Source organism: Rahnella laticis (genome assembly GCF_015644585.1).
GTDB classification, from domain to species: domain Bacteria; phylum Pseudomonadota; class Gammaproteobacteria; order Enterobacterales; family Enterobacteriaceae; genus Rahnella; species Rahnella laticis.
The window spans coordinates 1-55,466 of record NZ_JADOBI010000005.1; the positions used below are offsets into that span (position 1 = coordinate 1).

At 52.7% G+C, this 55,466-nt stretch carries 65 protein-coding genes and 1 pseudogene (1 of these 66 running past the window's edge); 32 read left to right on the forward strand and 34 right to left on the reverse strand.

The window, feature by feature from the left end; genetic code table 11:
• A pseudogene (locus IV433_RS26145) lies at nt 1-105 on the forward strand (IS110 family transposase); the annotation flags it as partial.
• Between the two features lie 261 nt (nt 106-366).
• Here the strand turns inward: IV433_RS26145 and IV433_RS11865 are convergent.
• The 8 genes from IV433_RS11865 to IV433_RS11900 form a co-directional block, all read right to left on the reverse strand.
• Nucleotides 367-549 carry a hypothetical protein gene (locus IV433_RS11865; protein ID WP_195814668.1) on the reverse strand — a complete coding sequence of 61 codons (183 nt, stop codon included), beginning with the start codon at nt 547-549 and terminating at the stop codon, nt 367-369.
• Nucleotides 550-709: 160 nt separating this feature from the next.
• Complete coding sequence (tcyN, locus tag IV433_RS11870) at nt 710-1,462, reverse strand: L-cystine ABC transporter ATP-binding protein TcyN (RefSeq protein WP_195814667.1); 753 nt, start codon at nt 1,460-1,462, stop codon at nt 710-712.
• Nucleotides 1,459-2,127, reverse strand: coding sequence for a cystine ABC transporter permease (gene tcyL, locus IV433_RS11875; protein ID WP_101076710.1), 669 nt, complete (start codon nt 2,125-2,127; stop codon nt 1,459-1,461). Before tcyL ends, tcyN begins: the two co-directional genes overlap by 4 nt.
• Nucleotides 2,128-2,198: 71 nt before the next feature.
• On the reverse strand, nt 2,199-2,999 hold the full coding sequence (gene tcyJ, locus IV433_RS11880) for a cystine ABC transporter substrate-binding protein (protein WP_195814666.1): 801 nt from the start codon (nt 2,997-2,999) through the stop codon (nt 2,199-2,201).
• Between the two features lie 134 nt (nt 3,000-3,133).
• Nucleotides 3,134-4,144, reverse strand: a complete 1,011-nt coding sequence (locus IV433_RS11885; RefSeq protein ID WP_195814665.1) for a D-cysteine desulfhydrase — start codon at nt 4,142-4,144, stop codon at nt 3,134-3,136.
• 188 nt (nt 4,145-4,332) lie between these two features.
• Nucleotides 4,333-4,839 carry a flagella biosynthesis regulatory protein FliZ gene (gene fliZ, locus IV433_RS11890; protein WP_095922218.1) on the reverse strand — a complete coding sequence of 169 codons (507 nt, stop codon included), beginning with the start codon at nt 4,837-4,839 and terminating at the stop codon, nt 4,333-4,335.
• 54 nt (nt 4,840-4,893) lie between these two features.
• Nucleotides 4,894-5,616 (reverse strand): RNA polymerase sigma factor FliA, encoded by a 723-nt coding sequence (locus IV433_RS11895; RefSeq protein WP_195814664.1) that lies wholly within the window; start codon nt 5,614-5,616, stop codon nt 4,894-4,896.
• Nucleotides 5,617-5,922: 306 nt separating this feature from the next.
• Complete coding sequence (locus IV433_RS11900) at nt 5,923-7,242, reverse strand: FliC/FljB family flagellin (RefSeq protein WP_195814663.1); 1,320 nt, start codon at nt 7,240-7,242, stop codon at nt 5,923-5,925.
• Between the two features lie 253 nt (nt 7,243-7,495).
• Between IV433_RS11900 and fliD the strand changes: the two genes are divergently transcribed.
• From fliD to IV433_RS11925, 5 genes are all read left to right on the forward strand, one after another.
• On the forward strand, nt 7,496-8,923 hold the full coding sequence (fliD, locus tag IV433_RS11905) for a flagellar filament capping protein FliD (RefSeq protein WP_195814662.1): 1,428 nt from the start codon (nt 7,496-7,498) through the stop codon (nt 8,921-8,923).
• 14 nt (nt 8,924-8,937) lie between these two features.
• Nucleotides 8,938-9,375 (forward strand): flagellar export chaperone FliS, encoded by a 438-nt coding sequence (gene fliS, locus IV433_RS11910; protein ID WP_152326986.1) that lies wholly within the window; start codon nt 8,938-8,940, stop codon nt 9,373-9,375.
• Nucleotides 9,350-9,712, forward strand: coding sequence for a flagella biosynthesis regulatory protein FliT (fliT, locus tag IV433_RS11915; RefSeq protein ID WP_152326985.1), 363 nt, complete (start codon nt 9,350-9,352; stop codon nt 9,710-9,712). The genes fliS and fliT overlap by 26 nt, the downstream gene beginning before the upstream one ends.
• Before the next feature lie 328 nt (nt 9,713-10,040).
• The gene (locus tag IV433_RS11920; RefSeq protein WP_255562195.1) at nt 10,041-10,778 is read left to right on the forward strand and encodes a helix-turn-helix transcriptional regulator; all 738 of its coding nucleotides are present in this window, start codon (nt 10,041-10,043) and stop codon (nt 10,776-10,778) included.
• Between the two features lie 111 nt (nt 10,779-10,889).
• Entirely contained in the window at nt 10,890-11,066 is a 177-nt protein-coding gene (locus tag IV433_RS11925; protein WP_095922224.1) for a GhoT/OrtT family toxin, read from the forward strand.
• A gap of 82 nt (nt 11,067-11,148) precedes the next feature.
• Here the strand turns inward: IV433_RS11925 and IV433_RS11930 are convergent, their stop codons facing one another.
• Entirely contained in the window at nt 11,149-11,307 is a 159-nt protein-coding gene (locus IV433_RS11930) for a YqaE/Pmp3 family membrane protein (RefSeq protein ID WP_152326983.1), read from the reverse strand.
• A 70-nt stretch (nt 11,308-11,377) separates the two neighbouring features.
• On the reverse strand, nt 11,378-11,632 hold the full coding sequence (locus IV433_RS11935; RefSeq protein WP_195814660.1) for a hypothetical protein: 255 nt from the start codon (nt 11,630-11,632) through the stop codon (nt 11,378-11,380).
• Between the two features lie 140 nt (nt 11,633-11,772).
• Here IV433_RS11935 and IV433_RS11940 point away from each other — a divergent pair, with 140 nt between their 5' ends.
• Nucleotides 11,773-12,198 (forward strand): DUF4186 domain-containing protein, encoded by a 426-nt coding sequence (locus tag IV433_RS11940; RefSeq protein ID WP_195814659.1) that lies wholly within the window; start codon nt 11,773-11,775, stop codon nt 12,196-12,198.
• A 238-nt stretch (nt 12,199-12,436) separates the two neighbouring features.
• Nucleotides 12,437-12,712, forward strand: a complete 276-nt coding sequence (locus IV433_RS11945) for a hypothetical protein (protein WP_195814658.1) — start codon at nt 12,437-12,439, stop codon at nt 12,710-12,712.
• Nucleotides 12,713-12,818: 106 nt separating this feature from the next.
• Here IV433_RS11945 and IV433_RS11950 read toward each other — a convergent pair whose 3' ends face one another.
• Nucleotides 12,819-13,088 (reverse strand): hypothetical protein, encoded by a 270-nt coding sequence (locus IV433_RS11950; RefSeq protein ID WP_152326980.1) that lies wholly within the window; start codon nt 13,086-13,088, stop codon nt 12,819-12,821.
• Between the two features lie 184 nt (nt 13,089-13,272).
• Between IV433_RS11950 and IV433_RS11955 the strand changes: the two genes are divergently transcribed.
• Nucleotides 13,273-13,473 (forward strand): DUF7736 domain-containing protein, encoded by a 201-nt coding sequence (locus IV433_RS11955; protein WP_195814657.1) that lies wholly within the window; start codon nt 13,273-13,275, stop codon nt 13,471-13,473.
• 63 nt (nt 13,474-13,536) lie between these two features.
• On the opposite strand, the gene IV433_RS11960 is transcribed toward IV433_RS11955, so the two are convergent.
• Nucleotides 13,537-13,710, reverse strand: a complete 174-nt coding sequence (locus IV433_RS11960) for a hypothetical protein (RefSeq protein ID WP_165057865.1) — start codon at nt 13,708-13,710, stop codon at nt 13,537-13,539.
• Nucleotides 13,711-14,041: 331 nt separating this feature from the next.
• Between IV433_RS11960 and IV433_RS11965 the strand changes: the two genes are divergently transcribed.
• Entirely contained in the window at nt 14,042-14,521 is a 480-nt protein-coding gene (locus IV433_RS11965; RefSeq protein WP_195814656.1) for a GNAT family N-acetyltransferase, read from the forward strand.
• 85 nt (nt 14,522-14,606) lie between these two features.
• Here the strand turns inward: IV433_RS11965 and IV433_RS11970 are convergent, their stop codons facing one another.
• From IV433_RS11970 to fliE, 3 genes are all read right to left on the reverse strand, one after another.
• A complete protein-coding gene (locus IV433_RS11970) occupies nt 14,607-14,846 on the reverse strand; it encodes a hypothetical protein (RefSeq protein WP_195814655.1) in 240 nt (79 codons plus the stop codon).
• Between the two features lie 145 nt (nt 14,847-14,991).
• Complete coding sequence (locus IV433_RS11975; protein WP_195814654.1) at nt 14,992-15,897, reverse strand: bestrophin family protein; 906 nt, start codon at nt 15,895-15,897, stop codon at nt 14,992-14,994.
• 587 nt (nt 15,898-16,484) lie between these two features.
• On the reverse strand, nt 16,485-16,799 hold the full coding sequence (fliE, locus tag IV433_RS11980) for a flagellar hook-basal body complex protein FliE (RefSeq protein ID WP_152326975.1): 315 nt from the start codon (nt 16,797-16,799) through the stop codon (nt 16,485-16,487).
• 282 nt (nt 16,800-17,081) lie between these two features.
• On the opposite strand from fliE, the gene fliF reads away from it, so the two are divergent.
• From fliF to fliR, 13 genes are all read left to right on the forward strand, one after another.
• Complete coding sequence (fliF, locus tag IV433_RS11985; protein ID WP_195814653.1) at nt 17,082-18,800, forward strand: flagellar basal-body MS-ring/collar protein FliF; 1,719 nt, start codon at nt 17,082-17,084, stop codon at nt 18,798-18,800.
• A complete protein-coding gene (fliG, locus tag IV433_RS11990) occupies nt 18,794-19,789 on the forward strand; it encodes a flagellar motor switch protein FliG (RefSeq protein ID WP_193333183.1) in 996 nt (331 codons plus the stop codon). Before fliF ends, fliG begins: the two co-directional genes overlap by 7 nt.
• Nucleotides 19,790-19,796: 7 nt before the next feature.
• Nucleotides 19,797-20,552 (forward strand): flagellar assembly protein FliH, encoded by a 756-nt coding sequence (gene fliH, locus IV433_RS11995; protein WP_195814695.1) that lies wholly within the window; start codon nt 19,797-19,799, stop codon nt 20,550-20,552.
• Entirely contained in the window at nt 20,552-21,916 is a 1,365-nt protein-coding gene (fliI, locus tag IV433_RS12000) for a flagellar protein export ATPase FliI (protein ID WP_195814652.1), read from the forward strand. The genes fliH and fliI overlap by 1 nt, the downstream gene beginning before the upstream one ends.
• A 26-nt stretch (nt 21,917-21,942) precedes the next feature.
• Nucleotides 21,943-22,389: a flagellar export protein FliJ gene (fliJ, locus tag IV433_RS12005; RefSeq protein ID WP_195814651.1), complete on the forward strand. Its 447-nt coding sequence runs from the start codon at nt 21,943-21,945 to the stop codon at nt 22,387-22,389.
• Complete coding sequence (locus tag IV433_RS12010; protein ID WP_195814650.1) at nt 22,386-23,780, forward strand: flagellar hook-length control protein FliK; 1,395 nt, start codon at nt 22,386-22,388, stop codon at nt 23,778-23,780. The genes fliJ and IV433_RS12010 overlap by 4 nt, the downstream gene beginning before the upstream one ends.
• Nucleotides 23,781-23,994: 214 nt before the next feature.
• A complete protein-coding gene (fliL, locus tag IV433_RS12015) occupies nt 23,995-24,495 on the forward strand; it encodes a flagellar basal body-associated protein FliL (RefSeq protein WP_152326968.1) in 501 nt (166 codons plus the stop codon).
• A 7-nt stretch (nt 24,496-24,502) separates the two neighbouring features.
• On the forward strand, nt 24,503-25,519 hold the full coding sequence (gene fliM, locus IV433_RS12020) for a flagellar motor switch protein FliM (RefSeq protein ID WP_152326967.1): 1,017 nt from the start codon (nt 24,503-24,505) through the stop codon (nt 25,517-25,519).
• Nucleotides 25,512-25,928 (forward strand): flagellar motor switch protein FliN, encoded by a 417-nt coding sequence (gene fliN, locus IV433_RS12025; RefSeq protein ID WP_104922229.1) that lies wholly within the window; start codon nt 25,512-25,514, stop codon nt 25,926-25,928. Before fliM ends, fliN begins: the two co-directional genes overlap by 8 nt.
• On the forward strand, nt 25,928-26,365 hold the full coding sequence (gene fliO, locus IV433_RS12030; protein ID WP_195814649.1) for a flagellar biosynthetic protein FliO: 438 nt from the start codon (nt 25,928-25,930) through the stop codon (nt 26,363-26,365). Before fliN ends, fliO begins: the two co-directional genes overlap by 1 nt.
• Nucleotides 26,366-26,388: 23 nt before the next feature.
• A complete protein-coding gene (gene fliP / locus IV433_RS12035; protein ID WP_229893381.1) occupies nt 26,389-27,162 on the forward strand; it encodes a flagellar type III secretion system pore protein FliP in 774 nt (257 codons plus the stop codon).
• Nucleotides 27,163-27,343: 181 nt separating this feature from the next.
• Nucleotides 27,344-27,613 (forward strand): flagellar biosynthesis protein FliQ, encoded by a 270-nt coding sequence (gene fliQ, locus IV433_RS12040; RefSeq protein WP_104922231.1) that lies wholly within the window; start codon nt 27,344-27,346, stop codon nt 27,611-27,613.
• A gap of 3 nt (nt 27,614-27,616) precedes the next feature.
• The gene (fliR, locus tag IV433_RS12045) at nt 27,617-28,402 is read left to right on the forward strand and encodes a flagellar biosynthetic protein FliR (RefSeq protein WP_195814648.1); all 786 of its coding nucleotides are present in this window, start codon (nt 27,617-27,619) and stop codon (nt 28,400-28,402) included.
• Here the strand turns inward: fliR and IV433_RS12050 are convergent.
• The 11 genes from IV433_RS12050 to nfsA all read right to left on the reverse strand — a co-directional run bounded on the left by IV433_RS12050 (nt 28,399) and on the right by nfsA (nt 39,509).
• Entirely contained in the window at nt 28,399-29,199 is an 801-nt protein-coding gene (locus IV433_RS12050) for a histidine phosphatase family protein (RefSeq protein ID WP_195814647.1), read from the reverse strand. The two genes, fliR and IV433_RS12050, sit on opposite strands and share 4 nt — an antisense overlap.
• Nucleotides 29,200-29,224: 25 nt before the next feature.
• Nucleotides 29,225-30,520, reverse strand: coding sequence for an OprD family outer membrane porin (locus IV433_RS12055; protein ID WP_195814646.1), 1,296 nt, complete (start codon nt 30,518-30,520; stop codon nt 29,225-29,227).
• 340 nt (nt 30,521-30,860) lie between these two features.
• Nucleotides 30,861-31,994, reverse strand: coding sequence for a 23S rRNA (uracil(747)-C(5))-methyltransferase RlmC (rlmC, locus tag IV433_RS12060; RefSeq protein ID WP_195814645.1), 1,134 nt, complete (start codon nt 31,992-31,994; stop codon nt 30,861-30,863).
• An 86-nt stretch (nt 31,995-32,080) separates the two neighbouring features.
• The gene (locus tag IV433_RS12065; RefSeq protein ID WP_195814644.1) at nt 32,081-32,527 is read right to left on the reverse strand and encodes a YbjO family protein; all 447 of its coding nucleotides are present in this window, start codon (nt 32,525-32,527) and stop codon (nt 32,081-32,083) included.
• A 65-nt stretch (nt 32,528-32,592) separates the two neighbouring features.
• The gene (potI, locus tag IV433_RS12070) at nt 32,593-33,438 is read right to left on the reverse strand and encodes a putrescine ABC transporter permease PotI (protein WP_152326960.1); all 846 of its coding nucleotides are present in this window, start codon (nt 33,436-33,438) and stop codon (nt 32,593-32,595) included.
• Nucleotides 33,435-34,388 (reverse strand): putrescine ABC transporter permease PotH, encoded by a 954-nt coding sequence (potH, locus tag IV433_RS12075; protein WP_195814643.1) that lies wholly within the window; start codon nt 34,386-34,388, stop codon nt 33,435-33,437. The genes potI and potH overlap by 4 nt, the downstream gene beginning before the upstream one ends.
• Before the next feature lie 10 nt (nt 34,389-34,398).
• Nucleotides 34,399-35,532 carry a putrescine ABC transporter ATP-binding subunit PotG gene (gene potG, locus IV433_RS12080; protein ID WP_195814642.1) on the reverse strand — a complete coding sequence of 378 codons (1,134 nt, stop codon included), beginning with the start codon at nt 35,530-35,532 and terminating at the stop codon, nt 34,399-34,401.
• Nucleotides 35,533-35,700: 168 nt separating this feature from the next.
• On the reverse strand, nt 35,701-36,810 hold the full coding sequence (gene potF, locus IV433_RS12085; RefSeq protein WP_195814641.1) for a spermidine/putrescine ABC transporter substrate-binding protein PotF: 1,110 nt from the start codon (nt 36,808-36,810) through the stop codon (nt 35,701-35,703).
• 424 nt (nt 36,811-37,234) lie between these two features.
• Nucleotides 37,235-37,717 (reverse strand): type III secretion system chaperone family protein, encoded by a 483-nt coding sequence (locus tag IV433_RS12090; RefSeq protein WP_195814640.1) that lies wholly within the window; start codon nt 37,715-37,717, stop codon nt 37,235-37,237.
• Between the two features lie 148 nt (nt 37,718-37,865).
• On the reverse strand, nt 37,866-38,768 hold the full coding sequence (gene rimK, locus IV433_RS12095; RefSeq protein ID WP_165057894.1) for a 30S ribosomal protein S6--L-glutamate ligase: 903 nt from the start codon (nt 38,766-38,768) through the stop codon (nt 37,866-37,868).
• An 18-nt stretch (nt 38,769-38,786) separates the two neighbouring features.
• Nucleotides 38,787-39,509, reverse strand: a complete 723-nt coding sequence (gene nfsA / locus IV433_RS12100; RefSeq protein WP_165057895.1) for an oxygen-insensitive NADPH nitroreductase — start codon at nt 39,507-39,509, stop codon at nt 38,787-38,789.
• Between the two features lie 286 nt (nt 39,510-39,795).
• Here nfsA and IV433_RS12105 point away from each other — a divergent pair, with 286 nt between their 5' ends.
• Nucleotides 39,796-40,062: a GrxA family glutaredoxin gene (locus IV433_RS12105; RefSeq protein WP_013575818.1), complete on the forward strand. Its 267-nt coding sequence runs from the start codon at nt 39,796-39,798 to the stop codon at nt 40,060-40,062.
• Between the two features lie 63 nt (nt 40,063-40,125).
• Here the strand turns inward: IV433_RS12105 and ybjM are convergent, their stop codons facing one another.
• A complete protein-coding gene (gene ybjM, locus IV433_RS12110; RefSeq protein ID WP_195814639.1) occupies nt 40,126-40,500 on the reverse strand; it encodes an inner membrane protein YbjM in 375 nt (124 codons plus the stop codon).
• A gap of 328 nt (nt 40,501-40,828) precedes the next feature.
• Here ybjM and IV433_RS12115 point away from each other — a divergent pair, with 328 nt between their 5' ends.
• Complete coding sequence (locus IV433_RS12115; protein WP_152326953.1) at nt 40,829-42,511, forward strand: aspartate:alanine antiporter; 1,683 nt, start codon at nt 40,829-40,831, stop codon at nt 42,509-42,511.
• 263 nt (nt 42,512-42,774) lie between these two features.
• Here the strand turns inward: IV433_RS12115 and IV433_RS12120 are convergent, their stop codons facing one another.
• Nucleotides 42,775-43,659, reverse strand: coding sequence for a glycosyltransferase family 17 protein (locus tag IV433_RS12120; RefSeq protein ID WP_195814638.1), 885 nt, complete (start codon nt 43,657-43,659; stop codon nt 42,775-42,777).
• Between the two features lie 262 nt (nt 43,660-43,921).
• Here IV433_RS12120 and IV433_RS12125 point away from each other — a divergent pair, with 262 nt between their 5' ends.
• Entirely contained in the window at nt 43,922-44,872 is a 951-nt protein-coding gene (locus IV433_RS12125; protein ID WP_195814637.1) for a bifunctional helix-turn-helix transcriptional regulator/GNAT family N-acetyltransferase, read from the forward strand.
• 59 nt (nt 44,873-44,931) lie between these two features.
• Here the strand turns inward: IV433_RS12125 and IV433_RS12130 are convergent, their stop codons facing one another.
• The 4 genes from IV433_RS12130 to IV433_RS12145 all read right to left on the reverse strand — a co-directional run bounded on the left by IV433_RS12130 (nt 44,932) and on the right by IV433_RS12145 (nt 47,828).
• Entirely contained in the window at nt 44,932-45,291 is a 360-nt protein-coding gene (locus tag IV433_RS12130) for a bleomycin resistance protein (protein WP_195814636.1), read from the reverse strand.
• Between the two features lie 176 nt (nt 45,292-45,467).
• A complete protein-coding gene (ompC, locus tag IV433_RS12135; RefSeq protein WP_152327190.1) occupies nt 45,468-46,577 on the reverse strand; it encodes a porin OmpC in 1,110 nt (369 codons plus the stop codon).
• A gap of 455 nt (nt 46,578-47,032) precedes the next feature.
• The gene (locus IV433_RS12140; RefSeq protein WP_152326950.1) at nt 47,033-47,320 is read right to left on the reverse strand and encodes a hypothetical protein; all 288 of its coding nucleotides are present in this window, start codon (nt 47,318-47,320) and stop codon (nt 47,033-47,035) included.
• Nucleotides 47,313-47,828: a GNAT family N-acetyltransferase gene (locus tag IV433_RS12145; protein ID WP_195814635.1), complete on the reverse strand. Its 516-nt coding sequence runs from the start codon at nt 47,826-47,828 to the stop codon at nt 47,313-47,315. Before IV433_RS12145 ends, IV433_RS12140 begins: the two co-directional genes overlap by 8 nt.
• Nucleotides 47,829-47,915: 87 nt before the next feature.
• Here IV433_RS12145 and IV433_RS12150 point away from each other — a divergent pair, with 87 nt between their 5' ends.
• Both IV433_RS12150 and ybjG read left to right on the forward strand, forming a co-directional pair.
• Nucleotides 47,916-48,650, forward strand: coding sequence for a class I SAM-dependent methyltransferase (locus IV433_RS12150; protein WP_195814634.1), 735 nt, complete (start codon nt 47,916-47,918; stop codon nt 48,648-48,650).
• A 305-nt stretch (nt 48,651-48,955) separates the two neighbouring features.
• Nucleotides 48,956-49,561, forward strand: coding sequence for an undecaprenyl-diphosphate phosphatase (ybjG, locus tag IV433_RS12155; RefSeq protein WP_195814633.1), 606 nt, complete (start codon nt 48,956-48,958; stop codon nt 49,559-49,561).
• A gap of 83 nt (nt 49,562-49,644) precedes the next feature.
• Here the strand turns inward: ybjG and IV433_RS12160 are convergent, their stop codons facing one another.
• On the reverse strand, nt 49,645-50,856 hold the full coding sequence (locus tag IV433_RS12160) for a serine hydrolase (protein WP_195814632.1): 1,212 nt from the start codon (nt 50,854-50,856) through the stop codon (nt 49,645-49,647).
• A 310-nt stretch (nt 50,857-51,166) separates the two neighbouring features.
• Here IV433_RS12160 and IV433_RS12165 point away from each other — a divergent pair, with 310 nt between their 5' ends.
• Nucleotides 51,167-51,505, forward strand: a complete 339-nt coding sequence (locus IV433_RS12165; RefSeq protein WP_195814631.1) for a GlpM family protein — start codon at nt 51,167-51,169, stop codon at nt 51,503-51,505.
• 3 nt (nt 51,506-51,508) lie between these two features.
• On the opposite strand, the gene IV433_RS12170 is transcribed toward IV433_RS12165, so the two are convergent.
• Complete coding sequence (locus tag IV433_RS12170) at nt 51,509-52,447, reverse strand: LysR family transcriptional regulator (RefSeq protein ID WP_195814630.1); 939 nt, start codon at nt 52,445-52,447, stop codon at nt 51,509-51,511.
• Between the two features lie 156 nt (nt 52,448-52,603).
• On the opposite strand from IV433_RS12170, the gene IV433_RS12175 reads away from it, so the two are divergent.
• The 3 genes from IV433_RS12175 to IV433_RS12185 form a co-directional block, all read left to right on the forward strand.
• Nucleotides 52,604-54,025: a M20 family metallopeptidase gene (locus IV433_RS12175; RefSeq protein ID WP_195814629.1), complete on the forward strand. Its 1,422-nt coding sequence runs from the start codon at nt 52,604-52,606 to the stop codon at nt 54,023-54,025.
• Entirely contained in the window at nt 54,022-55,305 is a 1,284-nt protein-coding gene (locus tag IV433_RS12180; protein ID WP_195814628.1) for an MFS transporter, read from the forward strand. Before IV433_RS12175 ends, IV433_RS12180 begins: the two co-directional genes overlap by 4 nt.
• A 148-nt stretch (nt 55,306-55,453) precedes the next feature.
• Nucleotides 55,454-55,466, forward strand: the 5' portion of a protein-coding gene (locus IV433_RS12185; protein WP_195814627.1) for a glutathione S-transferase family protein. 608 nt of this gene lie beyond the right edge of the window; the window shows 13 of its 621 coding nt (coding positions 1-13); it begins with the start codon at nt 55,454-55,456; its stop codon lies beyond the right edge, outside the window.

Sequence of the window (55,466 nt, forward strand, 5' to 3'; positions counted from 1 at the left end):
AAGATGTCGGCAATGGGTGCTGCGATGCGAAAGCTGGTTCACCTATGCTACGGCGTGTTGAAAACGGGGCTGCCTTATGATGAAAACTACGCGTTGAGTTGTTGACATTCAAGACGGTAACTTTGGTCTCGAAACACTCATTCAGCAAGCTTTCTGATAGCGGCTGGAGGCTTTCTAAATGTGCAAACATTTACGAACGGTTGGTTTGCTCCTCCCCCTGCGAAGGGGGAGGTCGGGAGGGGGTTTAGCAAACCTCTGAGTCGCTAAAACCAACACCCCATCCCGGCCTTCCCCTCGTGAGAGGGGAAGGAGCAAATCAAAACCAGCCAGCATCAATCTTTTGAATTACATAGCCATTGGCCGCTTTCAAAACGACGTTGAGAGAGTGGTGAGAAACAGCGAGAGTCTTTTTTCGAGCAGGTTCGAACCCGAAACGAAAGTACCGCGCAGCGGCGGCGTTTGCGGCACTAGCTGGAGTGGCTGAAACATGGCCAGCGAGCGGTAGCGCGGAGTAAAAAAGACGCGGAGATTCCAAAGAGGGCTCGTCATAGCCCTCTTTGGTCGGTTTCGGCACGAGCCGCTGAGCGATCACAGTTATTGAGAAACCGAAATATTCTCGATCCAGCCCTCACTGCAAGTGAAAAACCGAAATCGTCTCGAACTCGTATAAACAGATAACCGCAGTGGGCCGGCGCCCACCACCATGCGCTTAATGCGCCAGAAACTTCTCAAGGAACTGTTTCGTCCTCGCATGCTGCGGGTTCGAGAATAACTCCTTCGCAGGCCCCTGCTCTACGATCTTCCCCTGGTCCATAAAGATCGCTCTGTCCGCAACATCGCGCGCAAAGTTCATCTCGTGGGTCACGATTACCATGGTGCGGTGTTCGAGCGCCAGCGCACGGATGGTGTTGAGCACTTCGCCTACCAGTTCCGGGTCGAGGGCGGAGGTCGGTTCATCGAACAGGATCACTTCCGGGCTCATCGCCAGCGCGCGGGCTATGGCTACACGTTGTTGCTGACCGCCGGAAAGACGGCGCGGGTAAGCGTTTTCCTTGCCGCTTAATCCGACTTTCTCCAGCAACTGACGCGCCGTGGCGATGGCTTTCGCCTTCGGTTCGCCCTTCACAATCACCGGGCCTTCGATAATGTTTTCGAGCACAGAACGGTGCGGGAACAGGTTGAAGTTCTGGAACACAAAGCCAACTTGCTGACGCAGTTCGCGGACTTTGTTTTTTTGTTTGCTGATCGGCTTGTTGCCGTCAATTTCGATATTGCCGACTTTGATCGTGCCGCCGTCCGGCTCTTCCAGCAGGTTAATGCTGCGCAGAAGCGTCGTTTTTCCCGAACCGCTCGGCCCGATAATCGCAACGACTTCACCGGCATTGACCTGCAAATCGATACCGTGCAAAACCGTCTGGCCGTGGAATTTCTTCGTCAGTTGCTTAACGTCAATGGTACTCATGAAGGCTCCTGATCCTGGCGGTTAACACGGTCTTCCAGACGGTTTTGCAGGAAGGATAAAACGGTCGCCAGCACCCAGTAAATAATGGATGCGGCCAGATACATGGTGAACACTTCCAGCGTGCGGGAGGTGACCAGCTGCGCCTGACGGAACAGTTCCGGTACCTGAATGGTCGCCGCCAGCGAGGTGTCTTTTACTAATCCGATAAAGCTGTTGCCCAGCGGTGGCAACGCAGTACGTGCCGCCTGCGGTAAAATCACGCGGCGCATCGTCTGCCAGGGGTTCATGCCGATACTTGCCGCCGCTTCCCACTGCCCTTTTTCGATTGACGAAATCGCCGCTCGCAGGGTTTCAGAAGTATAAGCCGCGGTGTTGAGTGAGAGGCCAATCATAGCCGCCGGAATAGGATCCAGCTCGATACCAAACTGTGGCAAACCGTAGTAAATCATAAACAGCTGCGCAATCAGTGGCGTACCGCGAAATACGGAGACGTAAAAACGTGACAGCCACGACAGCGGCCAGAAATGCGAAAGGCGCATCAGCGCCAGCATAAAGCCCAGAATTAACCCGAAGACCATACCGCCCAGACTCAGCTGGAGGGTAAACAGGGTTCCTTTCAATAAAAATGGTGCTGAATCCAGCACCAGTTGAATACTTTCTTGCATCCGATAAAGACCTTTTGGATGTGTATCCTGAAACAACCCGGAGCAAGATCTGCTCCGGGTTTAACGGATAATTATTTGGTGACGTCAGCCCCGAACCATTTTTCGGAAATTTTGGCTAAAGAACCATCTTTTTGCATTTCTGCAATCGCTTTGTTGATGGCGGCCAGCAATTCAGGGTTGTCTTTGCGGATAGCAACACCAGATTCCAGACGGGAGAACGGCGCACCGGCAACGGCTAAGGTGTTGTTGGTTTTCTTCACCAGATCCAGCGCGGCAAGGCGGTCAACCAGAATCGCATCGGTACGGCCTACGCGCAGATCCTGATATTTCGTCGGGTCATCATCATAGGTACGAACGTCTACGCCCTGAACATTGGCGCGTAACCACTGCTCGTAGTTGCTGCCCAGACCCACGCCCACTTTCTTACCTTTGAGGTCTTCCGGCCTGGTGATTGAGCCTTCGTTACCTTTTTTGGTCAGCGCCTGAATACCAGAAACGGTGTACGGCGTGGAGAAGTCATATTTCTTCTCACGTTCAGGGGAAATGGTCACCTGGTTGATGACAACGTCAATACGTTTGGATTCCAGTGAAGCCAGCATGCCGTCCCATTTGGTCGGTTGCAGCTTCGCTTTGACGCCCATGTGCTGTGCGAGCGCATCGGCGAATTCCACTTCAAAACCGGTCAGTTTGCCGTCTTCACCCTGGAAACTGAACGGAGGATAAGTCCCTTCCAGACCGACAATCAGCGTGCCTCGGTCTTTCACTTTTTTCAGTAAACCTTCATCAGCAAAGCTGTTGGTGACCATACCGGCTGTCAGGCTGACGGCCACGGCACCCAGAAGTAAACGACGACGCAATGTGGAAAAAACCATATACACCTCAGTTATTATCGATGTTAGAAAGTTATATATCTGACGATTTGCGCACAGTAGCACCCGGCGCGAGAGTTATCAGGAATATAATTTCATAATCTTAGCGCAAAATTGCATAAGCGTACTGTATGGCATCACACTTGCGGATGATACGCAAACAGTGCCGGCGCGCCGCCGGTATGGATGAACAGGATCGGGCCTTCGTCCGGGAATAATCCGCGTTCGATGCCGTCGAGCAAACCGGCCATCGCCTTGCCGGTATACACCGGATCCAGCAGCATCGCTTCCTGCTCCGCCAGCAGTTTCACCGCCGCCATTCCCGCTTCATTCGGCTCGCCGTAGCGCGGTGCAAAATAGTCATCCCACAAAACGATCTGCGGTATTTTTTCATCAAACTGCAAACTGGCAGCGACGTCGCGGGCTAGGGTTTCCACCTTCGGACGCTGCGCGTCGGCTTTACGTGACACTGTCACGCCAATCAGTTGCGTATCCGGCATTAAATGCTGCAATGCGACAGCAAGCCCGGCGTGTGTCCCCGCACTGCCCGACGCCACCACGATTGCGCTGAAATCGACGAAACTCGCGGAAGACTGCTCAGCGATTTCCAGCGCGCACTGGACATACCCCAGCGCACCCAGCGCGTTCGAACCGCCGACCGGCACAACGTACGGACGAAAACCTTGCCCTTCCAGACGCTCAGCTAATTCTGCCAGCTGCACCGCCGGGGCATGCAGTTCATCGCACATCACCACTTCAGCATTGAATAAATCCAGCAACAGGCGGTTGCCGTTGGTCAGATAGTTGGCTTCGGTGGTGCCAATCGGGTTTTCCAGCAACGCAACGCATTTCAGGCCCAGTTTCGCTGCCACTGCCGCCGTCTGGCGGACGTGGTTGGACTGAATTGCGCCTGCCGTCACCAGCGTATCCGCACCTTCTGCCAGCGCAGCAGCGGCCAGATATTCCAGTTTTCTGAGCTTGTTACCGCCCATCGCCAGCGGCGTAATGTCGTCACGTTTGATATAGATGTCGCGGCCCGTGAACTCAGAGAGACGGTGGAGTTTTTCTAATGGCGTGCAGTTGCCCAGTAAATCAATACGATCAAAGGCTTCCAGCCGGGTTTTAAGCAAAGCAATTTTAGCAGGCACAGTGTTCCCCTGACGCACAGCCGCAAGGCCGGCGAAGTCGTGATAGTCGAAGCAGATGTATTTGCGCAGAATGGTTATGAAATAAGTATATAAAGAATTAATACTTTATGCTGACAGATTCAAGACAAAAAAACAGGCCCCCGAAGGAGCCTGTTTGCGTTTTGTGTGTCAGTCTGTAAGAGCGCCGCTTACGCGGATTTTTGCCAGGCCAGATACTGGTCGTATTTGCGCAAAGCAATACGGTAGTTATCGTGGCCCGCCACCGGCAAATCACTGATGATCCGCTGGTGGATGCTGTCCCCTGAAAGCTTATCGAGAGGATAGTTGTTTGCTGACAAGATTTCGTCCAGACGGCGGAGGCGGACAACATACTCGCGCACCGTGCTGTGGTTCATCTCTGTCTGCTCAAACAGATATTGCTTAAACGCCATGATGTCAAAATATGACGAATGGCTGTTACAGCTTATCTCACTGCAAAAACGACACAGCGCGGTCAGTTCCTGCGACAGGTTGTGCCACACGTCATCATCTATAGGCTGGTCCATCTTGGCGATGGCCTCTTTATTGATGATTTGCCCGCGAAACACCAGTGCCATCCTGTCGAGTTCTTTTGCACACTGTGAGCAATGAGTCTGACTGTGTTTAAAATCTTTAAGATAACGGCTTAAAGGCCTTGTTTTGATTCCCGCTGGCATAAATTTATTCCTGATAAGGGATATAAAATGTATAACCGGCCAGGAAAAAGCGGATCAGTGGTCGTTGGCCAGGCGGCTGCGTAAACGCTTAATCGCCTGACTGTGGAGCTGGCTTACGCGGGATTCCCCGACATCCAGCACCGCCCCGATCTCTTTTAAATTCAACTCTTCCTGGTAGTAAAGCGTAAGTACCATCTTTTCCCGTTCTGGTAACGCATCGATAGCTTCCATCACCCGGTGGCGTAAATTGCCCTCCAACAGATGATGCAACGGGTTGGCCTCTTCGTGCCCTTCCATCAATGCCTCGGCAGTATCGCCGTGCTCTTCGCGCCATTCGTCATAAGAAAACAACTGGCTACTGTTCGTATCCATTAATATCTGCCGGTATTCCTCGATGGGAATATCCAGTGCCTGCGCCACCTCTCCTTCACTCGGTGGTCGCCCTAATTTTTGTTCTGCGTGATGCATCGCCTGAGACACTTCACGCGCATTACGTCTGACGCTGCGCGGTACCCAGTCGCGGCTGCGAAGCTCATCAAGCATCGCGCCACGTATACGCTGAACGGCGTACGTTGTAAACGCCGTTCCCTGCATCGCATCAAAACGCTCAACCGCATTTAACAGGCCGATCCCTCCCGCTTGCAGTAGATCATCAAGCTCTACGCTGGCGGGAAGCCGCACCTGCAAACGCAGGGCTTCATGGCGCACGAGCGGAACATAGCGCTGCCACAAAGAATTTTTGTCTATCACGCCGTCGGCGGTATACAGATCGCTCACTGTCGTAACCTGGCAAATTGAGGGTCAGTATCATTGTGCCAGTGGTAATCCCCATTCAATCGCCTGAATAAGGACTGAAAAGCGCGGTTATTTTGATTATGTCTCGCACTTTCTGTTTCAGCCCCGCAGGATTACCGGGTTCGCAATAGATTAAAAAACAATCACAACATAAAGATTATCCTAAATTATACCAGCGAATGCGTTTCATTAATCGTGGAAAAAGGTAAATTTTGGTTAAAAAAAACCCCGCCGGAGCGGGGTTTGTTCTGTTTGTAACCGGACTGCTTATATTGTCGCCAGCGACAATTATTGCAGCAGGGACAGTACAGACTGAGGAACCTGGTTAGCTTTAGACAATACTGAAGTACCAGCCTGCTGCAGGATCTGCGCTTTAGACATTGCAGAAACTTCAGTTGCGTAGTCAGCATCCTGAATACGGCTCTGTGCAGAAGACAGGTTAGTAGTGGTGTTGTCCAGGTTGGTGATTGCAGAATCGAAACGGTTCTGAATCGCACCCAGTGAAGAACGGAAGGTGTCAACTTTAGCGATTGCAGCGTCGATTGCTTTAAGCGGATCGTTAGTAGATGCACCTGTAAATGCAGCTGTTGCACCCGTACCACTTAATACCAGAGTCGTAGCAGCAGAAGTTGTTGGAGTAGCCCCCGTGCTATTCACAAGAACATCTGTACCAGTACCTGCCTGATAGTTTTTACCTTGTACTGTTACGAAACCAGCAGCTGCGCCAGTAGAATCGGTACCGACTTTAACCAGAACACCAGATTGGGTAGCTGCAGTTGTAACACCATTAGTTGGGTCTGTGTAAGACACATCGGTGGTGTTCAGTGTCACATCACCTGATGCGGCATCAACAGATGCTGCATAAAAATCACTTCCAGACTTAACAGCATAGTTTGCAGACGCAGTGCCATCAGCATTTTGAATGTTCACCAGCGACAAGCTGCTTGCGCTCACAGTTGAACCAGTTGCAGTTGTTAGTGAAGCAGCTGCTGCTGAGAGATTTACTGTTTTTGGTGCAGCTGCAGCTGCGTCTGTACCACCGATAGAGGTGATTGCACCGCTGGTTTTCAGAGCATTACCAGATACAGAGAAACCGCTCAGACCCAAAGTTGAAGAGTCAATTTTCTGCAGGTCAATATCGATAGTCTGACCGTCGTTTGCACCAACCTGAATTTTCATAGTCTGGTTAGAGGCCAGTACGTTTACGCCGTTGAACTGAGTCTGACCAGATACACGGTCGATTTCAGACAGACGGGATGTGATTTCGTCCTGGATTGAGGTCAGGTCAGAAGAGGAGTTAGTGCCGTTAGCAGCCTGAACGGACAGCTCACGGATACGTTGTAAGTTGTTGTTGATTTCGCTAAGTGAACCTTCAGTGGTCTGCGCAACGGAGATACCGTCATTGGCGTTACGTGAAGCCTGAGTCAGACCATTGATGTTTGAAGTGAAGCGGTTAGCAATCGCCTGACCAGCAGCATCGTCTTTTGCGCTGTTGATACGCAGACCGGAGGACAGACGCTCGATAGCGGTGCTCAGTGCGGACTGGGATTTGTTCAGGTTGTTCTGAGTCATCAGAGACAGCGTGTTGGTATTGATAACTTGAGCCATGAGTGTATTCCTTCAAATCTGGTTAAGGGTTCGGGCTTATTGCCCACGGCGTTCATCACCGTCCAAACTTGTATCGGCGCTACACCGGCAACCTTTAGAATTATTTCTCAAAAAATCCCGATTTCTTACTTTGAGAATTACCCTTCCTTATACGCGCTATTCACGCCATTACTTTTTGTTGCGATCTATTAAACTTTTCCTCCGTCGTGCCGATAGGGCTTAAAGACTCTTACACAACATGTAAAGGATACATATGGCCACTGTCTCTTCATTAGGTATCGGCTCAGGTTTAGATTTGTCCACTCTGCTGGATAACCTGACAACCGCAGAAAAAGCGCGTTTAACGCCGATCACCACGGCACAGACCAGCTACAGTGCGCAGCTGACTGCCTACGGTACGTTGAAAAGTGCGGTGCAGACTTTTGCAGACGCTGCTACAGCACTAACATCTACTGACACCTACGGCGCAACAACTGCATCATCAAATAACACAGCGGCCTTCAGCGCAACGACCAGCAGCGGTGCGGCGGCGGGTAAATATTCCGTTTCTGTTACCCAACTGGCTGCATCGCAATCTTTGATTTCTGCCACCCAGACCAGCAGCACGGCGGCTTTGGGTGCAACGACGACTGACAATACGCGCACATTAACCATCAGCCAGGGAGACGGCAGCACGCCGCTGAGCATCAAACTGACTGACAGCCAGACTTCACTGACGGGTGTCCGCGATGCAATTAATAAATCAGGCGGTAACGTTACAGCCAGTATCGTCAAAGTCACGGACAGCAGCTACAAGCTGGTGCTGAGCGCCAATAATACCGGCACAAATTCTGAAATGACCGTCGCCGTTACCGGTGATGACACCCTGAATAACATCATCGGTTATGACTCCTCTACCGCTACAGGCGCGATGACGCAGAATGCCGCAGCGGCAAATGCGCAACTGACGTTCAACGGAATTGATCTTGAACGCCAAAGCAACACAATCAGTGATGCGCAGGATGGTATTACCCTAAACCTGACTGATACCACAACCACACCCGCAACGTTAACAGTGGCTAAAAATACGGGCACTGCAACAACGGCAGTTAAAGCATTTGTTGATGCCTATAATGCTTTACAGGACACGTTCACCAGCCTGACCAAGTTCACCGCGACCAGCACTAACTCCGATACGGCCGACAGTACCAACGGCGCCCTGCTTGGCGACAGCGCGCTGCGTACTATTCAGACGCGTCTAAAATCAGCGATCACTGCTGCTTCCGGATCCGGCACCATCACCTCATTGTCCAGCATTGGTATCACCACTGACCCGGATACCGGCAAACTGGAAATTGACAATACCAAACTGAGCACTGCGTTGAGCAATAACCCGAACGCGGTGCAAACCATGATGGTGGGTGACGGCAAAACTACCGGTGTGATGACCAATATCAGCAACCTGAATACCGGTTTCCTGGATAGCTCCAACGGCACCATTGCTAACGCGCAGACGGCGGTTAACTCCACGCTTAAAAACCTGACGACCCAGTACAACAAGGTCAATGACAGCATCAACACCACCATCGCCCGTTACAAAACGCAATTCACTGCACTTGATGTTTCGATTCAAAAGCTCAACAGCACTGCGACGTATCTGACGCAGCAGTTCGAAGCCATGTCCTCATCAAGTTCAAGCTAGTAAGGAAACAGATTATGTATAACGCTAAAGGAACACAGGCCTACGCGCAGGTTGGCGTAGAAAGCGCAGTCATGAGTGCGTCGCCTTACCAGTTAGTCACGATGTTATTTGACGGGGCGCGTAGCGCCCTGATCCGTGCACGCATATTTATTCAACAGGGAAGCATTGCCGAAAAAGGCAAATCCCTGTCCATGGCCATCAATATTATCGACAGCGGATTAAAAGCCGGATTAAGTCGTGACAAAGGAGATCCGGAATTAGTGGATAACCTGGAAGCGCTTTATTCCTATATGGTCCGTCGTTTACTACATGCAAATTTACACAACGATCAAGAGGCCATCACTGAGGTGCTGGCCTTGCTTGAAAATATCGCCGATGCCTGGCGGCAAATCGGCCCAAACCACCACCCGTCGCAGGACCAATATAATGGATCAACATCAGTATCTGGTTAATGAATATCAACTGATCCTGTCTTTAAGCGAGCAGATGTTGCGGCTGGCGCAAGATGAAAAATGGGATGAGCTGGTCGAGCTCGAAGTCAGTTATGTGAAAGCCGTGGAAGCGACCACCAAATTACCGATGTCAGAACAGACCTCGATAATGGTTCAGAATGATATTCGCCGTTATTTACGTATCATTCTCGACAATGAAAATTTGATTAAAACGTTATTACAGGCTCGGATGAATACGCTCACCCAGCTGATTGGTCAGTCGTCCCGACAACAACAAGTGAACACGACGTACGGAAAAATTGATCTCCGTTCGATCGCTTTTGGCGATCACCAATAATTATTAAAGTACTTCTTTTGATTTATTTTTTTCCAATATTTCTTGTGCAAAAATAAGGTTTCAGGGGCAGAGAGCGTACGGCTACCAGGGCTGATTCTCTCTGTCTCCTTCCGTAACACTCGCCTAAACCGGCAGCCTGTTTGTATTGGCATAAGCGGGAAGTTTTATATCAGGCAGCAAACAACAGGTTGCGGTCGTCATTTCGGGCATCATCGATATGGTTCGTAAAATAAAAGTGACTCCAGGGATAGGCACTATTTCGCTACTTATTCAGCATAGTGAGCTTTTTATTCACGATGTCTATATTAATAAGCCGCAATTAATCCTCGTGCAGAATGGAAGTCTTTCTATTACTAACCAGGAACAGCAATTCTCGCTACAGGCGGGCGAAATGCTGGTGCTCAACAGCGGACAAACGCTGAGCCTCACCCACCATCTCTCAGACAATGGCCCTTTCAGCTGCGCCATTATGGCCTGGGATCACCAGTTGCTCAGTGATGCGGGCCTTCATGCCACGGGCTTTTCTGCCCCCCTGCTTGCCGTTGAAACGCTACAGGTTATTCCGCATATCCCGGTGGCTTTTAAACAGAGTTTTACCGATACCCACAGCGCCATTCTCTGGCATCACGGCCTGCCCGCGCCCATTACCCGCCATCGCATGCTGGAACAATTGCTCTGGTTGTCGCAGCTGGGTGTGCGTTATTCGCTGCAACACAGCGAAAGCATGACGCAGCGTGTGCGCGAATTGCTGACAGATAATCTGCATAAATCATTTACTGCGGCGGAAGTGGCAGAACAGCTGATGATGAATGAAGTGATGCTGCGCCGCCGGCTGGCTGCCGAGGATTGTGTTCTGCGCAATCTGATGATTGATGTCCGCATGACACAGGCGCTGCGGTTACTGCAATGCACCGATCTGGCGATTTCCAACATTGCCCATCAGGTCGGTTACGAAAGTGGCTCCCGTTTTGCGGAACGTTTTCGGAAACGTTTTGGCTTCGCGCCTACTGCGATCCGCGGGCATATGCGTCCCCTCTCATCACAAACGATGACTTATAACAACTAACTCCTAAGTACTACAATACTAAATCATGAGTAACATCACACAATAATTGATTACCAGATGTTAACCGAATATCATACACGCCGTTAATTTACGGGTGATCAGGGGTTGGCAGTGCACGTTTGGTGGGAAGTGATTAAAACGATTTATTGGGGTGGATTGGGTATTGCGGCATTAGTGACGCTTCTCGTGAGCCGCGACACGATTAAAATACGCTTGTTAACGTCCGGCATTATCGGGTTTACCTGGCCGATGAGCCTTCCCGTCGTTCTGCTCTTCTCTCTGTTCTGACGCTGTAAAACTGCGCTCATTAAAAAACCCGGCTTTCAGGCCGGGTTCAGTAAAACTATTTTTGCTGCTGTTAACGTTGCTGCTAATTACGGGTTTGCACCCAAAAGCCGTGGATCAGACCCGGCAGATAACCGCACAGTGTCAGGATAATATTCAGCAAGAAAGCACCGCCGAAACCGTTACCAATCAGTACGCCTAACGGCGGTACCAGGATGGTGATCAAAACTCTCCAGAATCCCATGTTTATCTCCCTTTGGTTATCATTGAGTTAATGATAGTTCAGGGAAACAAAGCCGCCTATCAGATGAACCTTAATTGATCAGATCCAGCATAACTTCCACGTCACGACGCACTTTATCCAGCAATTCGACATCGCCTGCGCGGTACTCGGCATCGGTTATCTGATGGATCTGGCGCATCTGCCATCTCACCTGCGTTTTTTGCTCGTCCGTCATATTGCGGCACATCACGATGATAAAATTGCGCAGCATCAGATGTTGCATGGCAGTTTCTTCGGCATGTTTGTTAACCGACATCACCAAATCGAATACCTGTTTTTCTGCCATTGCGTGTTCCTGCTGTCGTGAAAAGTCGGTGGGAAAGTCATTAAAACCAGACTAGCATGGCAACAGTTCGGTCAAAGCCGACAGCTGATGCAAAAACACCCGCTATTTCTGCGTCTAACCTGCGCATGGACACCATCACTATGTTTTCAACCGATGACGTTTTTCAGCGTCTGGCGTCTTCCCCCTTTCGCCAGCGCTTTCATCTTGGCCCGAAAGAATACGAATATTGTATGAATCACGGACCCGATACCGTGGCGCAGCACGCCGCCGATTTCATTAACCGGAGGCTCGCGCCCGCGCAACCGCAGGCCGACGGCAAACAGACGCCGATGCGAGGCCATCCGGTATTTATCGCCCAGCACGCCACCGCCACCTGCTGTCGCGGATGTCTGGAAAAATGGCATCGTATTCCGGCGCACGCAGAGATGACACAAACGCAGCAGGATTATACGGTTGCCGTAATCCTGCGCTGGATACACCAGGAAATGCAGCGTCCCGCGCCCGCCGCTAAACCGCGGAAAGCAAAACCAAAAAAATCTGACCCACAACAAATGGATTTATTGTAAGAAGCGCATCACAGTGGTAAAAAAATAAAGAGTGACAGCAGTCACAGTTTTTCAGGATTTAAGTACCTTGCTGCGTCTGTACTCTATAATTTTAAGGAATAAGACAGTTTTCTGCCGGGCAGCCTTTTGCGCGCCCTTTTGTTGTCTTCTTGTGCAGTCTTTCGGGTGAGTTTTCCAGGTGAAATGAGTTTTACACTGTAGTGAGGATTATTACCCCCCATTGGGAAAAGGAGGATGCATGTCTGAGTATCATTATTTATTGATAGGTGGAAGCCGCAACGGACAACGGCATGTTGATAAACAACATCAGTTTTCGTTGTGTTTTTGGGAAGATGCATCACAAAACGCAGAACGTGAATTTTACGGTAAACAGAACGAGCGCTATAAAGTGAAGCCTGAAAAAGGGGCTGATGGAAACTGGTATCTGGTCGGTTATTGCGGAAATTGTTCGAAAATTCAGGCCGATGAACTGACCACCCAGGCGCTCACCAAACACGTTAAGCCGATGATGTAAGAAACATAAGTATATTCAAGAGTACGAGCGTAAACGAACCCCGCCCTTTTAAGCGGGGTTTTTGCTTTCTGAGGGCTTTCGGCCGTCAGACATTCAGCCCATGAACTCAGGCGGCCATGCCCTGAATGTTTCGGGCGTAAAAGGCGACGTGCCCACCGATCGTGAAATGCGCTTCGTGATGCCCTAAACGCCCGAGCGGCGCAATACGGACAATCTCCCCTTCGAATTCCCCGTCCTGAATTTGCGTAATCGCCACATCCAGCTGATAACTGGCCGGATGAACGCCCACCGGGAAAGTGAGTAATTTTACGCGATCGCCCACCTGAAACCGGGTAAGCAGCGGCAGTGGTGCCTGTTCAAACAGATCCTGATCCATAGGTGACTCCTTGTTTTCCAGTGGGATTAATTACAGGATAGAATATGTTGCCGCGTCCTGCCGGATACCGGCGTGAAGCACTTCTCTCTTTACGCATTTTTTTTATGAACGACGTTTCGTACACCGCTGTTGTCCTCGCGTTGCCGCGTAAAACGTAGTTCTACACCATTGATAAGGATCCGCCGTGAAAAAATTAACGCCAGAGCAATGCATTATCCTGACCGGATTTACCGGGATCCTGCATGGCGAATTCGAAGGATTTCACGAAGATTTGCAAAAACGACTGGGGCGGGAAGTTCAGACGTCAGAGCTGGGATACCCGGAATTTATCGAGGAATGTCGGGCGCTCTACGAAGACGATTTTAACAATTTAATGCCAGAGTGATAACAAGAAGGCCGGCCAAAGGAGTGTCCTCGGCCGGCCTGATACCTGACTTAACCAGCATGGCTACGGTTTGACTATTCCGCGTATGAAATTCTCATTCACCCGGATCACATTTCCCGTTTCCACATTAATGACCTGATACTGCACCGGCGTCACTTCATCCAGAACAGCGATAACTTCAAACAAACCTGGTGTAAAAGTAAGCGTGACAAAAACGCCAACAGGATAGACAGCCATAATTTTATCCTTTCAATCATGCTCTTATAATGTACTGCTTTACCTACAGAAGTAATCATACATCAACTATTAATCACACCGAGTGATTTCATTACATACATTAATCACTCCCGATAAATGTTGCATAAAAGAAGTACAGATACGCGATAAAAAGATCAATATTTGATCAATTCAGACAACTCTGACAGACATGCGCAAGACGTCATCAATTTTTACACTCTTTCGGGGCAAATGCCGGATACAGGCTTCGCTGCACTCCCCCAGCCGCTTGTTTTCGATGTAATTTCGGTTAAGAATATGAATCCATTTTGTTGCATTGAGAGCCCGCGCTGTGAGTGCCCAGATTTTTGAAACCGATGCGAATCATCCGCATCTGACACGACTGATTGCAGAGCTGGATGCTTATCAATACCCGCTCTACCCGCCGGAATCCTTTCAGGGAATTAACGTCACCACGCTCGATGCGGGTGAAATTTTCTGTTTTATGGCGCGGGTAGACGATGACTGGGCAGGATGCGCATGTTTGTATATTTCGCGGCCTGAAGGGCATGAAAAACCGATTGCTGAGATGAAACGGGTCTATGTGAATCCGCTTTATCGCGGGCAAGGCATTGCCTCACTGCTGGTTGACGCAATGGAAAGCAAACTGAAAGCCCTGGGCTATCGGGATTTGTTTTTAGAAACCGGCGTGTTTCAGGAAAAAGCCATTACGCTGTATGAAAAGCTGGGGTACGCGCGCACAGAAGCGTTTGGCGATTATCGTATCTCGCCGGATCCGCTCAGCGTGTATATGATGAAATCGGTGGCCTGAGAAAGCGAAGAAACACCGGGGATAGACAGAAAAATATCTCCATAACGCTGCCTTGTGACAGGGTTATGGAGACGCGAAAAGCAGATTACATCAGGACATTGCTTTTCGAGGCAGGGGTTTCATTGGAAGGAATAACCCATTTTTTCAGGGTGATAACGAAGAATTTTTTGCCTTTAGTGATCTTGGCACCGCGGTCGCCACATTCCAGCGCAAGTTTGAAAAACTCATCACTGTTAATACTAAAAGCCAGTTCGACTTTTTTCACCATACCGGAATTAAGCAGCTCTTCGGCTTCGTTTAATGATTTGGCCTGAACGACTGACATAAATACCTCGTGAGAATGGAGGGAGTTGTATTTGCCCGAATATCCTATTTCACTTTTGTTTCATCATTATGACAGTATCGTGAACCTTCAGAAAAGTGCCACGTTTTAGCGCACAAAATAACCATTCCGTGCGCGCGTTCAAAAATCAGGAAAGACGGTAATGACGGTCCGGCACCGGCGTATCCGGCAACTGAGTCTGGTTGTTCATCTCACGCAGGTTAATTTCGATATTGGTACACATCGCGTCCATCGGCAGATGGTTATTAGCGTAGCCGAAAGGCATTTCCAGCTCTTCCGCCAGCGTATCGAGCGACAGGAAACTGTACGAAATAAATCCTGAAACCAGCAGCGTCATGTAATGCAAATCCACAACCAGCGCGAACGGCAATAAGCTACAGAACAGATAGACCGTGCGGTGCAGCAAAAGCCCGTAAGCAAACGGGATTGGCATGCTGACAATACGCTCGCACCCGCCAACGACCTGCGAAAGCTGCAACAGCGTGGTGTCCATGTGGGTGTAGACGATATCCGACAACTCCCCGCTGCGGCGCCGTTCGGCCAGCCATTGCGACATCCGCAGCTGCACCATATTGGTCGGCGCGCGACGCGACAAAATATCTTCCGCATCTTCCCCGAGCAAACGTTCGAGATCAGGACGCGGATCGCTGTGGCGCAGCTGATGTTTGAGGCTGTAGCAGAACGCCAGCAGCAGGGTCGTCACGCGCTGCGCTTCGCCCGGACACACCGCCATTACCTGACTTTGCATCGTTCGGCAGGCAATCAGTAACCCGCCCCACAGCTGGCGCGCTTCGATATAACGCGAATACGCCACGCTGTTACGAAACCCGAGGAAGATCGCAATCGACACCCCCAGCAAACTGAACGGCGCCAGCGTGAGCTTCACGCCGAGCGTCTCATACCAGGGAAGGCTGAGAATGGCGGCGAGTGACATCAATAAATTCAGACTGAGGCGGAACATAATGCTGGGCAGCACAGAGCCATGCCAGGCGAACAAACGCAAGAACCAGTGACGCGGAGGACGGATTATCATTTTTTTATGGAGGTGCTTTTGCAGGTGAAGCGATTTTTTTTGCGATTCTTGCAAATAAACCTGCACATGCAAAGGACAATTTTGTGACACCGGTAACATTTATTTTGAGAATCACGGTTTTCGTTTACAAGCGCAGGTGATCACTTTGTACAAACCGTAACGGAAACATAATGTTTGGCATGGTAATGTCCGATAACAATCTAGACTGAGAAGAATACATGGCCCGGCATGGCGTGAAAGCTCTCAGGATTGATCGGTACTGACGATCAAAATAATGATAACGATCGGTTATACCCATTGGAATTACAGGCCTATTCGCGAGACGATCGCGGAAAATTGAGAGCGGGCATACCAGTGAAAATTATTCTTATAGTACTCATCGCGTTGGCGATTATCGGATTAGCAGCCTGGTTTATCTTCAGGTCGGCAGCAAAAGACTCGGAAGATGATTATTAATTTTTTGCGTAATGCTTCGCAGTGCCCTTCCTTTTCGTTTTTCCTGCCAAAAAACCATGACGTTGCCCCCGCTATGCCCTTTCAGGCCACAGGTAACAACTCATCTGTATTATTTTCAGCAGGTTAGCGACTTACACCGACATATTCATGACATCCTGGTACGCCGTCACCAGTTTATTTCTCACCTGAATACCCAGTTGCAGTGAAATTGACGATTTCTGCAAATCCACCATCACGTCGTTCAGGCTTACGCCGGGAACGCCCATCTCCAGCTTTTCGGATTCCAGTTTTGCGTTGTTTTGCGTCTCGCTGATTTTGCCTAATGCCGCTTTCAGTTCGCTGGCAAAACCCGCTTCTGACGTGGTATCCGTCTGAGGGGTTGCGCCTGCCTTGATGGCGGTGGCCTGCATCTGCTGTAAAACGCTCTCAATGCCTTGAATTGACATGTTTTCTCCGCTTATTGCTGTGTCGGTGAACAAAAGGCTTCTTTCATGGAATGACACCCTATCACATCAGTTTTTTCCTAAACGCGGTAATTGAACCTAAAAACCATGGCTTATCGGGCCATTAACTTTGCCTTTAGCGGCAAATAATGGCTCACCTAGAAAATAGGCCTGCCTGTACGGAGGACTGAAAAATGTCACGCTTCAACGATTGCGCACTTGGGAGTCTGTTTTGTTAAGAGACAACATGAACATCACCATTCAACAGCTAAATAGGGATCTTGTATGAGTTCCGCAATAGCCGGCGCAGAAACCTCTCCAAACGGTTTTACTGCGTTGCTTAATCGCCTGCGCGCCAACCCAAAAATTCCTATCGCCATCGCCGCTGCGGCTGCCCTGGCCATTGTTGTTGTCATGATGCTGTGGGCAAAACAGCCCACCTATAAGGTGTTGTTTAGCAATCTGGGCGATCAGGACGGCGGTGCCATCGTCACCCAGCTGACGCAGATGAACATCCCTTATCAGTTTTCAGAAAACGGCGCAGCCCTGTTAATCCCGGCAGATAAAGTGTATGAAACACGTCTGAAACTGGCTTCCGCCGGTTTGCCGAAAGGTGGCGCAGTCGGCTTTGAGCTGATGGATCAGGAAAAATTCGGCATCAGCCAGTTCAGCGAGCAGATCAACTATCAGCGCGCGCTGGAAGGCGAACTCTCCCGCACTATCGAAACTCTGGGCCCGGTCGGCAGCGCCCGCGTCCATTTAGCCATTCCAAAACCTTCCTTGTTTGTCCGCGAACAGAAAAACCCCTCCGCTTCCGTGACCCTGAATTTACAGCCGGGTCGTGCGCTGGATGACGGTCAGATCAACGCCATCGTTTATATGGTGTCGAGCAGCGTGTCGGGTTTACCGCCAGCCAACGTCACCGTGGTCGATCAGAGCGGACATTTGCTGACGCAGTCGGACAACAACGGGCGTGACCTGAATGCTTCCCAGCTGAAATATGCCAATGAAGTCGAAGGCCGCCTGCAACGTCGTATCGAATCTATCCTCCAGCCGGTTGTCGGCAACGGTAACGTTCACGCGCAAATCACCGCGCAAATTGACTACGCCAGCCGCGAGCAGACTGACGAGAATTACCAGCCAAACGGTACGCCGGAAAAAGCCGCTGTCCGTTCACGCCAGTTGAGCACCAGTGACCAGATTGGCGGCACAGCCGTCGGCGGCGTGCCGGGTGCATTAAGCAACCAGCCTGCGCCAGCTGCGACCGCGCCTGTCACCAATCCTCCTGCGGCGAACAATGCCAACGGTGCGCAGAATCAGGCCGGTAACAACGCACAGAATAATACGCAAAACAACACGGCAAACCGTTCAACCGTTCCGTCGAACAGCCGTCGTGATGAAACCACCAACTACGAAGTTGACCGCACTATTACCCATACGCAGCACAGCGCGGGTGCCGTACAACGCCTGTCCGCGGCGGTGGTCGTCAACTATCAGGTCGGGACAGATGGCAAAGCGAAGCCACTGACCGACGAACAGCTGAAGAAAATTGATGATCTGGTTCGTGAAGCGATGGGCTTCTCGCAGGAGCGTGGCGATACGCTGAACGTGGTGAACACACCGTTCAACGACGCGGCTGAAGATACCGGTGAGCTGCCGTTCTGGAAACAACAGGCGTTCTTCGATCAGTTGCTCAACGCAGGTCGCTGGTTGCTGGTGCTGATTGTTGCCTGGCTGCTGTGGCGCAAGATGGTTCGTCCGATGCTGCGCAAACAGCAGGCAGAGAAAGATGCGGCAGCCGCCGCGGCCATCGCAGCAGCGATGCCACAGCCTGAAGGCAGCAAGCCGGTCAAACTTAGCAACGACGAGCTGGAGAAACGTAAACGTTCTCAGCAGCGTGTCAGCGTCGAAGTTCAGACCCAACGTGTTCAGGAGCTGGCCGATAAGGATCCTCGTATCGTCGCCCTGGTTATCCGCCAATGGATGAGTACCGAACAATCATGACTATGACCGGCACCGAAAAAAGCGCCATTTTGATGATAACCCTGGGTGAAGACCGTGCGGTGGAGGTGTTCAAGCACCTCTCCCCTCGCGAAGTTCAGCAAATCAGCGGCGCGATGGCGAATATCCATCAGATTTCCAACAAGCAGCTGGCGGAAGTGCTGAACGAGTTCGAAGACGAGTCAGAGCAGTACGCTGCGCTGAGCGTCAACACCAGCGAATACCTGCGTTCGGTTCTGACCAAAGCGCTGGGCGAGGAACGTGCCTCCAGCCTGCTGGAAGATATTCTGGAATCGCGCGAAACCACCAGCGGTATGGAAACGCTCAACTTTATGGAACCGCAGATGGCGGCCGATCTTATCCGCGACGAACATCCGCAGATTATCGCCACCATCCTAGTTCATCTCAAACGCGGTCAGGCTGCCGATATTCTGGCCCTGTTCGACGAGCGTCTGCGCAACGACGTGATGCTGCGTATCGCCACCTTCGGCGGTGTCCAGCCGGCGGCGCTGGCGGAACTGACCGAAGTGCTGAACAACCTCCTCGACGGCCAGAACCTCAAACGGGCGAAGATGGGTGGTGTTCGTACTGCGGCAGAAATCATCAACCTGATGAAAACGCAGCAGGAAGAAGCCGTTATCGAAGCGGTTCGTGGTTACGACGGCGAACTGGCACAGAAAATTATCGACGAGATGTTCCTGTTCGAAAACCTGGTGGACGTGGACGACCGCAGCATCCAGCGCCTGTTGCAGGAAGTCGAAGGCGAATCGTTGCTGGTTGCATTGAAAGGTGCGGAACAGCCACTGCGCGACAAGTTCCTGCGCAACATGTCCCAGCGTGCGGCGGATATCCTGCGCGACGACCTGGCAAACCGCGGGCCGATGCGTATGTCTCTGGTCGAGAACGAACAGAAAGCGATTCTGCAAACGGTTCGCCGTTTAGCAGAGTCCGGCGAAATGATGGTTGGCGGCGGCGAGGATTCTTATGTCTGATAATCCGATGTCCGGCCAGCCTGCTCCGGAAAAGAAAACCGCCGAAGAGCGTAATGCCGAGCGCATCAACGCCCTGCCGTGGCAGCCCTGGAAACCGGGTGATCTGGCCGTGCCGGTGTTCACCACGCCTGACGAACCTTTGCTGGCCGAAGGCGAAGAAGAACAGGACGACGGTCTGCCAAAACTTCAGGTGGATCAGAATGAGTTGCTGAACCTGCAACGTCGCGCTAAACAGCAGGGTTTCCAGCAAGGTCTGGAAGCCGGGCAGAAACAGGGTTACGCCGCCGGTTTTCAGCAGGGTCAGGAAGCCGGACAGCAGCAGGGAATACAGGAAGGCCAGCAACAGCAGGCCGTTCTGACCGAACACTGGCAACACATGGTGTCCGATTTCCAGCAAACGCTGGACGCGCTGGACAGCGTGATCGCCTCGCGCCTGATGCAGATGGCGCTGACGGCGGCCAAACAGATTATCGGGCAGGCACCGATTTGTGACGGCTCTGCCCTGCTCAACCAGATACAGCAGCTGATTCAGCAGGAACCGATGTTCAAGGGCAAACCGCAGCTGCGCGTTAATCCGGCAGATTTCGAGCGCGTCGAACAACAGCTGGGTTCCACCCTGAGCATGAACGGCTGGCGTCTGCTGGCCGACAGCCAGATCCACGCTGGTGGCTGCAAAGTCAGCGCAGAAGATGGCGATATGGATGCCTCGCTGGCAACCCGCTGGCATGAACTGTGCCGCCTTGCCGCACCGGGAGATCTCTGATGACCGCCCGCCTGAGCCGCCTGCTGAAAACGCTGGATGATGCGGAAAAGCGCATGGCCCGTACGCCGTCCGTGCGCCGCTACGGCCGTCTGACGCGGGCGACCGGTCTGGTGCTGGAAGCCACCGGATTGCAGTTACCGCTGGGCGCGACCTGTCTGATTGAACGTCACGACGGCCCGGTGGTGCAAGAAGTGGAAAGTGAAGTGGTCGGTTTTAACGGCCAGAGCCTGTTTCTGATGCCGCTGGAAGAAGTCGAAGGGATTTTGCCGGGCGCACGGGTTTATGCCCGGATTGCCGCCGACGGCCAGACCGCCGGTAAACAACTTCCGCTCGGCCCGCAGTTGCTTGGTCGCGTACTCGACGGCAGTGCCAAACCGCTCGACGGTTTACCGCCGCCGGACACCGGCTATCGCGCTGCGCTCATCACTCCGCCGTTTAACCCGCTGCAACGTACGCCGATCACCGACGTACTTGACGTCGGCGTGCGCGCCATTAACGCATTGCTGACAGTCGGGCGTGGCCAGCGTATGGGCCTGTTCGCCGGTTCCGGCGTCGGGAAATCCGTGCTGCTCGGCATGATGGCGCGCTACACCAAAGCCGACGTCATCGTGGTCGGGCTGATTGGTGAACGTGGCCGCGAAGTTAAAGATTTTATAGAGAACATTTTAGGTGACGAAGGTCGCGCCCGCTCGGTAGTTATCGCCGCGCCCGCCGACGTTTCGCCACTTCTGCGCATGCAGGGCGCCGCCTATGCCACGCGTATCGCCGAAGATTTCCGCGACCGCGGCCAGCACGTTTTGCTGATCATGGATTCCCTGACCCGTTATGCCATGGCGCAGCGTGAAATTGCGCTGGCCATCGGCGAACCGCCCGCGACCAAAGGCTATCCGCCTTCCGTGTTTGCCAAATTGCCCGCGCTGGTTGAACGCGCCGGTAACGGCATCACCGGCGGCGGCTCGATCACGGCGTTTTATACCGTACTGACCGAAGGCGATGACCAGCAGGATCCTATCGCCGACTCCGCGCGCGCCATTCTCGACGGCCACGTGGTGCTGTCACGCCGTTTAGCCGAATCCGGCCATTATCCGGCCATCGATATTGAAGCTTCCATCAGCCGGGCCATGACATCGCTGATCGATGACGCCCAGTACGGGCGCGTACGTAATTTCAAACAACTGTTGTCCAGCTACCAGCGCAACCGTGATTTGGTCAGCGTCGGCGCCTACGCCGCAGGCAGCGATCCGATGTTGGATCGCGCCATCAGGCTGTATCCGCAAATGGAGAATTTTCTCCAGCAGGACATCATGGAACGCAGCACTTACGAAGACGCCTGTCTGGAACTCAATATGTTGTTCCCTGGCTAACTCTCTAATCAATAAAGGTAAATCAGATGGAAAACGCATCACCATTGATCACCCTTTGTTCTCTGGCGCAAAAAGCGCTGGATCAGGCGACCAACAATTTAGGCCAGATCAGGCAGTCGCATAATCAGGCTGAACAGCAGCTCACGATGCTGCTCAACTATCAGCGTGAATATCGCGAAAAACTCAATTCCACCATGACCGGCGGCATAGCGGCGAACACCTGGCAGAACTACCAGCAGTTCATCGGTACGCTGGAAGTGGCTATTGAACAGCACCGCAAACAATTACAACAGTGGGATCAGCGGCTCAATGCCGCCGTTCACCAGTGGCAGGAAAAGCAACAGCGGCTGAACGCGTACCAGACATTGCAATCCCGGGCCAGCGAGCAGCAACGTTCTCTGGAAAACAAGATTGATCAAAAACAGAACGATGAGTTCGCCCAGCGCAGCGCACACAGGAAGAAAAATCCATGAATCTGAATATTTTGCCTGCTGCCGTCACCACGGCAAAGACGACCACGAGCGCAGCGACCGGCAGTTCGTCCGCCAGCAGCGCAGCGGCGACTGACGTCACGGCGACCGGCGACAGCACCGCGTCGTCTCCGGCAGATTTTGCCAGCCAGCTCGAAGCCCAGCTGGGCTCAAAACTGGATCCGAAACTCACCAGCGCACTGGCGAAACTCGGGCAGCAAATCAGCGCCAAAGGTGAAACGGTGGATAAAGACACGCTGACGCAGGCGGTCACCACCGGCGAGAAAGACGGCAGTCTGATGCTCGATGACAGCGATCTGAGCAAAATGATCGCCGCCATTCAGGTTTTGCCGACCGGCAGCCTGAAGGGAACGTCGGTGAAAGACATTGCGCTGAGTGACAAAGACAAAGATACCGGTTCTGCGGATGCCAGCATTCAGGCGCTGTTCGCCCAGCTGGCGGTACAGCAACAGCCTGCGCAGCAGATTCAGGCCGTGACCGCGGCTGCCACACAGACGGCCAGCGACGACACCACGCGCGCGCAGAACGCCAGCGCCCTGCTTTCCGGCCTGAACGTCACGGCGTCATCGCTTCTGACCGGCGACGGTAAAACCGCCGCAGTGACCGACACCGATCCGAAAACCGCGGCAACCGCTTCGGGCAATGCGGCCTCTGTCGCCTCAACGTCTTCACAGCATGCCACCAGCAGCAAAAGCGCGGCGTCCACCAATGCCGCTGATTTCAGCAGCGCACTGGCGTCAATGAGCGCGGCGGCTAACAGCACCGCAGCTGTTCAGCAAAACGACAGCCGTACGCTCGACAGCAATTCAACGGCATTAAATCAGCTCAATACCGCCGCCGTTGCCGTGTCTTCTGCTTCCGTTCCAACGACACCAACCACCACCAGCGTCGTCACCGCGCCGTCCACGCCGGTGCTGAACGCCCAGCTGGGCACGCCGGAATGGCAACAACAGCTCGGTCAGCAGGTGATGATGTTTAACCGTCAGGGACAACAGACGGCGCAACTGCGTCTGCATCCTGAAGATCTGGGTTCCATTCAGATCAGCATGAAGATTGAGAACAATCAGGCGCAGCTGCACTTTGTGTCCGGCCACAGCGGCGTTCGTTCCGCCCTTGAAGCCGCGATGCCAGAGCTGAAAACCGCGCTGGCCGACAGCGGCATCAGCCTGGGGCAAAGCAGCGTCGGCAGTGACAGTTCGCAATGGCAGCAGGCTCAGCAGCAAAGTTCACAATCCGGCACGTCTCAGGGTGACGCGTCAAGCTGGGCGGCGTTCAATTCCGGCAGCAACACGTCGGCCAGTGACGCCCTGCCGGTTCCGGCTTCTATTGCGCAGCGGATTGGCGGAAATAACAGCGTGGATATCTTTGCGTAGCGTTTTGCAGATGCGTAAAACCTCGCAAAATTGTTTCAGATAATTGCAGCCGGTCAGTTCTCCCTTAATTCAAACGGCAGAGCTGACCTTATTTACCCCGCCTATTCTGACTATTGAACAACAGGATAAGCGGGATAATCATTCTCAGAATTGACTCAGCAGTCCGGTGCTCCTCACGCCAGTCTGCTCATACTTACAGGAAATCGCCTCATCCATGTCTGACTCTGCTCTCACGGCGTCGCGTAAGAAAAAAAAGCGGCCGTTAATGATGATTCTGCTGTTACTCATTACCCTTGGAGCCTGTGGTGCGGCCGGTTACGCCTGGTGGATGATGCACAAACAGCAGCCTGCGAACGGTAGCGCGGCTGAAGTGAAGAAGAGCGAGCCCCCTGCGGCGCCGATCTTCCTGGCACTGGATACCTTTACCGTTAACCTGCAAACGCCGGATAACGATCCTGACCGCGTGTTGTACATCGGCCTGACCCTGCGTCTGCCCGATGAACAGAATCGGGCTATTCTCAATGAATACCTGCCTGAAGTTCGCAGCCGTCTGCTGCTGCTCCTGTCCCGCCAGAAGACGGCGGATCTCGCCAGCGAAACCGGTAAACAACAACTGGTGCAGGACATCAAACAGGTTCTGGACGCGCCACTGGTCAAAGGTCAGCCACCTCAGGTGATCAACGACGTGCTTTTCACTGCTTTCATACTGCGATAAACAAATTATGGGCGACAGCATTCTTTCACAGGCCGAGATCGACGCACTGCTTAATGGCGACAGTGACAGCGCAGCCGAGTCGGCAAGCGCGGCACAAGCCAAAGCGTCGGACGACGGTGTAAAACCTTTTGACCCCACGACGCAACGTCGCGTTGTGCGTGAGCGGTTGCAGGCGCTGGAAATCATTAACGAGCGTTTTGCCCGTCACTTCCGTATGGGGCTGTTCAACCTGTTGCGTCGCAGCCCGGATATCACGGTCGGGCCGATCAAAATCCAGCCTTACCATGACTTTGCCCGCAACCTGCCGGTGCCGACCAACCTGAACCTGATCCACCTGAAGCCCTTACGCGGCACAGCGCTGTTTGTGTTCGCGCCAAGCCTGGTCTTCATCGCGGTGGATAACCTGTTTGGCGGTGATGGCCGTTTCCCGACAAAAGTGGAAGGCCGCGAATTTACCCATACCGAACAGCGCGTTATCAAACGCATGCTGACGCTGGCGCTCGACGCCTACGAAGATGCGTGGAGCGGCGTTTACAAGCTGAGCGTGGAATATGTCCGTGCTGAATTGCAGATCAAGTTCACCAACATCACCTCTTCCCCGAACGATATCGTGGTCACCACGCCGTTCCACGTGGAAATCGGTGCACTGAGCGGTGATTTCAACATCTGTATTCCGTTCAGCATGATTGAACCGTTACGCGAGTTGCTGACCAATCCGCCGGTCGAAAACTCCCGTCATGAAGAAAGTCAGTGGCGTGAAAACCTGGTGCATCAGGTTCAGCAATCTGAACTGGAGCTGGTGGCGAATTTCGTTGAAATCCCGCTGCGCCTGTCTCAGATCCTGAAACTTCAACCGGGTGATGTTCTGCCGATTGAAAAACCGGATCGTCTGATTGCACACGTCGACGGCGTTCCGGTGCTGACCAGCCAGTACGGCACCATAAACGAACAATACGCCCTGCGCGTTGAACATTTGATCAACCCAATTTTAAATTCTCTAGATGAGGAACAGCCCCATGAGTGACACCAATAAACCGTCTGACGCCGGATCGGATAACGTTGACGATTTATGGGCTGATGCGTTTAACGAACAACAATCTGCGGGCAGCGCCAAAGCGTCAACCGAGGGTGTTTTCGCCGCGCTGGGTGCCCAGGACGGAGCGGGCAGTTTGCAGGATATCGACATGATCCTCGATATTCCGGTGAAACTGACCGTGGAATTAGGCCGTACCAAAATGACCATCAAAGAACTGCTGCGTCTGTCGCAGGGTTCTGTTGTCGCACTCGACGGCCTGGCCGGTGAACCGCTGGATATTCTCATCAACGGTTATCTGATTGCTCAGGGTGAAGTCGTGGTTGTCGCCGACAAATATGGCGTGCGTATCACCGACATCATCACGCCTTCCGAGCGTATGCGCCGGTTGAGCCGCTGATGAGCCAGACTGCGGCCACGGATTCTCCGTACGTGCAGGGTGCTCAGACTCATGCCACGACGCAGACTTCAGCTCAGGCATTGCCCGCCAGTTCTGTGCTGACACAGGTCAGTACGGTGCTCGGCGGCATTCTGCTGCTGATCCTGTGTATCGGCTGGGTGGCCAAACGCACCGGCTTCGCGCCGCAGTCCAAAAATAACAAACTGCTGAAAGTGACGGCCAGTGTTCAGGTAGGTCGCAGCGAAAAAGTGGTGATCGTGGAAGTGGATAATACCTGGCTGGTGCTGGGCGTGACCGCGCAAAACATCACTCCGCTGCACACACTGAGCGCGCCACCGGAAGTACAAACGCCGGATTCAGGCACTACAGACAGTCAGCCTGCGGATTTCCGTCAGCTGATGCAGAAAATGTTGAAACGTCCGGGAAAGCAGGCATGACCCAGTCCGCCGTGAACAAATTGATGAAATCCGCCTTTACCGCTGCCCGTCAGCGCCCTGTTCGCCTGTTCACCCGCCTGTGCCTGCCGCTGCTGCTGTTCATCAGCCCGGCCGCGTTCGCACAGTTGCCCGGTATTATCAGCCAGCAGATGTCCAATGGTGCCCAGAACTGGTCGCTGCCCATTCAGACGCTGGTGTTCATCACCACGCTGACGCTGCTGCCCGCCATGTTGCTGATGTGTACAAGTTTCACCCGCATTATTATCGTACTCGGTCTGCTGCGAAATGCGCTGGGTACGCCGTCCGCGCCGCCAAACCAGGTTCTGCTGGGGCTCGGGCTGTTCCTGACCTTTTTCGTGATGGCGCCGGTCTTCGACAAAATCTACACAGACGCCTATCAGCCTTTTACCGAAAACAAAATCACCATGCAGGATGCGATGGACAAAGGCGCTCAGCCGCTGCGCCAGTTCATGCTGCGCCAGACCCGTGAAAGCGACCTCGCGCTGTATGCCCGTCTGGCAAACATCCCACCGCTGGCGGGCCCCGAAGCGGTACCAATGCGTATTCTGCTGCCCGCTTATGTCACCAGCGAACTGAAAACGGCATTCCAGATTGGCTTCACCGTGTTCATTCCGTTCATGATTATCGACCTGGTCGTCGCCAGCGTGCTGATGGCGCTGGGGATGATGATGGTGCCACCGGCCACCATCTCACTCCCCTTCAAGCTGATGCTGTTTGTGCTCGTCGACGGCTGGCAACTGCTGCTCGGTTCACTGGCACAGAGTTTTTACAGTTAAACAGAGTTTCCAGGGTTAATTAAAACGCCTGACCTGATGGGCGTATTGCTCCTCCCCCTGCGAAGGGGGAGGCCGGGAGGGGGTTTAGCAGGCAACGCCTGAGATACCATTAATACCCCACCCCAACCCTCCCCTTCGCAGGGGAGGGAGCTAAACCGTCTTCTTTTATGAGAACTGTGCAATGACTCCTGAATCGGTAATGGCATTAGGTAATGAAGCGATGAAAGTGGCTTTGGCCGTTGCCGCACCGCTGCTGCTCGCGGCGCTGGTCACCGGGCTTATCGTCAGCCTGTTGCAGGCGGCGACGCAGATCAACGAACAAACGTTGTCCTTCATTCCTAAAATTCTGGCCGTGGTCGCGACCATCGTAATCGCCGGTCCGTGGATGCTGAATCTGCTGCTCGATTACATGCGTACGCTGTTTTCCAACTTGCCTTACATCATCGGTTAACCCATGGTTTCCTTCGACAGTACGCTTCTGGCCGGATGGCTCAGCCTATATTTTTGGCCGCTGCTGAGGATCCTGGCCCTGATCAGCACCGCGCCGATTACCAGCGAGAAATCCGTCCCGAACCGCGTCAAACTCGGTCTGGGCATGATGATCACCTTTCTGATTGCGCCTTCGCTGCCGCCTGTCGATACCCCGATATTTTCCACGCCTGCGCTGTGGCTGGCGATGCAGCAAATCATGATCGGCACCGCGCTGGGCATCACGATGCAGCTGGCATTTGCCGCCATCCGCATGGCCGGTGAAATCATGGGGCTGCAAATGGGGATTTCTTTTGCAACGTTTTACGACCCCAGCAACCGCCTGAACACCCCGCTTCTGGCGCAATTTCTGAACCTGCTGGCCGTCCTGCTTTTTCTGAGTTTTAACGCCCATCTGTGGCTGATTTCCCTGCTCGCCGACAGTTTCCACACGCTTCCCATCAGCCCGAATCCGGTCAACGCCGAAGGATTTATGGCCGTGGCGAAAGCGGGCAGCATTATCTTCAGTGGTGGCCTGATGCTGGCATTACCGATTGTGACGCTGCTACTCACGCTCAACATGGCACTCGGCCTGTTAAACCGCGTCACGCCGCAGCTTTCCGTATTTGTTATCGGCTTCCCGTTAACCCTCAGTATCGGCATTCTGGCCATCGGCCTGATGATGCCGATGCTCGCCCCTTTCAGCGAGCATCTCTTCAGTGAAATCCTGGATAAGCTTGTGCTGATCATGAATCAGTTTGCAGCGGATTAGTTTTGTAGTTTCCCTTTCTCCACAAACTGCATATCACCGACTTTACCGACGGTGAAATTGCCGTCTTTGTACGTAATCACCGTGACGCTGGCGTTTTGCAAAGGCGCGCGCAGGTTTTCTTCGGGCGTCATGCCTTCCAGCATCGCCATAATGGCCATGCCGTGCGACACAATGAGGACGTTACCGCCGCCTTCGGCAAGGGTTTTCTGCGCGATATCTTGCAGCGCGGCCTGCATACGGGTTTTTACCTGCGTGGCGTTTTCGGTGGTGTGCGTAGGGTCAACGGCGGCCAGCGTATTCATCATGGTTTCGAGGGTAATCTGCCCTTTTGACAGCGCCTGCGTTACAGCGCTGAGGTCTGCAAAGCCGAGTTTCTTCGCCACGGGTGCCCACATCACAGCGTCAAGCTCGCCTTCATAAGGGCCGAAAAACGTTTCGCGCAGACGCTCATCTTCCGTCACCGGTAACGTCTGCCCGGCGAAGGTCAGCGCGATTTTTGCCGTCTGGCGTGCGCGACCGGAGTCACTGGACCAGGCGGCGGTAAACGGAATGCCTTTCAGACCACGCCCGAGATCTTCTGCCACGGAAACACCGGCGGCCGTGAGCGGCGTATCGGACCAGCCCTGCGCGCGGTGCGCCGTGTTAAATAAGGTTTTGCCGTGACGCGTGACGTAAAACGTGACGACGTCTTTCTCCGGCGTTACCTGCGCCGAAGACGCAGGAATTGGCGCGGCCTGCACATTGATAAACCCGAAGACTAAAAATGAGATCAGTGTTTTCCAGAGCGTATTTTTCATCGTAATGTCCTTTTAAGCGTGCTGATTAAAATATGTTGAATTTGTAATCCAGACGAAACTCCGCCGCAAAACTGTCGGAACTTTTGATATTTCCGTGATGATCGACAATCGGTGAAGTCCCTTTATGTTCATAGGTTCTGCCGGGGCCAATCATGGCGAAAACAGATAAATCCTTGAGTTTTTTCGACGCCGGTTTCCACAGCGTGTAGATGTTTAATTCCCCCTCTTTCACCGGCTGCCCCTGGAAATCAAAGAAGCCGTAATGTGTATTGATGCCCAGGACTAATTCCGGTGTAATGTGATAACCAACATCCAGCGACAATACTTTTTCCTCGTCGCGCATATAATCGAGCCCGGCCGTGGTCATCGAATTAAACGTACCGCGCGAGTTTTTACTCATATGTCGGGGATACATGCCGATCCCGCCCTCTTTATTCGCGTCGGTATAAGCCAGCCCGCCTTTGGTTGTCCAGCCGTTATATTTCCACGTCATGTCCGCGGCATAATGATTGGCGCGATGATCGAAGTCCTTTTTGTTATTCGCCATGCCGTCCCATTTATCCAGCGCCTGCGTCATATAAATCTGCACGCCATAGGACAACGATTTGTTTTGTTTCAGATTCAGCTCCAGCCCGTTTCTGCGCAAATAGTCTTCACTCTCACCGTAGAAATAAAGCGCCGTCAGGTTGTCGGTTTTTAACTGAATGTCGCCGGTGTAAATCGAGTCAATCGCATGGCCGTCGCTGGTCATAAAATTCACTTTATCCGGCGAATCACGGTTCAGCGATTTGGTCAGATACGCCAGCCGCAGGCGGTAGGCGTCATAAGTCAGGTCGCCGCTCCAGCCGTTGTACGTGTTGGGCGCGGCGCGCATTGAGGTGGTCAGCACACCCAGTTTGATGAGTTTCCATCCGCCATACAGGTTGCCTTCGACGCCTGACTGCGAGAATTTCGCTTTACCGAAAAACTGCCCCATTTTATTAAAGCCTTTTGCATGACCATCGTCATCATACAAAATCCCTCTTGACGCAAAATTATCGGCAGCCGCCAGTTTAATCACGCCATAATAAGAAGCGTCGACGCCAACAGCGTCGGCTAAATAGCCTGACTTATAATCCAGTGCCAGCCCCTGACCCCATGCGGAGTGAACATTGCGTTTATCCGTTTCACCTTCATCAAGATATTTCCATATATTGTGCGTTCCTAAATCGAGGGAACTGTTTTTTATAAAACCGGTTTCCGCGAGGTCATCTATACCGGCAAAGGCCAGCGAGGGTGAACAAAGAATACCGGTTATCAGTGCCAGAGCGTGCTTTTCCATAGCCTATTATCCATCAAGAAAAAATGTTTTAAGGTGCATTTATAAAGGGCAAAAAAAAACCTGAGCCGATATCTCCCGGGGAACGGGAAATTTCAGTTCAGGTTTTGCCTGCCTATGCAGTAACAATCCGGGAATAAACATAACCGGTTTGGAAATAAAAAACAGTGCGACAGAATGAATTTGAGGATTAAAATAAATTTTTGTGAAGCGAATCAAATTTATTCCGCGCAATAACCGTTTTTTCTTAACCGGCGGGAAAATTAATAGCTGATCTCTTTACCGTTTCTATTAGGAGAAATCGATAATACGGAAACGTAATAACATCAGCTCATTAATACGCTTATATTTCCCTTGTCAGCAGCGCCATCACTTCGTAATGCGCGGTATGCGGGAACATGTCGAAAAGCTGGACGCGCGCAATTGCGTAGCCCGGCAACAAAGCCAGATCCTTTGCCATCGTCTGCGCATTACAGCTGGAATACAAAATAGTGTCCGGCGCCATCTGGCTCAGGTAATCACACAGCGTTTTGCCGATGCCGCGGCGCGGCGGATTCACCAGAACCAGATCCGGAACGTCGCCTTTTCCGGTCGCAAAACCGGTGGAATCCAGCGCCTGGAATTCGACGTTTTTCAGCCCCAGACGGCTGGCTGATTCCTTCGCACAGGCGATGGCTTCCGCGCTGATTTCAATGCCGGTCAGTTTCATGTCCGGCGTGGCGCAATGCAGGCCAAAACCGCCGACACCACAGAACAGATCCCACATGCTGGCAATATTGCCTCGCTCATGTACCCAGTTACGCGCGGTGGCGTAAAGCCGTTCAGCCACCTGCGGATTGGTCTGGAAGAAGCTCTGCGGACGGATAAACAACGGCACATGGTTAAATTCTTCTTCGAGACGTTGCACGTCCGTCAGCGGGATTTCGATATCGCCTTCGAGGATCGCCATGTGCACCGGCTGGATATTGGCCGAAATCACGGTCAGCTGTGGCAACTGCTGTTGCAGCCACGGCAGCGCGGCGCGCAGCTGGGGAAGTTTGGCTTCAGAACGCAGAACAAAACGCAGCATCATGCCGCCGTCTTTCTGGCTTTCGGTCAGCAGCAGGAATTTCAGTTCGCCACGTTTGCGCGCCACATTGTACGGCGTCAGGCCAGCGCGGGCGATAAAGGTTTTGAGCACTGAAAATACAGCTGGGAAACTGGCGGGATACAGCGGACATTCGCATAAATCTACCGGCGTGCCGTCGCGGTGCAACATGCCGAGCAACGGGCGCTCCACGCTGCCGCTGACCACCATCTTCGCTTTATTGCGAAACGCACTTTCCGGCCCGGTCACCGGTTCGCGCCATTCTCCCACCGGCAAACCTTCCAGCAGAGAGTGTAAATCCCGCTGTTTGTCGGCTAACTGTTGCGAGTAAGGCGTGTCGAGCCACTGACATGAGCGGCAGGTTCCGGCGGTATAAAGTGCGCAGTGCATGAAAGAATTCCGGTCATCAAATACGGGGAAAAATCTGGCGCGCAGTGTATCACCACGCGGCCTGAAAGGCTCACCTGCGGCAGGTGCTATTTACGTTTCGCAAAGTAGCGACGGCTGCTGGCTGGCACGAAAAGCAGGAGCAGAACCACAATATCGGGGATTTTTTGCACCAGCAGCGCGGTGAGAAACTCGCCCTGTGTTTCGACATCAAAGCGAAAAATGCGCGGCCCGAACCATTCGAAAGACGCCAGCAGCATGTAACCGACGACAATTATCTGGCAGCCAATAAACGCCCGACGCCCCCAGATCCGCGCACGCATCATCGCGTACGCCGCACGGCATTCAATCAGCACAATCAGCAAACTCGCCAGCAGAATAAAACAGTTCAGCCACGACTCTGCGCTGACCTCGATAAAGCTCATCAGCCCTGAAAAACCCATGGCGTCAAACAGCAAAATAAACTCAAGGCAGCGCGTGGCAACAATCGCCGAGGCTGCAATCATGACGGGTACAGGGATAAATGCCAGTTTCATAAATCCGTTTGGGCTCTCCATTTACGTTCAGGGCGGAAAAATCCGCCCTGAAAATTATCTTATATTTAGCTACGCTGCGCGCGCTGGATATCCTTGATCCGCTGTTTCTCAGCTCTGGACATAAACCACCAGGCAATCATGCCGATGATGCCCACCACCAGCAAGATGAGCGTCGCCAGTGCGTTGATTTCCGGGTTAACGCCCATACGCACACTGGCGAAGACCAGCATTGGCAAGGTCGTTGCGCCCGGCCCGGCGACAAAACTGGCGATAACCAGATCGTCGAGCGACAGCGTAAACGCCAGCAGCCAGCCGGAAATCAGCGCGGGCAGGATCATCGGCAGCGTAATGATGAAGAAGACTTTCACCGGCGCCGCGCCTAAATCCATTGCGGCTTCTTCGATGGAACGATCCAGTTCGCGCAATCTCGCCGACACCACCACCGCCACATACGCACTACAAAACGTCACATGCGCCAGCCAGATGGTGAACATGCCGCGCTCAGCAGGCCAGCCAAAAGCGTGCCCCATCGCCACAAACAGCAGCAGCAGCGCCAGACCGGTGATCACATCGGGCATAACCAGCGGTGCGGTCAGCATAAACGCAAAACCCGTCGAGCCACGAAAACGCTGGAATCGCACCATCACGACCGCCGCCAGCGTACCGACAATCACTGCCATGGTGGCGGCTGCGGTAGCAATAGTCAGGCTCATTCCCACCGCGCTAATCATCGCAGAATCGTGGAAAAGCTGAGTATACCAGCGGGTAGACCAGCCCGCCCAGACCGTAACAAGCTTGGAGCTGTTAAACGAATAAATAACCAGCATCAGCATAGGCGCATACAAAAACGTAAAGCCGAGCACGAGAATAAGAATTCGCCACGGCGAACGGACAACCGGCAACTGATTCATTCTTTTTCTCCCAGCTCTTTATTTTGGTATTTCTGGAACCACAGGATCGGCATGATCAGCAGCAACAGCATGACCACCGCCACCGCAGAGGCCACCGGCCAGTCGCGGTTATTGAAGAATTCCTGCCACAACACGCGCCCGATCATGTTGCTGTCCGGGCCTCCGAGCAGTTCAGGGATCACGTATTCGCCGACCGCCGGAATAAATACCAGCATGGAACCGGCGATAATCCCGCCTTTGGTCAGCGGCATAATCACTTTGAAGAAGGTTTTCATCGGCCGCGCACCGAGATCGGACGCCGCTTCCACCAGCGAATAATCCATGCGGGTCAGCGCGGTGTAAATCGGCAGGATCATAAACGGCAGATACGAGTAAACAATCCCGATATACACCGCCAGATTGGTGTGCAAAATCACCAGCGGCTGGTCGATGACATGCAGCCAGAGCAGCACGTTGTTCAGTACGCCGTTGTCTTTGAGGATGCCAATCCAGGCGTAAACGCGGATCAGGAATGACGTCCAAGACGGCAGGATCACCAGCAACAGCAAAATGTTACGCATGGATTTGCTGCTATGCGCCACGGCCCATGCCAGCGGATAACCGATCAGCAGGCACAGAATCGTGGAAATGGCGGCCACTTCCAGCGATTGCAGATAGGCATCAATATAAAGCGGATCCTGCGTGAGCCCGATGTAGTTACCGATATTGAGCGCAATATCGAGCATGCCGTCTGACCAGGTGACCAGATCGGTATACGGCGGAATGGCGCGCGCCATCTCGGCGAAACTGATTTTAAATACAATCAGGAACGGCAGTAAAAAGAGCAGCAGGAACCACACCAGCGGCAATAAAATCACCAGCTTGCGGCCATGACGTTGTTGCAGGCGGCCGATCACGGCTTTGAATCCGCCCGGAGGTTTCGCGGCGGTCACTTCAGAAATCACAGACATCATCGCCCCCTTAAACTGTCAGCACGACGCAGCTGTCGGCTTGCCAGCACAGACGCACTTCGTCGCCCCAGGTCGGCATACCTTTGCGGAAACGGTGGCCGTTTTGCAATTGCGCCGTAATCATCTGGCCGCTGTGCAGTTTGACGTGGTAAATCGACAGGTCGCCCAGATACGCAATGTTCACGACTTCGCCCACTGCAAAGTTGCAGCCGTCTTCCGGCACCTCTTCGCAGAGCATGATTTTTTCCGGACGCAGCGCAACAAACACCGGTACGCCGTCCACCACCGAGACATCCGGATCCACTTTCAGCGGATGCAAAAGCCCCGGCGACGTCAGCACTAACGCATCATCCAGACGTTCTTTCAGCACGCCTTCAAACACGTTCACCGAACCGATAAATTCGGCGCTGAAACGACTGGTCGGGTGCTCGTAGATTTCTTCCGGTTCACCGATTTGCACAAACTTGCCGCGGTTCATGATGGCAATACGCCCTGCCATGGTCATGGCTTCTTCCTGATCGTGCGTCACCATCACGCAGGTCGCGCCGACGCGCTCAAGAATATCGACCACTTCGAGTTGCATACGGTCACGCAGTTTTTTATCCAGCGCGCCCATCGGTTCGTCGAGCAGCAATAACTTTGGCCGTTTCGCCAGACTGCGGGCTAACGCCACGCGCTGACGCTGACCGCCGGAAAGCTGATGCGGTTTACGTTTAGCGAATTCCTGCATGTGGACCAGCGTCAGCATTTCTGCCACGCGGCTTTTGATTTCCGCCGACGGCAATTTGTCCTGCTTAAGCCCGAACGCGATGTTTTGTTCAACCGTCATGTGCGGGAACAACGCGTAGGACTGGAACATCATGTTGATCGGACGCTGATACGGCGGCACCTGCGAGAGGTCCACGCCATCGAGCACAATCTGCCCCTGCGTGGGCTGCTCAAAACCGGCGAGCATACGCAACAGAGTCGATTTCCCACAACCGGACGCGCCGAGCAGTGCGAAAATCTCCCCTTTATAGATGGTCAGGCTGACATCATCCACGGCGGCCTGGCCGTCAAAAGACTTGGTTAAATTGCGGATCTCCAGCAAAGGCGTGAAACCTTTCTGGGACTTAGGCTGAGGGCGTGGAATGGCGTCGTTCACTCAGAGGAATCTCCGGTATCAAAATGAAGCAGTATCAAATAAGCATAACAGTCAGGGGGAAAAGTGCCTGATTTCTATGCCCAAAAGCGGCCCGGAACAAAATGCCAGCGGCCCCGCAGTGATTGTGCGGAGCCGCTGTAGTCTTCCTGACCTTTTCTAAAACGGGTACTACTTGCCGGTTTTGACTTTCGTCCACGAGCGTGTAATTACGCGGTCAATCTTCGGATCCTGAACTTTCAGGCTGAAGAGTTTGGCCTGCACATCGGCTGGTGGATAAATGCCCGGGTTGTTACGCACATCTTCATTCACCAGTGGCGTAGCCGCTTTGTTGCCGCTCGCGTAGTAAACGGTGTTACTGATTTGCGCGATCACTTTCGGTTCCATCAGGTAGTTGAGGAACTGGTACGCTTCGTCGAGGTTTTTAGCATCCGCCGGAATCGCGAAGACGTCGAAGAATGCCAGCGCGCCCTCTTTCGGAATGCTGTACGCCACGTTCACGCCGTTTTTCGCTTCTTTCGCGCGGTTAGACGCCTGCATCACATCGCCCGCCCAGCCAATCGCCACACAAATGTCGCCATTAGCCAGATCATTGATGTACTGGGAAGAGTGAAAATAACGAATGTTCGGACGCAGTTTCAGCAGCAGATCGTTCGCGGCACCGGTGTAATCCGACGCTTTGGTGCTGTTGGCATCGAGATGGAGATAATTCAGCACGGTGGCGTAAATTTCAGCCGGTGCGTCGAGGAATGAAACGCCGCAGCTTTTCAGTTTCTCTAAGTTTTCAGGTTTGAGCACCAGATCCCAGCTGTCTACCGGCGCGTCTTTACCCAGCACGGCTTTCACTTTATCGACGTTATAGCCGATGCCCGTGGTCGCCCACAGATAAGGGATCGCGTATTTGTTGCCCGGATCATGCTGCGCCACCATTTTGAGCAAATCAGGATCGAGGTTTTTGTAGTTTGGCAGTTTGCTCTTATCCAGCGGCTGGAATACGCCTGCGGACAGCTGGCGCTCGAGGAAGCTGGCCGACGGCACAACCAGATCGAAACCGGTGCTCCCTGCCATCAGTTTGCCTTCCAGCACTTCGTTGGAGTCAAACACGTCGTAAACCACTTTGATGCCGGTTTCTTTCTGGAAATCAGGCACGGTGTTTGGCGCGATATAATCGGACCAGTTATAGATATGCAGCGTTTTCTCTTCCGCAGACGCTGTGACGGACGCGGCCATAACCAGACCGGCGACAACACCCGATAACCACTTTTTACGCAGGGTGAACATCCGTTACTACCTCCAAGACAGGGGAATATAAATTGAATTTGTATCACTCAGACTGATACAAAACCTTTCACACAATGCCAACGTTCACCCATCACACTTGCATAGGCATTCAACGCTGACGCATACGCTGCCTGCGAATTAACCGTTTGGTTTTACGACGTAATCACGCGTGGTGCAGAGTCAGAAGCATAGCGCCTGCAACCCCCGTGTACCAGCCTCCTGAGACAAAACCGGCGTTTATCGATTATTTATGCAGATTTGGTCTATACCGTCTGGCATTTTGGCTTTTAACAAAGTGAAATATCTGGCAACACCGACACAAACGCAGCATAACTTATGGCGAAAGCGAATAAAGGCAGCGGAGCCGCAATAAACACGGCTCGCAGGAAAGGATCTTCAGAGGGAGAGAAATAACTAACGGGCTTTAGTGCAACAAAGGCAGGTTCACGGAAACGGCCGGCGTGCCTTCTTCCTCATCGCCAAGGAACAGTAAATCGTTGGCGTGGGCTTCAAGAATAATCATCGACATCTGCTCTTCCGCCTGTTGCAGGAAGAAAGCGAATTGCTCTTCGGTCACGCCCACGGCAATCGTCAGCGACTGACAAACAATCAGTTTCGGCAAATTGTCATCCTGAATATCGACAAACGCTTTGATAGTCAGCGAGCTGGCGTTAATCGAGCTTAAATCAGCGACCAGCGGGATCAGCGCCGTGGGTTTCACTTCGGCCAGCGCGGAGAACAAAATCACGTTATCCACGATATCGAGTTTGGCATCAAAAATGCCATCAAAATTCTGCATATGCGGCAAATGGAGAGCCTGACAGGAATCACACTCGAAAAAAGAAATGCCCAGCTGATCCAGCCAGCGCCGCAGCAGCGCCAAATCAGGGACGATGAGCGAATCCATAGAATGCCTCACAAGTTCAAAACAACGAGAATAACCACGCCTTCGCAACACCCGCAGCGTTACGAAGGGGGTCATAGCTTACGGAATATTACCGGTCAGCGCTACGACCAAAGGCCTTTTGATGCACATTAGCGCCGGTAATTAAGATTTAGCCGCCGGATTTGAGCCTGAATCCCGGCTTCGCCCGCTGTTCGATGTAATCAATCATCATGCCCGCAATATCCAGGCCGGTTGTGGTTTCGATGCCTTCCAGCCCCGGTGACGCGTTAACTTCCATCACCAGCGGCCCACGGTGCGCCCGCAAAATATCAACACCGGCAACGTCGAGCCCGAGCGTCAGCGCCGCTTTCACCGCAATTTCTTTCTCTTCCGGCGTGATTTTGACGTTGGTCGCGGTTCCGCCGCGATGAAGATTGGAGCGGAAATCGCCCGGTTTGGCCTGACGTTCAATCGCCGCCACCACGCGTTTACCCACCACCAGACAGCGGATGTCGCGCCCTTCGGCTTCGCGGATATATTCCTGAACCAGAATGTGCGCATTCAGCCCGCGGAAGGCGTCAATCACACTTTCCGCCGCCTGACGGGTTTCAGCCAGCACCACACCGATGCCCTGCGTGCCTTCGACCAGCTTGACCACCAGCGGCGCACCGCCGACCAGCGCGATGAGATCTGAGGTGTCGTCCGGCGCATTAGCAAAACCGGTGATCGGCAAATCAATACCTTCGCGCGCCAGAATCTGCATCGAACGCAACTTATCGCGCGCACGGGTAATCGCCACAGATTCATTGAGAGGAAAACTCCCGAGCATCTCAAACTGGCGCAATACCGCGGTGCCGTAGAACGTAATGGCTGAGCCAATGCGCGGGATCACCGCCTGGTATTTATCCAGCTGACGCCCGCGATAATGCACACTCGGCGCGGCCGGATTGATGTTCATATAGCAGGAGAGCGGATCGATGATGTCGATCTCATGCCCCCGGGCCTCTGCGGCTTCACGCAGCCGTTTACACGAATACAAAGACCCGTCACGGGAAAGAATTGCAATCTTCATCCGACACTCCATCGCCGATTAGCGTGTTGCCCAGCCTTGCTTATGTAATGCGTCCAGCATAAACGGACGCTGTTCCTTTTTCAGGGTACGGATAATCAGTGCGCTCCAGGTATCGCGGCGGGCATTGCTGTCGCGTTGCAAATAATACGCGCTGAGTTCTTCGTCATATTGCGCCAGAAGTTCTTTATCCAGCGGCTGATAGCTGTTTTCGTGAACCAGCATGGACTGCGGCATACGCGGCTTGACCTGATGATCCTGCGCGGGCGTGCCGATACAAAAACCGAACAGCGGCATTACGAATTTCGGTAATTTCAGCAGCGCGACAACGTCTTCCACCTGATTACGGATCCCGCCGATAAACACGCCCCCCAACCCGAGTGATTCGGCGGCGGTCATGGCGTTTTGCGCCATCAGCGCGGTATCCACGCAGCCGAGCAGTAATTGCTCCGCCAGCCCCAGTTCGGCCTCGGGGTTAATCTGCAGGTTGCGGTTGAAATCGGCACAAAAGACCCAAAATTCAGCGGCACTGGCCACGTATTGCTGCCCGCCGGTGTACTGCACCAACGTTTCGCGCAGCGCCGGATCGGTAACGCGGATAATCGATGAACACTGCAAAAAGCTGGAAGTCGAGGCAGATTGCGCGGCAGCAATGATCGCCTCACGCTGTTCATCGGATACCGGCTGGCCGGTAAAAGAACGGATAGAACGGTGTGAGCGCAGAAGATCGATAGTCGGCGTCATTAAAAAAATTCCTGAACGGATGAAAAAGCGAAAACAGATGCTGCAATCATTCATGCTGTGCGCCCTGTTTGCAAGGCTTGTGACATCAAATGCTGTAACAATGTGCGGAGCCCAAAAAGCCCTGATTCATCATTTGGATAGGCAGAAGATATCAGACCGACAGGTAATTCCTGCTTTTTTTTGTGGCTTGCAACAGGCATAGTATCGACATCAAAAAGGTGACGTGCATAACAAGAATAGTCACTCCCTTTTCATTTATCTCGCTGGTATTAACAAAGGAGTCTCCATGTTTGCAGTAATTTTCGGGCGTCCTGGCTGTCCTTATTGTGTACGTGCTAAAGAGTTGGCTGAAAAACTGACTGAAGAACGTGATGATTTCAATTTCCGCTACATCGATATCCACGCGGAAGGCATCACCAAAGCTGACCTGGAAAAAACAGTGGGTAAACCTGTTGAAACCGTTCCACAGATTTTCCTCGATCAGAAACACATTGGCGGCTGCACTGATTTTGAAGCCTATGCCAAAGAACATCTGGCTCTGTTCAGCAACTAAGTGGTTCTGAACTCAGCAAAAAGGCGCTCAATGAGCGCCTTTTTTTATGGCATCGGAAAATGTTTACCGGTGCTGTCTGAACTGTTTATACGCGGTAAAGAGCAGCTGAATCAGCATCGCGCCCAGCACACACCAGAAAATTGCGCTGGTTGCGTAAGCCACTTCCTGCACCAGCGGACGCACGCGCGGATAAAACATCATACGCAGCGCGGTACAAACCGGCACAGAAATCAGCGCGCCAACGAATGATGAAAATATCGGCGAATCGCGATATATCAGCCCGGTCAGCAAACCCGGCAATAAAAATAATAACAGACCATATTCCGGACCAGGTGTTATATCTCTAACAACTATCCAGCTATTTTTTAACGAAATAAAAGTAACTACAAATATAATGCAACAAAATAGCGGGGCTATTAACTTTCGCCAAAATGCCATCTGACTTCCTCCTTAAAGTTGGCGAGATTCACAGGCCGTCTGCACTGCACGCAATGCGTTCATTTTTACCTGACAGAGCCTTGCCGGCTCACTTCCCTGACGCGTTCCGCAATCCCGCGAAACACAAAAAAAGCGTTCAGTTGATTTATACGGGCTTTTCTCTGGCTGAAGAGACGTTCTATGACTAAAATGACGCCCGAAACCTGCTTTTCTAATTCACGATTTGAGAAACCAAAGGTGTTTAAAAAAGTAGGAATTTTCTGGATCTGAATTTATCCTTTACATTCTCCTATATCAAGAATTTGTTGGTAAACAATAAGTTATCCTTGTGAATATAAACGTCGCTAGTTTGTTAAACGGGAATTACATCCTGTTATTATTTGTGGTTTTAGCACTGGGCTTGTGCCTGGGGAAAATTCGCCTGGGCTCCGTTCAGCTCGGAAATTCTATTGGCGTATTAGTGGTTTCCCTGCTTTTAGGCCAGCAACATTTCAGCATTAATACGGAAGCGCTCAACCTCGGTTTTATGCTGTTTATTTTTTGCGTGGGCGTCGAAGCCGGACCCAACTTTTTTTCAATTTTCTTCCGGGATGGCAAAAATTATCTGATGCTGGCGCTGGTGATGGTCGGCAGCGCGATGCTCCTTGCGCTCGGTCTTGGCAAGGCATTCGGCTGGGATATCGGTCTCACCGCCGGTATGCTCGCCGGCTCCATGACCTCCACGCCGGTTCTGGTGGGTGCAGGAGACACGCTGCGCAATACCCTCGCGGGCAGTAATACGCTCAGCCCCGCGCTGGATAATCTGAGCCTCGGCTACGCGCTGACGTATCTTATCGGGCTGGTCAGCCTGATTTTCGGCGCACGCTATTTGCCAAAACTGCAACATCAGGATCTGCCAACCAGTGCGCAGCAAATCGCCCGTGAACGTGGTCTGGACACAGACAGTAAGCGAAAAGTTTATCTTCCGGTGATCCGCGCCTACCGCGTCGGGCAGGAACTGGTCGCCTGGGCTGATGGCAAAAACCTCCGTGAACTGGGCATTTACCGCCAGACAGGTTGTTATATCGAACGTATCCGTCGCAATGGAATTCTCGCGACGCCGGATGGCGACGCGGTGTTGCAGGTCGGCGATGAAATTTCGCTGGTCGGCTATCCGGACGCACATTCACGCCTTGATCCGAGTTTCCGTAACGGGAAAGAAGTTTTCGACCGTGACCTGCTTGATATGCGTATCGTGACGGAAGAAGTGGTGGTGAAAAACAATCACGCCGTCGGCAAACGTCTGAGCCAGCTTAACCTGACCGATCAGGGTTGTTTCCTTAACCGTGTGATCCGCAGCCAGATTGAAATGCCTATCGACGACAGCATTGTGCTTAACAAAGGCGATGTGTTGCAGGTTAGCGGCGACGCGCGTCGTGTGAAAAGCGTGGCAGAGCGCATCGGCTTTATCTCCGTTCACAGCCAGCTCACCGATTTACTCGCCTTCTGCGCCTTCTTCATCGTCGGACTGATGATCGGTCTTATCACCTTCCAGTTCAAAAGCTTCAGCTTCGGGATTGGTAACGCCGCGGGGCTGCTGTTCGCCGGTATCATGCTCGGCTTCCTGCGCGCCAACCACCCTACTTTCGGCTACATTCCTCAGGGTGCGCTGAACATGGTCAAAGAGTTCGGGTTGATGGTGTTTATGGCAGGCGTCGGCCTCAGCGCCGGTGCGGGGATCAACAACGGGCTTGGCGCCGTCGGTGGACAAATGTTGCTGTCCGGCCTGATTGTCAGCCTGGTACCTGTGGTGATTTGCTTCATCTTCGGCGCCTACGTTCTGCGGATGAACCGGGCACTCCTGTTTGGCGCCATCATGGGCGCACGAACCTGTGCACCGGCGATGGAAATCATCAGCGACACCGCCCGCAGCAACATTCCGGCACTGGGTTATGCAGGAACCTACGCCATTGCTAACGTATTACTGACACTCGCGGGGACGCTGATCGTCATCATCTGGCCGGGTGCGTGACGTAAGTTGTTGATCACAAATGTGGCAAAAAAAAATCAATAATTTTTTTATATTTTTGCCACATTGCGCGAACTTTTAAAGTGGAGCGAAGTCTTAATTAGTGCCACTGCTTTTCTTTGAAGTCCCCAAATTTGGAGAGCCCGTCAATCCCGCCTTTTTAGGTTCAAGATTGCCGGGTTTTTTCTTTTCTGGTTGCTGAACACCTTTTCAAATCAGCACTCTATCGCCTGCCGCACTTACCGCCACACAAACTTAATCTTGAGCTAACGTATAAAATCCGAGAGTTCTTCTTTTATCTCAACTAAATATGCAGGGAAATTCTCATTTGTGACGGGCAATACACGCATGACTCTTGGCCGGTTCCATAAGTCCAGATTGTTTTCGACGCATTTGCGGATATGGTCAGGATTATTAAATTCTGGAGTGTTGTGCTCAGTATGTGAAATCGTAGACATCTTTTCAGAAATCCGCTGGTCAGTCATAACCCACGAGAAATGCCATCCTCCGTTGTCCAGTGTCTTGGTTCTGTACTTGAGCCAGTTCCAGCGTAGCCAGTTATCACGAATGGGTGTTCCACGCCGTTTGGCGTTCCTCAGTAAATCGGGCTGACTCCTGAAGAATCCCCTGAGCGTCCTAAACTGAACCATTCTAGGGAGTTTACATTTACGCGGGGAGCCATCGTCATTCATTACCTGAATGTTGAATTTATAATTGTAGAAATTCTGATGTACCGCAGTGCAAATGTGCCCATGACTGAATTGGGCAATGCATTCAGGTTTAATAATTTCATCAACGTCGGAAACAATAATAACGTCGTCGTCTTGTGCATGCTTCAAACCAAGCATAATCGCATTACGGGCAACGGTTTCGTTCTCCCAAGGGTCTGATTCGCCGGGTTTGACAATAGAGCTGTTCGATTTGAATTCATGAGCATGAACACGGGGGATTTCCTCGTTAACGATATAGATAATCTTGTCTTTAAACTTTTCGAACTTACTGATATCGAAATGGAGGTTTTCCCTTTTCTTCCCCGCAAAGGTATATCGTGACTCCACGATAACGAACCGGTCAACGTGGTTGCAAAGCGTATTCAGGCGTATATCGAGAAGAATATCTTCATCATAGAACAAAAAGCAGTCGTAAATCATTAGCCGACATCCCGTCAGAAAATCGTAAAAAATGAAATATTTAGACCAGAATAATATCAAAATCCTTTCAAACCCTTTATTGAAATTTTTTTAATCATCGAATTTCAAAATGCAGATCACTAAAAATCAAATTTAAGACCGAAGATTATTCAGAAGAAACCAGACCAAAATTGGCGAATGTGCTGAGTCTTCAAATCCCCCATTGACACCCTCACCGCCCAAGTGGTTGTATAGCACAACCAAATCTCAAAAGCCTTTTCTCATGACTGATAACGCACTTCTTATAGAAAACATCCGTACCGCTTCACGGCTGATGGTTCGTGAACTGGGGTTTATGAACCCGACGCTTGCCGCTACGGAATATTCCGCGTCTGCGGTGCATACGTTGCTTGAAGCTGAAAGGCTGGGCGCGGTGACGGCGGCGCAGCTAGTGAATGAACTCGGGCTGGAGAAGTCGAGCGTGAGCCGGATGCTCGGCAAACTTATCAAGGCCGGTGAACTCACCGAGGTAGTTTCTGTGGATGACGCGCGGGTGAAGCACCTTCAGCTTACCGAACAGGGTAAAGCCAGCGTCGTAAAGATTAATGCGTATGGCAAAATGCGCGTCGCAGATGCGCTGGTCAGGCTTGATTCTGCAAAACAGGAAGCCATCGCTGAAGGGATTTCTGCCTACGCCTTCGCGCTGAAATCATGCCGTGACGGTTCACAGGCTAATCCGCAAAATCCTGTGATCATCAGCTCCGGTTATCAGCCGGGCATGATCGGGCGGATTTCTGAAATGCACGCCCGTTTCTATTCACGTCATGCCAACTTTGGCAGTTTTTTTGAAAGCAAAGTGGCGGCGGGTTTAGCGGAATTCACCGGTCGCCTCGGTCATGAAAACAACCGAATCTGGCTCGCGGTTCAGAACGGAAAAATAGTCGGTTCTGTCGCCATCGACGGGCAGGATTTAGGCAATAACGAAGCACATTTGCGCTGGTTTATTCTTGATGATGGCTGCCGGGGAGGCGGTATTGGCAGAAAACTGCTCAGTGAAGCGGTAAATTTCTGCGATCAGCAAAAATTCTCAGCCACTCAGCTCTGGACTTTCAGCGGGCTGGATGCCGCGCGCCGTTTGTATGAATCGTCCGGTTTTACCCTGACGAAAGAATGGGATGGCGACCAGTGGGGAAGCCGCGTTACGGAACAGCAGTTTACCCGCATCGCAGGCTGAAGCAGTGTCACGCCGCCGCAGTGATTTTCGGTGGCGTGACACTGGCGTTACCCGTTTCGCTAATTCTCAATCACCCGCAACAACGTTCCGTCGATATCAATCAGCGCACCCATTTTTAATCCCCACGGCTGCATTTCAGGCAGATGGATGCATGGTCTCGTTTTCCTGTCCTGCCCTACTCCGGCGGCAATAAATTCATCAAAAATGGCACCGGCATCATCCACCCGCAGGCAGCAGCTGAACCAGCTGGTGAGCGGGTCGAGATCGACGTGCAGGAAGAATTCCAGCGTAATACCGCCACGGCTCATGATGAGCCAGCTGTCGTCGATATAGCCGGTAGTAAAGCCTATGCTGCTGTAAAAGCGTTGAGTCTCTGCGAAATCCCGGGCGGGAAGATTGGGTGTGGCGTGATCAGTCATTGGCGGCTCTCAGTCGTCGGATACGAACTTCACGTGCCGGAATCATGCCTGAACGTAAACACAGGGGAAAGTGCGGGGAATAAGATTTTGTGAGAAAGGTCATCTCCCGCCTTGCAGCGGGAGATTCAGACACGAGAGACGCAGATGCCCATAACTTTCAGGGCTGCGTCGGTTTATCAGAACTGATAAACCAGGCCTACGGCCACAACGTCGTCGGTATTGATGCCAGCATCGCGGGTCAGGCGGGTGTCATCCATCAGGTTAATTTTGTAATCCACGTAGGTCAGCATGTTTTTGTTGAAGAAATAAGACGCGCCAACATCAACATATTTGGTCAGATTCTGGTTGCTGTAACCCGGGATATTACGCGCGTGAGACTGCACGTAGGCAACCGACGGACGCAGACCGAAGTCGAACTGGTACTGTGCCACGGCTTCGAAGTTTTGCGCTTTGTCGGCGTAACCGTAAGCGGTGCTGCCTGCTTTACCGAAGCGGTTTGCGTTGTAGCTTTGGGTGTACATCGCCGCCAGGTAGATATTGTTGGCATCGTATTTCAGGCCGCCGCTGTACGCGGTCGCTTTATCGCCGTTACCAATGATTGCCGGGTTGTTGCGGCCGTTCTGCTCGTTGGTACGGTCAGAAGCCATCATTGCAGCTGCTGCGCTGAAACCTTCGCCCAGGTCATAAGACAGGGACATGCCGTAACCGTCACCGTTCTGAGCTAATACGTCACGACCGTTGTTAGATTCGGTAGCGCTGCCGTTTTTGCCCTGATACTGAACCGCGACATCCAGACCTTCGACTGCGCCGAAGAAATCTTTGTTACGGTAAGTCAACACGCCGTTTGCACGCTGGAACATGAAGTTGTCTGCGCCGTAAGTGTCGCCGCCGAATTCTGGCAGAACGTCGGTCCAGGCTGCGACGTCATACATCACGCCGTAGTTGCGGCCGTAGTCCAGTGAACCCCACTGGCCAAATTTCAGACCTGCAAAACCTACACGGGTGAAGTTGTTATTATCAGCGCTTTCAGCAGAGTTCAGGGCTGCCTGATATTCCCACTCGCCGTAACCGGTCAGTTCGTTATTAATCTGTGTTTCGCCACGGAAACCCAGACGCATATAAGACTGGTCGCCATCGGTGCTGTTATCTTTGGAGAAATAATGCAGACCGTCCACTTTACCGAACAGGTCGAGTTTGTTGCCGTCTTTATTATAGATTTCAGCAGCGCCGGCAGTGCCAGCCATCATCAGAGCGGGAATGACCAGAGAAAGTACGCGTAATTTCATCATCAATATCCTTGATTATTTATAAGCCGTCTAAAATGCCATCCGGCAAGTGTTATTATCCGGTTACCGTGAAGTTATATTTTCCCTTCTTAAGGCCCGGAATTGACGTGCGTAAAATTAAACGATGAGAACTTTGGTTGCAACCTGTAAATATTTGAAATAAGTTTCGTTTGGAAATCGTTTATATAAAAGCCATACAATATATTGATGCATATTCTTTTAAAAACAATGAATTATGCGACAGTAATAGCGAAGTAAAATTATAGTAAATTACAGAAACTATTCAGCATCGTAGTGAAAATATTCTGATCCGGCGATGTGCGTGTGCAAATTTGCTCGTCAGATTAAAGATATTCTGTGTAAGGTTTTGTATATTCCCGCGAAACAATTCACTTTCAGGTTAATAAAAAACCACCAGAGCGGTGGCTTTTTGAACATCCATTCCGTGCGGGAATTTACATAATTCGTTCGAGGCGCTGATCCTTACCGCCTAAACGTCCGTCAGTCTGATTCCACTCTTTTTCATACGCCTGATAGGCAAATACAAAGGCCTGATGCCCGTCTTCAAATATCTGATCAGGACGTTTGTGCCAGCCGGAATACGCGTCATAACGCAATATTTCAAAACCGTCTTCCGCCGGATGAATAAGATAGGTGTAATGCTCACAAAACTCCGGCGCATAGGGAATATCTTCCCCGGCTTCGAGCGTGATAAACAGACCGCCAAGACGTAATTTAATCATTGATATCCTTTTTCATGATCCACAATGGAGTGGTTTGCGTTGCCGTCACATAGGCCGTTTCAGCGACCTGATGCATGCGCTGACGCTGATAAAATCCAATAGCCGGGAGATTACTTTGCAAAACCGTCAGCCACAAGCACGATTGTCCGTTTTCACGGGCGGCGGCTTCTACGGCGTCAAATAACATCGCGCCCAGCCCGCGTGCCCGGCTTTGGGGTTTGAAATACAGCTTACACAACTTCGCCCCGTGCCCTTGCGCGCCCTCAAGAGGCTGATTGAAATGCACTTTTGCAAAACCGACCGCGTCACCCTGTTCCTGTAACACCAGCCAGCGGTGATCCGGGCTCTCAAGCGTATTTTCCATTTCTTCGTTACTGAAATCATCGGCCAGAAACTGTTCCAGCTCGTCACTATTTTGCCACAGGTCGCCAAAATAGTGGCGATAGGTCTCACGGCCCAGCGTTTGCAGTTCGCGCTGGTCGGCCAGCGTGGCCTGACGAATGTCCATTTTGCTGCTCTCCTGTCTGTTTTTTTACTACAATGTTCGGGCCAAAGTGGATTGGCAATTAAGATTATTTTTATAGGAGTCATTCAAATGACGCAAAATATTTACGATGATCCGGCCTTTTTTGAAGGCTACGCGCAACTCGGGCGCTCGCAGTTCGGTCTGGAAGGCGCGCCGGAATGGCCTTCACTCAAAGCCATGCTGCCTGATATGCAGGGCGCACGCATCATCGATCTGGGGTGTGGCTACGGCTGGTTTTGCCGTGCTGCGCGCGATGCCGGTGCCGCAGAAGTTTCAGGGCTCGACGTTTCAGAGAAAATGCTCGAAAAAGCCCGGTCGATGACCCGCGACGATGCGATTCATTATGCCCGTCAGGATCTTGAAAGCCTGACACTGCCGGAAGCCGCTTTTGAACTGGCCTACAGCTCGCTCACGCTTCATTACATCGACGCCCTGCCCGCGCTTTTGCAAACGGTGTTTCACGCGCTCAAACCGGGCGGCAGTTTTGTCTTCTCAGCTGAGCACCCGATCTATACCGCACCTTCAAGCCCCGCGTGGCTGATCAATGAAGGCGGGCAAAAAACCTGGCCGGTCGATGGTTATCAGCATGAAGGCAAGCGTGTCACAAACTGGTTTGCCGAAGGCGTAGTCAAGCAGCACCGCACGCTGGGAACCTACATCCGCCTGCTCACTGATGCGGGTTTCGTTATCCGCGAGCTTAATGAGTGGGGTCCGTCGGCAGAACAAATTGCCGCACAACCGGCGCTGGCCGAAGAAGCTGAACGTCCGATGCTGTTCCTGATGTCCGTCCAGAAACCTCGCTAATCGTCTTCTCAGACACTTTTCCTTTCATTTTTTCAGTCAGGCAATTGCGCCGGGAGGCTCGTCCTCCCGCCTGCTTAAGGCTTCCTTAAGTTCTTCTCTTTACACTCTATTTCATCGCGAAACTATACCGCCGTTCAACGAGTGCGGATATTCAGACGATACCCCCTTTACCTCACAGGCAGCACAAACTAACGTGGCATCCACGTTTTTTGCCGGTTGTCAGTGGGTTACCGGAAATTTGTGATCACTATTTTGGCCTGTTTATTTGGCCTGTCTGTCTGGCCTGTACATACGAGGGTAGTTTTATGGAGCAGCTGAATCATCTGGTGTTTTTATGGATCAACGCGACGCCCGCTTCGCCGCACGCGCTGATCAGTCTGGCGGCTTTTCTGGCCAATGACCTGATTATCATCGTCCCGCTTCTGATTGTCGGGCTCTGGCTTTGGGGTCAGCGCGACCAGATCGGCCAGCAACGTGAACTGGTCAGTAAAACCACCATTGCGCTGCTCTTTGCAATGACGACGGCCAAAACGCTCTCAATGCTTTTCCCCCACGCGCGCCCTTTCGTTGAAGGTTTTGGTTATAACTTCCTGCATCACGCGCCGGATGACTCTTTCCCGAGCGACCACGGCACGGCGATTTTCACTTTCGCGCTGTCATTCCTGTTCTGGCACCGCATCTGGTCCGGCGCGCTGCTGATGGTGACCGCCATCGCCATCGCCTGGTCACGTATTTATTTAGGCATTCACTGGCCGCTGGATATGCTGGGCGGATTACTGGTTGGCATGCTCGGTTGCCTGTTCGCGCAGCTGGTGTGGAACCTGTTTGGTGAGCAGATTAACGCGGTGATGTGCAAAGTGTACCGTTTCGGGTTCGCCTTCCCGATCAGGAAGGGCTGGGTGCAGAACTGATTTTCCGGCCATTCAGGCATAAAAAAAGCGAGGCTTTGTCGGCCTCGCTTTTTTTGTGTCAGATTTCAGGGGATAAGCTGCCGTTACTTACCGAAAATGCTGCCAAACAGGCCGCTGATTTTCATCATCACGAAGTCCCAGATACGGCCAAAGAAGCCCGCTTCCTTCACTTCCTGCAACGCCACCAGCGGACGCTGTTCAATAACTTTGCCGTCCAGACTGAAATCCACGGTTCCCACAACCTGATTCTTCGCCAGCGGCGCTTCAAGCTGCTTATTGGTCAGCGTGAAGCTGGCTTTCAGGTTTTTCAGCTGGCCTTTCGGCATCGTCAGTGAGGCATTTTCAGCCACACCCAGCGGAACCATTTTTTCATCACCAAACCAGACGCGCTGGCTGGTGAATGCATCACCGGCTTTAATTGGCGTCAGCGTTTCAAAGAAACGGAAACCCCAGGTCAGCAGACTTTCGCTCTCGCTGAAACGGATTCGGTCGCTCGGCGCGCCCATGACCACGGCAATCAGACGCATACCGGTCGGGTCGCTGGCGGAAGAGACCAGGTTATACCCCGCACCGGACGTGAAGCCGGTTTTGATGCCGTCCACATTCAGATTCGAACTCCACAACAGGCGGTTACGGTTAATCTGCTTGATGTGGTTGAAGGTGAATTCTTTCTCTTTATGCAGCGCATATTCGTCCGGCGTATCGCGGATCAGCGCCTGCGAGAGCAGTGCCATATCCGTCGCCGACGTGTACTGCCCGTCCGCATCCAGCCCGTGAACGGTTTTAAAATGCGTATTTTGCAGTTTCAGCTGTTCGCCGTAGCGGTTCATCAGATTCACGAAGGAATCCTGGCTCCCCGCCACAAAATCGGCCAGCGCAATACTCGCGTCGTTACCCGACTGGATCACAATCCCTTTATTCAGCTCGGAAACCGGCACGCGATCACCGGGTTTGAGGAACATCAGGGACGATCCGCGCAGCACCGGATTGCCGGTTGCCCAGGCATCGTTACCGACAGAAACCAGATCGTCGGATTTGATTTTGCCGGATTTAATGGCCTGGCCGACCACGTAGCTGACCATGATTTTGCTCAGGCTGGCCGGATCGAGGCGCGCGTCAGGATTCGATTCAGTCAGGATCTTCCCGCTGTTGTAATCCATTAGCACCCAGGATTTGGCATTAATCTGTGGTGCGACGGGGCCGTTGTCCGCCTGAGCGGCAGGAAGCGCCAGCAGCATTACTCCACCGCCCAGCGCGTAAATGAAAGTCCGTTTGAATTGGGAAGAAATTGTCATAGGTATCAGCGCTTTTGTCCGGGTAACTGAAATTTATCTTATCTTTCAAACAGATTGTACAACTCTGTCTGACGTAAAACCTACTGCGTTCTGGGTCTGGAATAAACCTAAATAGTGTAAAGATCTTAAGAATAGTAGAGATTTCCACTGCTTGCGCTGATTCAACCGGCGATAAAAACAGCAGTCAGCACTTGACCAATTCATTCATGTGCGTCAGTTTGGGGTGCAGATTCATATAAAATATCTATAACAATAAACGGCTTAATCGCAACGGCGCTTCAACGACGATGAACGAGCCGCAGGGGCAGAAATGGGACTGGTAATTAAGGCGCTGATCGGAGCGCTGGTCGTGATTTTAATCGGGGTGCTGTCCAAAACCCGAAACTATTATATCGCCGGGCTGGTCCCGCTTTTTCCTACGTTCGCCTTAATTGCTCACTACATTGTGGGCACGGAACGCAGCATCGAGGCACTGCGAACCACGATTATCTTCGGCCTGTGGGCCGTCATTCCTTATATGGTGTACCTGATTTCACTCTATTTTTTCATCGGCTCGATGAAACTGCCTTACGCCCTGCTTTGCGCCGTCGTTTGCTGGTCGCTGGCGGCGTGGCTGCTGATCAGCCTGTGGGCGCGTTTTCACGCCTGACTTTTATGACCGGGCAGTATTCAGACTGAAATCACGGATAAAGGCGTCGTTTTCCCGCACCAGTTCGTCACGGATAAAATCGACAAACTGACCAAGCGCCGCCGAACGCCGTTTACCGGCGGGTGACTGCAACTGCAACGTCCGCTGGCTCAGCTGTTCAATGTTCACCGGTTTGACCCGCAAATTATCGCGCCGGGCTTTATACATAATGGAAAAATGGCTGCACGCGACAATCGCCCCCGGCGTCTGCACCATAAAATCGTAAAGCGTCGAAAAACGGTTACAGCTCACTGCGGGTTCCAGAAAAATTCCGCTCATCCGGCACGACAAATCAAACAGCTGGCGTATGGTGCTGCCCTGCTCGTTCATCGCCAGCGGGAACGGATGCAAATCTGTCAGCAAAACGTCCTTATCCGCCAGCGGATGATCCGGGCGCATCACCATACGTACCGGCGCAGGGAAAGACGCCATGATGTCCACGCCGCGCTCTGCCACCAGGCTGAACTGTAACGCCAGTTCCACTTCGCCGTTGTGGATCATTTCCGACACTTCCACCGCCGTGCCGACGTTGAGATAAAACATCACGCCCGGGTTTATCTTGCGAAACCGCGAGAACAGCTGCGGAAGCAAATCAAACGCCAGCCCGTCAGTACAGGCCATGCGGATCACGGTTCGCCTCACGGCGTTCAGCCCCTGAATTTCCGCAATCGCGTGCTCCATTTCCATCATGCTTTTACGCACATGGTTTTCCAGAATCTGCCCGGCATCGTTGAGCACCATCCCGCGCGCATGACGTTCAAACAACGGCGCGCCGATGCGTTCTTCCAGACGCTGGATCTGACGGCTGATGGCCGACACCGCCACAAATAATTGCTTACTCGCCGCGCTCAGCGAGCCGGTATTGGCCACCGCCAGAAAATAGCGAATCTCCGTACTTTGCATGACCGTATTGCCTCATCACTGTGCAGATGAGCATTACAATAAAAGCAACGCTAACTTGCAATTATTATTATTGTGGCAACGCTGACGCAGCGCTTAGAGTGAAACTGCTAAAAAAACCAACAATAAAATCACAAACACAACAAAAGCAGGATCCTCATGACAGCGGAAAATATCGTTGAACAGGCGTTAGCCTGGTTCGATCAGGGTGAATACCAGCGCACGCTGGCGCGCAGGGTGGCGATTGCCTCCGAAAGCCAGAGTAATCAGCGGGACGCCGAACTGGCGCGTTATCTCGATGAAGAGATTAAACCGGCACTCGCGGCGATGGGTTTCAGCCTGCTGAGCGTCGAAAATACGTATGCCGCTAACCGTCCTTTTTTGATCGCCACCCGCATTGAAGACGTCGCGTTGCCCACAATCCTGAGTTACGGCCACGGCGACGTGGTGTTCGGCGACGATGAAAACTGGCGCAGCGACTTATCGCCGTGGGAACTCAAAGAGGACGGCGACCGCTGGTACGGACGTGGAAGCGCCGACAACAAAGGCCAGCACAGCATCAACATTGCCGCGCTGGAGCAAATCTACCAGGCCCGCGGCGGAAGCCTCGGTTTTAACTGCAAACTGCTGTTCGAGATGGGTGAAGAAATCAGCTCACCGGGGCTGGCCGAACTTTGCCGTGAATATCAGGAAGAGCTCAGCGCCGATATTTTCCTCGCCTCCGACGGCCCGCGCCTGAGCGCCGTGCGCCCGACGCTGTTCCTCGGTTCACGCGGTGCGGTGAATTTCCGTCTCACCATCAATGCCCGCGACAACGCCTATCACTCCGGCAACTGGGGCGGGCTGCTGACCAATCCGGGGACGCAGCTGGCAAACGCGCTGGCCTGTCTGGTGAATCAGCACGGCCAGTTGCAGGTTTCTGCGCTGAAACCGCCAGCAGTCAGTGAGGCCATCCGCGAAATTCTCAGCGATGTTGACGTCGGCGATGGCAAAAACGATCCGCAGATTGATCTGAACTGGGGCGAGGAAGGTCTCACGCCTGCCGAGCGTCTCTATGCGTGGAATACGCTGGAAGTGCTGTCGTTCCTGACCGGCAATCCGCAGCGCCCAATGAACGCCATTCCCGGCTCGGCGACGGCGGTGTGTCAGCTGCGTTTTGTCGTCGGCACCGACTGGCAACATCTGGCAGAGCACGTCCGTGCGCACCTCGATGCACAGGGTTTCCCGCAGGTTGAGGTGGAATTTATGCGTGGCTCACCGGCCACCCGCTTCGACCCGACCGATCCTCTGGTGGACTGGGCGCTGAATATCATGCAAAAAACAACCGGTAAAAAACCGGCATTACTGCCGAACCTCGGCGGCTCACTGCCTAATGATGTCTTCGCCGATATTCTCGGTTTACCGACGTTATGGGTGCCGCACTCTTATCCGGCCTGCGGTCAGCACGGCGTGAATGAACACATGCTGATTTCCGTGGCACGCGAGGGGCTGGCGATCATGACCCATCTGCTGTGGGATCTTGGTCAAAACGGTGCCTCCGTGCTGGCCCGTCACCACGCCCATACAGGAGGTGCGCAATGAGCCAGTTAAGCGCCAGCTCCACTTCCGTCAGCACTACGGCTGAAAAACCGAGCCTGATGAAAACCCTCTTTGCGACCTGTATCGGGAACGCGCTTGAGTGGTTTGATATCGCCATTTACGGCTTTTTCGCCAGCTATATTGCCCATGCGTATTTCCCGACGTCCGATCCGACCGTTTCACTGTTGCTGGCGTTCGGCAGCTTCGGGGTTTCATTCCTGATCCGGCCGCTCGGCGCAATCGTTCTCGGTGCGTATGCCGACAAACACGGGCGTAAAGCGTCGCTGCTGATGTCCATCAGCCTGATGATGATTGGCGGTTTAATCATTGTCATCACGCCCTCCTACGCCACTATCGGCATGGCCGCACCGCTGCTGATCCTCGCGGCACGTCTGATTCAGGGCTTTTCGGCGGGAGGTGAGTTCGGCAGCTCAACGGCGTTTCTGGTTGAACATTTCCCCGAACGTAAAGCGTTTATCGCCAGCTGGCAGTTCGCCACGCAGGGCGCGAGCACCTTGCTGGCTTCGGCATTTGGTCTGGGGTTGTCTGCCATTTTGAGTGAAACGCAGTTGCAGGACTGGGGATGGCGCATTCCGTTTATTTTCGGTCTGCTGATTGGCCCGGTGGGTTTGTACATCCGCCGCCATATCAAAGAATCGGAAAGCTTCAGCAAAGCCGAGAAAACTGCGTCGCCGCTGAAAGAAATCGTGCGCTCGCAAAAAGGCCTGTTCTTTACGGCTATCGGCCTGATGGTGGTGTCCACCGCCATCAACTACATGCTGAACTACGTGCCAACGTATGCCACAAAAACGTTACATCTGCCTGCCTCGGCGGGCTTTAGCGCCACGTTATCGGCAGGGATTATCCTGACCGTCGTCACGCCAGTTATGGGGCTGTGGGCGGAGAAAATCGGGCGTCTGCCGCTGATGTGGGGTTCGCTTATCCTGCTGTTGCTGACCATTTATCCTGCGTTCTGGCTGATGCTGCAATACACATCGGCACTGTCTTTACTGCTGCTGATAAGCTGGCTGGCACTGCTGAAATCGGTGTATTTCTCCACCGTGCCGTCGATGATGGCGGATTTGTTCCCGATCACCACCCGCGCCAGCGGCATGGCGATCAGCTACAACGTGGCGGTCACCGTGTTCGGCGGCTTTGCACCATTCATCTGTACCCTGCTGATTTCCGCCACCGGCAGCAGCCTGGCGCCAGGTTACTACCTGATGATGGTCGCCCTGCTCAGCGTCTGGGCACTGTTTAAGGCGCAGAAAACACAGCGCTGATTTCCCGTAATCCCGCTCAGCGGCGGGGAAACCTGTCGCTGAGTGTTACGCTTAACCCTTCGCAAAACCCCTTCACCTGCCCTATAGTCATTGCCATTGTGCTGGCTAACGTTCTGTTTATTTACCCTTTTCAAACGAGGAGTTCTGAATGATCACCCTGT

Excerpts from the sequence above, each read along its gene's own strand:
- fliR (WP_195814648.1), top strand. The coding sequence starts at position 27,617 with ATGGTTTCCTTCGACAGTACGCTTCTGGCCGGATGGCTCAGCCTATAT.
- IV433_RS11945 (WP_195814658.1), top strand. The coding sequence starts at position 12,437 with ATGTCTGAGTATCATTATTTATTGATAGGTGGAAGCCGCAACGGACAA.
- IV433_RS11960 (WP_165057865.1), bottom strand. The coding sequence starts at position 13,710 with ATGGCTGTCTATCCTGTTGGCGTTTTTGTCACGCTTACTTTTACACCA.
- IV433_RS12055 (WP_195814646.1), bottom strand. The coding sequence starts at position 30,520 with ATGGAAAAGCACGCTCTGGCACTGATAACCGGTATTCTTTGTTCACCC.
- fliH (WP_195814695.1), top strand. The coding sequence starts at position 19,797 with ATGTCCGGCCAGCCTGCTCCGGAAAAGAAAACCGCCGAAGAGCGTAAT.
- fliM (WP_152326967.1), top strand. The coding sequence starts at position 24,503 with ATGGGCGACAGCATTCTTTCACAGGCCGAGATCGACGCACTGCTTAAT.
- fliN (WP_104922229.1), top strand. The coding sequence starts at position 25,512 with ATGAGTGACACCAATAAACCGTCTGACGCCGGATCGGATAACGTTGAC.
- rlmC (WP_195814645.1), bottom strand. The coding sequence starts at position 31,994 with ATGCACTGCGCACTTTATACCGCCGGAACCTGCCGCTCATGTCAGTGG.
- IV433_RS11970 (WP_195814655.1), bottom strand. The coding sequence starts at position 14,846 with ATGTCAGTCGTTCAGGCCAAATCATTAAACGAAGCCGAAGAGCTGCTT.
- fliD (WP_195814662.1), top strand. The coding sequence starts at position 7,496 with ATGGCCACTGTCTCTTCATTAGGTATCGGCTCAGGTTTAGATTTGTCC.
- IV433_RS12090 (WP_195814640.1), bottom strand. The coding sequence starts at position 37,717 with ATGGATTCGCTCATCGTCCCTGATTTGGCGCTGCTGCGGCGCTGGCTG.
- fliI (WP_195814652.1), top strand. The coding sequence starts at position 20,552 with ATGACCGCCCGCCTGAGCCGCCTGCTGAAAACGCTGGATGATGCGGAA.
- IV433_RS12065 (WP_195814644.1), bottom strand. The coding sequence starts at position 32,527 with ATGAAACTGGCATTTATCCCTGTACCCGTCATGATTGCAGCCTCGGCG.
- fliF (WP_195814653.1), top strand. The coding sequence starts at position 17,082 with ATGAGTTCCGCAATAGCCGGCGCAGAAACCTCTCCAAACGGTTTTACT.
- IV433_RS12175 (WP_195814629.1), top strand. The coding sequence starts at position 52,604 with ATGACAGCGGAAAATATCGTTGAACAGGCGTTAGCCTGGTTCGATCAG.
- IV433_RS12180 (WP_195814628.1), top strand. The coding sequence starts at position 54,022 with ATGAGCCAGTTAAGCGCCAGCTCCACTTCCGTCAGCACTACGGCTGAA.
- IV433_RS12170 (WP_195814630.1), bottom strand. The coding sequence starts at position 52,447 with ATGCAAAGTACGGAGATTCGCTATTTTCTGGCGGTGGCCAATACCGGC.
- fliT (WP_152326985.1), top strand. The coding sequence starts at position 9,350 with ATGGATCAACATCAGTATCTGGTTAATGAATATCAACTGATCCTGTCT.
- IV433_RS12150 (WP_195814634.1), top strand. The coding sequence starts at position 47,916 with ATGACGCAAAATATTTACGATGATCCGGCCTTTTTTGAAGGCTACGCG.
- fliP (WP_229893381.1), top strand. The coding sequence starts at position 26,389 with ATGAAATCCGCCTTTACCGCTGCCCGTCAGCGCCCTGTTCGCCTGTTC.
- fliQ (WP_104922231.1), top strand. The coding sequence starts at position 27,344 with ATGACTCCTGAATCGGTAATGGCATTAGGTAATGAAGCGATGAAAGTG.
- IV433_RS12010 (WP_195814650.1), top strand. The coding sequence starts at position 22,386 with ATGAATCTGAATATTTTGCCTGCTGCCGTCACCACGGCAAAGACGACC.
- fliS (WP_152326986.1), top strand. The coding sequence starts at position 8,938 with ATGTATAACGCTAAAGGAACACAGGCCTACGCGCAGGTTGGCGTAGAA.
- IV433_RS12165 (WP_195814631.1), top strand. The coding sequence starts at position 51,167 with ATGGGACTGGTAATTAAGGCGCTGATCGGAGCGCTGGTCGTGATTTTA.
- tcyL (WP_101076710.1), bottom strand. The coding sequence starts at position 2,127 with ATGCAAGAAAGTATTCAACTGGTGCTGGATTCAGCACCATTTTTATTG.
- IV433_RS11940 (WP_195814659.1), top strand. The coding sequence starts at position 11,773 with ATGTTTTCAACCGATGACGTTTTTCAGCGTCTGGCGTCTTCCCCCTTT.
- IV433_RS11865 (WP_195814668.1), bottom strand. The coding sequence starts at position 549 with ATGACGAGCCCTCTTTGGAATCTCCGCGTCTTTTTTACTCCGCGCTAC.
- ybjG (WP_195814633.1), top strand. The coding sequence starts at position 48,956 with ATGGAGCAGCTGAATCATCTGGTGTTTTTATGGATCAACGCGACGCCC.
- IV433_RS11975 (WP_195814654.1), bottom strand. The coding sequence starts at position 15,897 with ATGATAATCCGTCCTCCGCGTCACTGGTTCTTGCGTTTGTTCGCCTGG.
- fliJ (WP_195814651.1), top strand. The coding sequence starts at position 21,943 with ATGGAAAACGCATCACCATTGATCACCCTTTGTTCTCTGGCGCAAAAA.
- IV433_RS12125 (WP_195814637.1), top strand. The coding sequence starts at position 43,922 with ATGACTGATAACGCACTTCTTATAGAAAACATCCGTACCGCTTCACGG.
- fliO (WP_195814649.1), top strand. The coding sequence starts at position 25,928 with ATGAGCCAGACTGCGGCCACGGATTCTCCGTACGTGCAGGGTGCTCAG.
- IV433_RS12050 (WP_195814647.1), bottom strand. The coding sequence starts at position 29,199 with ATGAAAAATACGCTCTGGAAAACACTGATCTCATTTTTAGTCTTCGGG.
- IV433_RS12120 (WP_195814638.1), bottom strand. The coding sequence starts at position 43,659 with ATGATTTACGACTGCTTTTTGTTCTATGATGAAGATATTCTTCTCGAT.
- potI (WP_152326960.1), bottom strand. The coding sequence starts at position 33,438 with ATGAATCAGTTGCCGGTTGTCCGTTCGCCGTGGCGAATTCTTATTCTC.
- rimK (WP_165057894.1), bottom strand. The coding sequence starts at position 38,768 with ATGAAGATTGCAATTCTTTCCCGTGACGGGTCTTTGTATTCGTGTAAA.
- IV433_RS12130 (WP_195814636.1), bottom strand. The coding sequence starts at position 45,291 with ATGACTGATCACGCCACACCCAATCTTCCCGCCCGGGATTTCGCAGAG.
- potF (WP_195814641.1), bottom strand. The coding sequence starts at position 36,810 with ATGTTCACCCTGCGTAAAAAGTGGTTATCGGGTGTTGTCGCCGGTCTG.
- tcyJ (WP_195814666.1), bottom strand. The coding sequence starts at position 2,999 with ATGGTTTTTTCCACATTGCGTCGTCGTTTACTTCTGGGTGCCGTGGCC.
- fliZ (WP_095922218.1), bottom strand. The coding sequence starts at position 4,839 with ATGCCAGCGGGAATCAAAACAAGGCCTTTAAGCCGTTATCTTAAAGAT.
- fliL (WP_152326968.1), top strand. The coding sequence starts at position 23,995 with ATGTCTGACTCTGCTCTCACGGCGTCGCGTAAGAAAAAAAAGCGGCCG.
- IV433_RS11950 (WP_152326980.1), bottom strand. The coding sequence starts at position 13,088 with ATGGATCAGGATCTGTTTGAACAGGCACCACTGCCGCTGCTTACCCGG.
- nfsA (WP_165057895.1), bottom strand. The coding sequence starts at position 39,509 with ATGACGCCGACTATCGATCTTCTGCGCTCACACCGTTCTATCCGTTCT.
- potH (WP_195814643.1), bottom strand. The coding sequence starts at position 34,388 with ATGTCTGTGATTTCTGAAGTGACCGCCGCGAAACCTCCGGGCGGATTC.
- IV433_RS11930 (WP_152326983.1), bottom strand. The coding sequence starts at position 11,307 with ATGGGATTCTGGAGAGTTTTGATCACCATCCTGGTACCGCCGTTAGGC.
- IV433_RS12105 (WP_013575818.1), top strand. The coding sequence starts at position 39,796 with ATGTTTGCAGTAATTTTCGGGCGTCCTGGCTGTCCTTATTGTGTACGT.
- ompC (WP_152327190.1), bottom strand. The coding sequence starts at position 46,577 with ATGAAATTACGCGTACTTTCTCTGGTCATTCCCGCTCTGATGATGGCT.
- IV433_RS12145 (WP_195814635.1), bottom strand. The coding sequence starts at position 47,828 with ATGGACATTCGTCAGGCCACGCTGGCCGACCAGCGCGAACTGCAAACG.
- fliE (WP_152326975.1), bottom strand. The coding sequence starts at position 16,799 with ATGTCAATTCAAGGCATTGAGAGCGTTTTACAGCAGATGCAGGCCACC.
- IV433_RS11900 (WP_195814663.1), bottom strand. The coding sequence starts at position 7,242 with ATGGCTCAAGTTATCAATACCAACACGCTGTCTCTGATGACTCAGAAC.
- IV433_RS11935 (WP_195814660.1), bottom strand. The coding sequence starts at position 11,632 with ATGGCAGAAAAACAGGTATTCGATTTGGTGATGTCGGTTAACAAACAT.
- ybjM (WP_195814639.1), bottom strand. The coding sequence starts at position 40,500 with ATGGCATTTTGGCGAAAGTTAATAGCCCCGCTATTTTGTTGCATTATA.
- tcyN (WP_195814667.1), bottom strand. The coding sequence starts at position 1,462 with ATGAGTACCATTGACGTTAAGCAACTGACGAAGAAATTCCACGGCCAG.
- IV433_RS12160 (WP_195814632.1), bottom strand. The coding sequence starts at position 50,856 with ATGACAATTTCTTCCCAATTCAAACGGACTTTCATTTACGCGCTGGGC.
- IV433_RS12140 (WP_152326950.1), bottom strand. The coding sequence starts at position 47,320 with ATGATTAAATTACGTCTTGGCGGTCTGTTTATCACGCTCGAAGCCGGG.